Raw genomic sequence first — 57,671 nt, forward strand, 5'->3', positions numbered from 1 at the left:
GTGTCGCAATAGCGAAAGGCGCGTGGTATCGGATAACTGGGAAAGTGTCCGTATGCTCTTGAAAGATGACAACATGGGCTTTTCATTTCACATCACGACCATCTATGAGGGTACGGAAACGCACATTCATTATCAGAACCATTTGGAATCTGTATTTTGTATGAGTGGAGAAGGTGAGATCGAAGTAGTCGGCGGTGAAACGTACCCAATTAAACCGGGTACGCTATATATTCTAGACAAGCATGACGAGCACTATCTACGAGCTTATAAAAACAAAGAAATGACCATGGCTTGTGTGTTCAACCCGCCCATCACAGGCGCAGAAGTTCACGATGAAAACGGCGTTTATCCTCTCGTTGATTAACCCATTAAGGTTTTAAAGGGGCGAGGTTTCGCCTCTTTTTCTTATCCATTCTTTCAAATTACCAACCATTAAGGCCCATCATGACACTTACCGTAGAAAAGATCGGCGGTACATCGATGACAGCATTTGATGCTGTGCTCGACAATATTCTCCTTCGTCCACAAAATCCATATAACCGTATTTTTGTTGTCTCTGCTTATGGCGGAATGACCGATGCACTATTGGAATGCAAAAAGACCAGTAAACCGGGTGTCTACCAATTGATAGCCAAACGAGATGAAGCGTGGCAAGACGCGTTAGCGTATGTTGAAAGCCGTATGCTCCTGACCAACGAGCACATTTTTGCTGACCCGATGAATCGCATGAGAGCTGATAAGTTCATTAGGTCTCGCATTTCAGAAGCAAAAACTTGCGTGACTAACATCCTAGAAACTTGTCAGTACGGGCAGTTCTCTCTGCGTCATTACTTACCTCAAATCCGTGAGTTTCTCTCTTCAATTGGCGAAGCACACAGTGCCTACAATACGGCATTAAAGCTCAAGAACATGGGGATTAATTCGACTTTTGTTGATCTGTCCGGTTGGGATAATCAGCAACCTCTAAGCTTGGATGACACAATACATGAAGCCTTTGAAGGGATTGATGTTACCCAAGAACTTCCAATCGTGACAGGTTACGCGTACTGCAAAGAAGGGTTGATGCATACGTATGACCGTGGTTACAGCGAGATGACTTTCAGCCGAATTGCAGCAACAGTCAAAGCCGATTTAGCCATTATTCATAAGGAATACCATTTAAGTTCTGCCGATCCAAAAGTGGTCGGTGTCGACAGTGTCAATCCGATTGGATTTACGAATTATGATGTGGCTGATCAATTGGCAAACCTTGGTATGGAAGCTATTCACCCTAATGCCGCCGCAGGTCTTCGCGAAAGTGGTATTGAATTGCAGATCAAAAATACCTTTGAACCTGAGCACAAGGGCACTCTAATCTCTGCGGATTACCGTCCGGAAAGTGACCGCATTGAAATTATTGCGGGTAAGCAGAAAGTATTTGCGCTTCACCTGTTCGACCAAACCATGGTTGGAAAAGTGGATAATGTCAGTTACGAACTGATGGAAATCATTGCTGATGCCCGCGTCAATCTTATCGGTAAAGAGATGAATGCGAATTCAATAACGTATTACCTAGGTGGCAGTGTCGATAGCTTAAATAAAGTGCTCTATAAGGCGGAAAAACGCCATCCACGAGCTTCTATTACTGGTAAAATGGTTGCGCTGATTTCTGCGATTGGCTCTCAAATTGATACTAACAAAACACTGGCGAAAGGCGTGTTAGCCCTGATGAATCGAGGAGTCACACCGATAGCACTCCATTCATCAATGAGAAACGTGAATGTGCAGTTTGTCGTCAGTGATGATGAATACCAACAAGCGATTTGCGCATTACATGGCGAGTTTTTTGAACAAGACCGCGGAGCGAAAAAATCGGTGAATGTTGCTTAATCGACTTGCCTGATCATGTTGCAGTTTTAAATACGGGGAATCTCTATTTGAAACTGCTTAACTGAATACATACTTTAAACTTCGCATGATAGTAGAGAATACAAGTGTAAATAATGACTTTGAGCGTCGTTTATCAATCAGTTCTTCTATCACCACTGTGTCGTCTTTAGTTAACCTTGCTCGCCAAATTAAGCACCAAATGACCCTAACACGATAACACTGGTTGTTAATGGTCATTGGGGCATTTCTAAACGCAATAGCATAAAGCCGTTTTGAATAGAGGATCTCTTCGCCAATTCGCAAGGTAAATCTTGTCGACAGGCGGTGATATTCGGCAGTGACGAGTATGCCATCGACATAATGTGATTGTGTTTGAACAGTTTTGAATCCCATCTTGCTCTATCCTTAGACCTCGAACTTAATCCAACGAATCAACATATTATTGGAAGTTCGTACAAAAAGATTCAATTATATTGAATTTCTTAATAAAAGTAGGGTGAGCGCATTCGATGAGGTATGCAACGGTTAGGAGTGGCAGTATGAAGGTCAAGCTGAAAAAGCCTTATGTTTGCTAGATGAGACGGTTTGTTAAGTTTGATTTTTTAATAAAAAGAATGCCTAAAGGTTATTAAATAAGAACAAGCTCTATTTTTAATCACTCAAAACTTTTAATTTGATAAATGTAATTTGTCAAATTAAAAACTTTTATTTTCTATCTGTAGGTGTATTGATGATATAGAATGCGCGCCCCTTTTTACTGTTTTAAAACAGTGAGCTTTTTAAGATTTTATGAAATTAACTATGAGTTTAAATAATAAGTCAGTTTGTGCGCTAATGTTAATGGCTTTGGCGGGTTGTGGTACTGAGTCAAAGAATAACGAAGTTGAGGCTGAACATAGAACGATAAATGGTCTAGCTTCTAATGGGGGGGCGATAAAAGGGCATGTGACCTTTAGTGGTTCTCCAAAAGCTCTATTTGAGCATGATGTTATCAATGTTGTTAAAGATGGCATATTTTCGATACAGAATGCCGATGAGATTGAGTATCCAGTGTTGCTTAAGATAGCAGGCTTTCATGGTATCGAGTCTAATGTCGAATACTCCTTATTGCTTGATAACAATGACTCACGAGTGAACCTATCTGCTTTAACAAGACTCATTGTAAGTAAAGTTACGGGTGTGGATGCCGATTTGGCATTTGATAACTTCGATACGTATAAAAACCTGTTTACGAAAGACGCAATAGAAAATGCACAAAGCGAGTTGGTTAAAGTTATTGAGCCGTTATTGATTGCTGCAGGAGTGGAAGTTAATGTGAACTTCTTGTCGGAACAGTATAAGGCAGACTTTACCAATTTAGACAGTGTGCTTTCTACACTAGATGTAGAATACAAAACTGATAGGGCGGTAATAACTTATATACCTAATAAGAACTATTCTGTTGAACTCTCTTATAAAGAATCTTGGTCTAATTATTCACTAATTCCTTCCGGTAGTGATATTGAACAGTTAAGTCGCGATTTGAAAGTCATTCATAGAGCTAGTGAAATATTAGAAGAAATGATTCTGTTGAGAGAGGATAAGGTTGCTTTTGAATCTCTTCTTTCTCCTAATGCCCATTGGTTCGGGAGCAATTATCAGTCATTACACGAGCGTTACTTCGATATTTTACCAGCAGAGAATAATCCAAACCTACAGCGTTACCGTGACCTAATTATCCTTGAAAGTCGACCTGAAACACAGCAATACCTGCTTGGCTATACTACTGCGTTTGAAGCAAGCACTGCATCTAGCATTTCTAGAGATCAAGCATGGTTTGAGTTTGTCGATGGTGAGTTGAAATTCCTAGGTGATGACAAGCCATTTCCGACTTCTTTCTATGCGCTATACAAGCTCAATGCAGCGCCAAGCGAATACAACTGGTATCCGCAAGACGAGTTTAGATGGGTTTTCGAAGCAACGGGTTTCCTTTCATCAAGCGATTGTACAATCAGTCTAGACAGAGGTCATTGGCAATGGGGTTCTGAAGAATTTATTGACAGTCTACCTTCATTAAATGAGGTATTTCCAGGGCTACAATATGTCACGGTTACCTCTCCGACGAATGCGGAGATTAAATTAGACAAAATATATCGTGAGCCTTCAGATAACACTTGTCACTTAGTTGATAGCCATAACAGAGTTAGTGGTCTTTTAGACGGATACCCAATTGAGTTAGGGAAGGATGATATTGCTCTGAATAAAGCGTACACCGTGACTTACGTATATTCTGATCATCAATTATCTAAAACCATTTATTTAACTCAACCGCCAGAGGGCAAAGAAGCTATGGGACCGTATCTAGCTAAGCTAGTCGATGTTAATGGCTCTAAGGCGTCGTTTTTATATGATTGGCAACGTGATGACAAATTTGTGGTTGAAGGTGATCTGTATGTATTTTTCCCCAACCATGTTGGCGTTGGTACGAGAATGAATATCGAGACCGGTAAGACAGAAGTTACTTCTTCGCCAAGTGATGATGTGGTTCGAATTTTTCACACTGCATTTGATCCATATGGACGAGTCATCAATAACTATTTAGTTTCTAGTGATAGCGTCACCCCTTTGAACTAAATTGATGAATAACAAACCGAGCAGTAGCTCGGTTTGTGTATTTAGAATGTCTATCTTTAGATATTCGGGCGAGCAGTCTCGTTAGTTGAAGGAGGTAGGTGAGGAAGAGTCACCTCTGGTTGATCACCGGTTAACGAACGTAAGAACTCAGTGATTTTAACCGATTCCTCTTTCGTCAGCTTCTGACCAAGCTGAAGGTCAGCCATCATTGCTACTGCTTCTTCTAGATCCCAAACAGAGCCGTCGTGGAAGTACGGGTAGGTGAGTTCGATGTTACGCAGTGTCGGTACTTTAAACACAAACTTATCGAAATCATTCCCCGTGATCGCTTTGCGCCCTATGTCTGGGTTGTCTGTTGCAAATGGCTTCACTAAGCCCATTTTTTGGTACATTTGCCCGCCAGCCAATGGACCACTATGACACGCTGTACAACCTTTTGCCTTGAATAAGTTATAACCCTCGACTTGCGCTGTTGTTAGTGCATTGTCGTCGCCTTTCAACCAAAGATCGAACGGCGCATTTGGTGTACGTAACGTTTGCTCAAACGTCGCAATCGCATCGGTTACATTATCGATGGTGATTGTCTCACTGCCGTAAGCTTCTTTAAACCACTCACGATATTGAGGAATCGATTTTAGCGTATCGATAGCCAATTGGTGAGTGAATGCCATTTCGAGTGGGTTCTCAATTGGACCTGCTGCTTGTTCCTGCAAATCTTTGGCGCGTCCGTTCCAAAACTGAACGAAGTTTAAGTCTGAGTTAAACACCGTTGGTGAGTTGATAGGACCAATCGCCCATTTATGACCAATGGAACTTGGTAGGTTATCGACGCCACCTTTTGCGATGTTATGGCAAGAGTTACAAGAAATGGTGTTGGAGGCGGATAATCGAGGTTCAAACCACAACGTTTTACCCAGTTCTACCTTTTTCGCATCAAGACCAGCAACCGGTTCAATCACCTTAATGGGTTCTGCGGATTGGCGCTCAGCATAAGCACCGAAAGATAGGACTGACAAGACGCTCACTGCTATAAGAGTTTTCATAATAACTTCCTTTTTAAGTGATTTTTTCACTCTCACTAGGGCGGCGCACTTCTTATTGGTACGCTCTGGAAGTCACGGTATAGCAATCGTTTTTTTCTATAAAATGCAAAAAATCGATGGTTTTTATGGTAAAAAACGATGTTAAAAGCGAACAAAGTTTGCACGATTTGATTTTGCTTGCTTTTAGCGGTGGTGGTTACTTTTTATTTACAAATATGTAAAGAATATAAACGAATGGTTCGTTGATTTAGGTCAATTATGCAATTAAGTGAGAACCATAGGAGGGAGTCCCTAGCAAAGTCCACGATTGAAGGTTTTATCTCGCTAGCTTAGGTTGGATAGAGGATATTTAACAACTAACAACTCCGATGTTTAGAGTTATTCCATTTTAGGGATTCTGCTCTAAATCTAGATGGGCTTTTACATTTCAATTTCAATAAAGCTTGGTCATTGATCATGTTTTTGAGTATGCGAATTATTATCAATTATGCATGTTATTGCTTATTATCTAATTTGATGGTGTAACGTCACTGCAGCACCTATTGAGCGTACTACGCTGATTTTCTGTCTTTTCGTGTTGACAGTTTGGTACTAGGTAAAAATCAACAAGACTATGATTTCAAGGAACATTCTATGTTAAAGAAACTACTAAGTTGTTGTATCACCTCGGCACTCTGTTTCCATTCTTCTCTCGCTTTTTCGCAATCGACAGAACTCCCAAATGATGCGGATTTAGCGCAGACACCTGCGTCACTGATGCTTGCGCCTGAAGACGTCGCCATCGCTGATCGTTATATCGTTGTATTTCATCAACCTCAAATGATGATGAATAATTCACTTGAATTACAGCAGTTCACACAACAATCTGTGGACCGAATGTCTGGTTTGTACTCAATACAAGTGGAATCAGTATTCGACAATTCGATCAGCGGTTTCGTTGCCACGTTAGCTCCTGAACAGTTAAAAGCGTTACGTGCTGATCCACGTGTTAAATACATCGAGCAAGACAGAATTCTTACACTAGACCCAATAGTCTCGGCAGAAGTAAACCAAAGTAATGCAATTTGGGGGCTAGACCGAATTGATCAACGTAGCCTGCCTCTCAATAACAATTACAGCGCCAACTTTGATGGAACGGGCGTAACGGCTTACGTTATCGATACGGGTGTGAACAACTCGCACGTTGAATTTGCCGGACGCTCCATTTCGGGATATGACTTTGTTGACAATGATGCGGATGCCAGTGACTGTAATGGACACGGCACACACGTAGCGGGCACGATCGGCGGATCTTTGTATGGCGTGGCAAAGAACGTGAGCATTGTTGGTGTCAGAGTGCTTAGCTGTTCTGGCTCAGGTTCAACGTCCGGCGTTATTGCGGGTGTTGATTGGGTAGCTGCCAATGCTTCTGGTCCTTCGGTTGCCAACATGAGTTTAGGTGGTGGGCAATCTGTTGCTCTTGATAGCGCAGTGCAAAGCGCAGTTCAGTCCGGCGTTAGCTTTATGCTTGCAGCTGGTAACTCCAATGCTGATGCCTGTAACTACTCACCTGCGCGTGTTTCTTCTGGTGTTACTGTCGGCTCGACGACGAGCTCTGACGCACGTTCTAGTTTTTCAAACTGGGGTAGCTGTGTCGATGTTTTTGCTCCAGGATCACAAATCAAGTCTGCTTGGTATGATGGCGGTTATAAGACGATAAGTGGCACTTCAATGGCAACCCCACATGTTGCTGGTGTTGCTGCGCTTTATCTCCAAGAATACAGTGCACTTTCACCAAGCCAAGTGGAAGCGCTGATCGTTGAGCGCGCAACCAGTGGCAAAGTCACGGACACAAGAGGCAGTGTGAATAAATTGCTTTACAGTTTAACGGATGCTGATTGTGGTCAAGATTGTGGTGGTCCTGATCCAACGCCAGATCCAGAAGGTAAATTGATCTCAGGTGTGCCAGTGAGTGGCTTAAGCGGTTCAACAGGGCAGGTAGCTTATTACTACGTAGATGTAGAAGCAGGGCAACGTCTAACGGTACAAATGTATGGCGGCAGCGGTGATGCAGATTTGTATCTACGCTTTGGCTCTAAGCCAACGCTTAATGCTTGGGATTGTCGACCTTTCAGATACGGCAACAGTGAGACATGTACAGTTAATGCCACTCAAAGCGGACGTTACCACGTAATGATTCAAGGCTATTCAAACTACAACGGTGTAAGCATCCAAGCGAGTTACTAGTCACTGTTACGCATAGTAGAAAGTATCGATGGCAGTAAAATACAAAGCCCACTTGTCGGTGGGCTTTGCTTTATGGCGCTGTTTTGATGACTCGTGATTGACGTTATTCAAACGCATCGCTCTTTTGTTTTAAGAACTCGATCAGTGTGCGTACTCTTAGCGGCATTAGCGCTTTCTCTTGGTACACTGCATAAATCGGTATTTCTAAATCGTGCACATCAGGTAGGATACGTACGAGATCTCCTCGCGCTAACTCTTCCTTCATCATAAAGCTCGGCATGATGGCAAAACCAAGATGATTCAGAACGAACGCTTTGACTGTCGCAGCGGTTCTCACTTGTACCTTTGGGCTGTGAATCAAACGTGTCACCTGACCTTTGTTATTGGTCATCGTAAGCTGCTTATCACCGTGAACGATATGGTGGCTAATCCAATCCAGTGTTAAGAGATCTTCAGGTGTGGATACCGCCTTAACTTTGCTTAGATAGGTTGGGGTAGCGCAAAGCATATCTCGGAAATAACCAAGCTTGATTGCATATAAGCTCGAATCTTCAAGGGCGGAAGAGGCACGCAGTGCAATATCACAACGAGATTCAATCAGGTTGCTGTAACTGTCACTCTCAATAATATCGAGTTTGATTTCCGGGTAGAGGTGCATGAACTCACTCAGTATATCCACCATCGCTGAGCTAGGTGTGGATATCCGAATCGTACCGCTTGGAATCTGGTTAGCATCTTGCGTTTCTGCATTCGCTTCAGATGCAATATCGCCAATCAGTTTGCATTTCTCATAGTAACGCAACCCTGCGTCGGTCAATGAAAGAGAGCGAGTAGTGCGATGCAGTAAACGTGTATTTAGCGCTTGCTCAAGTTTAGAGACGATCTGCGATACACGCGCTTTACCGATATCAAGCTCATCCGCTGCTTGAGTAAAGGATTGTTTCTCTGCCACTTTAGCAAAGACCATCATGTCATCGAGTGAAATCATATAGCTTATTGTCCGGAAGTTCTTATTATTCACTATTGTTTAGTAATAATTAACAATTAGTTTAATCAAAGGGTAATTATCTATCAATCATCAAACGATATAGTGTCTCCATCGACAGCGGGGAGCCACAGCAGCTTGGTCATCTCCGCGTTATTAAAAAGAAATTATTTAAGAATTGAATGGAGAAACCGTCATGTCAGATCGCAAAATTCTAGTAACAGGTGCATCAGGTAAACTAGGTTCACAAGTAGTAAAAGCACTGCTTGAAGAGCTAAATGTTCAACCAAGCCAATTGATTGTAACTACTCGCCATCCAGACAAACTGCAAGCGTTAGCAAGCCAAGGTGTGGATGTTCGCGAAGCAGACTTTTCTAGCCCAGAGTCACTAGAGAAAGCATTTCTCGGCGCAGACAGCATGCTGCTTATTAGCATCGACGCTTCTGGTCCTCGTACTCAAGCACACTTGAATGCTGTAGCGGCAGCGGAAAAAGTAGGGGTGAGCCATATCGCTTATACGTCGATGCCTTCTGCAGAGAGTTCGCCAGTGATGTTTGCTCATGAGCATGAAGCTACTGAAAATGCGATTAAACAAAGTCGCATCCCTCATGCCACCATCATGCGCAACAATTGGTATTTTGAAAACTTGGCAGAGTACTTCGCAAGCATTCTACAATCGGGTCATTGGTTGACGTCGGCAGCAGAAGGTCGCTCGGCTCAGTTATCACGTAAAGATTTGGCTTTTGCAGCGGCATCTGCATTAGTAAAACCAGCGCAAGGTAAAGTTATACTTCCAATGAACGGTGCACAATCTATGACACATGCGGAAATGGCGAAGGTGATAGATAAAGTGTTGGGTACATCGACCACCATGGTGAACTTGTCTGATGAGGATTACCAAGCACAGTTAGAGTCGTTTGAATTGCCTGCACCAATCGTAGAGTTATGTGTAACAATGGACAAACACAACCGTGGAAACTATTCAGACGGCACAAGTGAGGCATTTGAAAAGCTGACTGGTAAGCAGCCACAAAGCTTTGAAGCCTGGTTAGAAGCAAACAAAGCCGAGCTACAAAAACTAGCGAATGCTTAAGATGATTTGAAACTAAAAAGGGACTCATTTGAGTCCCTTTTTAAATGTCGTTGACGAGACCTTAACTATAAATTATTTATTGGTTTTAACGTATTAATAGCGAACAGGTCGAAGAGAAAATAAATGAATTTTCCCCTTCATAATGAGCTTTTGTTTAGTAATAATACCTTATTGAACGGTTACTTCATCACCACTCTTTATTCTAAGTGTCAAATTTATCATATTGTAACAAATTCTTACATTTGGTAATTAGGGCAAACTTAATGCGATATCAATCTCCTCCAAGTGACCACACCGAACAAGCACAACAATCCGTCCAAGAGCGCGCTGAACAACAACGTATAGCTCGCAGGGAAGAACTAAAAGTTACGCAAGCAGACAATAAACGCTGGGCTGCTAACCGAGAGAGAGTCCTTGCTGAGCGCAACAACGAAAACACCGACGTCGCACTAACGCCATTAAAAGAAAAAAAGAAAAAGAGTGGTCTCAGTTCATTGTTGTGTGCAAAACCGAGTTTTTCCAAACCACCGACCAAGACAGTTGCTTATTGCTGGGTCAATACAAAAGCAGAAAGTGGCGAAGACAATGTTATTCCAAGTGTTGAAAAAGAACATGGTCTGCTGAATGTAATTAGTAATGCTAAAGTCACTCCAAAGGTGAAACACGTTATTTATGTCGATAGACGTACGAAAGGTCGAACCTGTTACGACTCACGTGTAGAGCTTCCTGAGAATGTTAAATTCGTTTCAGTTGATGAATTACTGACGAAGAAAAACATGGCAACACCTGCCATTGCGAAGAAGATGACAGAGCTGTATGAGGCAAGCATCAACTACGGTAGTCCTGCCTTTGCAAAGAACATGGTCTCCTTACTCGCTCTAAATGCCGGAGATTACTTCTTCGATATCGGTGTCAGCATAAAGCCAGACGGCAATTTAGCTAAGCACCTTAATGGCGAGAGCAAATTTTCTGGCGGTGCAGTAGGTAACGGAAGCTATCTGATGGGTGGACACGACAAAGAAGCGATCGAAATGGTTGTCGAGTTCCTCTATGGATTGTACACCTGTGAAAGAGCGCCAACTGTGCATCCTAAAAAAGCAGTGGAGATCTTAGACAATCTCGATAAATCACTAACGCCAAATGAGGTGATAAGCAAGGTTGTAGATAATGCGAAATTAGACGAGCAAATCACGCCGGCTGAATTCGTTACTTATTCTCGTAAGATGGAGAAGGAATTTGCTGAACGTGGCGTTAAGACAACGATGTGTGAATATGCCCGCCACACTGACGCCGTTTTTGGTAACACCATTACAATACTGACAAATAGCGTGAAAAAGAAATTTGCGGATGGAACAGATTTCGTTAATACCCATAAGATGAGCCATATTCATAAAACAAAAGTGGAAGCGCACCACGTCCCAGTTTTGTAGAGCGCGCAGAAGAGTATTGAGCTCATCCAGTTACTCGGTACGGCGCCAAAATCAAAAACGCCCACACTTGTTCAGCAGTGTGGGCGTTTTATCTTTTTTGATTCACCAGCCAGTATTACTTAACCGTTAGTACTCAGATTGAGTGCTCCAACACTGGTAACAATGATATGAATGTTATCGCTGCTAGGCTGATATTGAACATACGCTGCTTTAATGTGGTATTGAGATAAACACGGATTTTTTGACCAACCCAGACCCAAGTCATATTGGCAAGCAGTCCGAATGTCGTAAACACGAAAGTAATCAATGCGACAGATAACCAATAGCTGGAGGGGAGGCTATAACTTGTGACCAAAGCAAGTGATGCCATCCAAGCCTTCATATTACCTAGTTGAAACAACGTAGCCTGAGTTACGTTGATTGGTTTGCTTTTGGTGGCTTTACCCGCGAAAGAGTTGGTACACAACAGCTTTATTATCAACCAGAACATGTAAGCCAGACCGATGTATTTTATGGCGAGATACCAACTTGGATGAGTCTGGAGAGCAACGCCAGCACCACACGCGCAAAGCAGAATTAACCCGATAACACCAATACGGATACCAATTAGGTGTCGCCATGATTTCCGGACACCAAATTGTGCCCCTGAGTTGGCGAGCAATAAGTTATTTGGACCGGGCGTGATGGCGGTAACAAACGCAAATAAACTCATCGCTGGCATTAGGTCCCATAATGTTGTCATTTCCTTTCCTCTCAAATAAGTGCAGCTGAGCCAAGAGTAAAGGGGCAAAGTGAGAGAGACCTACAGTTAATGCGTCATGGTGACAATTCTTTGATTTCATTTTCGTCAGGCCTTATTTATCCTGAATACAAGAATTAATTGTACCCCTTCGGAGAGAGACAATGTTAGTCCCTGATATATCGGGTCGTTCCGGACCTAAGTTTATGGCACTGGCTGATGCGATTGCTGAGGTGATAGAGAGTGGTGAACTCGAACCAGATACGAAATTACCCCCTCAGCGTATTTTGTCTTATCGCTTGGGTGTGACGGTTGGAACGGTGACAAGGGCGTATCAGGAGCTTGAGCGGAGGGGCTTAACAGAGCCAAAAGTAGGAAGTGGTACTTATGTTCGGAACAGAGAAACTGAACTGAACCATTTTTATCATCCGGTATTGGAAGAACAAGGCGTTGATTTGGCCCGCTGCCGACCTTTGTTATTATCGCAGCCGAAATTTCTGGCGAATGCGTTGAAAGAGTTATCTCACGAGGAGATCGCGCAGGCAGCCGTGCTGGATTACTACTCCGCTGATGGCATTCAGGGTCATAACGAGACTCTTCGACAATGGCTGATGAGCAAATTTAATATCGATATTGATGCACGGCGTCTAGTGTGGACTCATGGAGGGCAACACGGGATCTCGCTGATTATTCAAGCATTAAGCCGTCCAAAAGATACTATTCTTGCCGAAGGGCTGTGTTATCCAGAGTTCATCTATGCATGTCAGCAATCCGAACGAAAGCTAGTGCCAGTAAAAGTCGATGAACATGGATTAGATCCAGAAGATCTGGCATTGCACTGTAAGAGGCATCGCCCAAAACTGCTTTATCTCACGCCGGGAATACAAAACCCGACCGGAGCTCAATTAACAGATAGCCGAAGACTAAAAATTATAGAAATATGCCGTCGTTACAATGTGTTGATTATTGAGGACGACGTTCTCTACTGCCCGCCATCCCATCGAAAGAGTCCTTTAGTCGCTATTGCTCCGGATATTACCTTATACGTGGGCAGTTTTTCTAAGTACTTCGCTGGTGGATTGCGACTGGGCTTTATCATTCTTCCATTGTCTTTCAAAGAGTTACTGCAACGAGCGCTACGAGCCAGCTGTATGTATGTTAGCCCTTTGATAATCGATCTGGTTTGTCGTTGGTTAACCAGCGGAGCGATGCAGGCGGTGGACGAAGAGATCGCGATGGAACTCAGTGCGCGTCATCGGATCTGGAAGGCTGTATTTCCCGAAATCCAGATTGGCGTCCCTGGCTACAATGTATGGTTACCTTTACCTGAGCCATTAACAGGGTATCACTTTAACCAATCGTTGTTGAAACATGGGGTCAGAGTGAGAGAAGCAGAAATGTTTGCCGTGGGTCGGTATGAAGTGCCAGCAGCGGTGAGGATATCACTTGCAGGTCCACTAAGCCGCCCACAATTGCAGTCCGCTTTAGAGACCGTCAGAGAGCAAATCGCACGGCTCACTTAAACGCTCTAGAGGTAATATTTAATCTTGCATTTTTGAACGGATACAAATCAAACCTGTCTATTTTTGAGGCTTATTGTGTTTCGTAGAATAGCGCCATCAACTTGCTAACACATAATGAAGGTTTGCTATGAGCACATCACAATTAGTTCTTGAATTATCTCTTATCGGCGCGATGCTACTCGTTACGAGTGTTTTTTTGGTTCGTAATTATGACAAAGCCGACAGCGCAGGAACAAAAGTTCAAAAGATCCTAACTGGTCTTCTCGGTGCCTTTATGGTGATGGCGGGAACCGTAAAATTCTTTGACCCGTTTGCGACTATGTTCGCAAAACAGATTGCGTTAAGTGAACTGCCTTTTCCTACTTTGTCTCGATGGATGGGTCAATTAGGTGAGATTTTTGCAGGTTTACTGCTACTTGTGGTGATGATTGGCAATAAGGTACTCGCAGCACCAATTAAAGATAAAGCCATGCAGTTATCAGCGCTGTTAACTACCGCAATTATGATTGTCGCGGTGTATGTTCACCTATTGCCAAATGTGCCAGCCGAAGTGCTACCACTTCAGTCTAAGCCACCTGTAATGACGCTGATTATTCTTGGGTTAGCTTGGTTAAATGCATTCCTATATTTTCGTAAAAAGTAATCGTAAAAGTTACAAAATCAACGCCAGATTAGTTCGTCTAGTCTGGCGCATTTCATTTATAAATAGGTATTTCATATATACAACAACTACTAATTTCGCTCTGAGTGAATCGAAGCCAGAAATTCTGCCGATTGCCCAAACCTTTCAAAAATCATGTCTCTAAAGGCAACCACTCTGGTCGCTATCAGCTTTCTGTCTGCCCACACCAAGAATGCTTTACCCGTTGGGAATTCTAGTTCTGGCAATACTTCTACTAACTCTTTTCTTTCTGCATGCTTTTCAAAGGCGGCTCTTGGCATCATGCAGATCCCAGCTCCTGCTATTGTCGCATCAATATTTAACCGCAGACTGCTGATTGAGTAACGAGGCTGATAAGGAATACGGATCGCTTTGCCATCTTCTTTTAGCTCCCAATACGGCAAGTTATTACCTGAGAGTAGCTGATGGTTAATCAACTCTTCTGCTCGTTCTGGCTGACCATGTTTTGCGATATAACTGGGTGATGCTGCGAGCATTAATGGTGATTCAAATAACCGACGCTGTATTAAATGACTGGCATGAGGTGGGGTCGTTACAATCGCAAGGTCAATCTGCTCATCAAAGAAACGCTCAGTGCCTGCACTAAATTGAATGGTTACGGATACCTCTGAGTGAAGCTGCATAAACTCAATCGCCATCTTTTGCAGGAAATTATCAGCAAATGGCTCAGGGCAAGAGACTCGGATTTCACCCGTCAATACTGGCTGGCTATTCGAAAGCTGCGTCCATTCATCATTTAACTGCATAAATAGGGCAGCGAAGCGTTGGTAGTATTCGTCGCCTGCCGTCGTGAGTTGGAACTGTTTTGCATTACGGTGTACCAGTTTTTCACCCAGTTTATCTTCGAGGCTTGCCACCGCCCTTGACAGCGTTGGGGCTGAAACGTGTGTTTTAAGGCTCGCCGCAGCAAAGCCGCCACACTCGACAGATTGGCAAAACAGATAGAGGTTGGAGATGTCTTTTGCTTTCATAATTGAACGCTCTTGGGAATGACACTTTGAGTTAATCATTCAAATATGAAAGATTCAAGTTCAATGTTGTCTATTTTTGATTGCGATGGTCGGGGCTAATATAGCCCCATCAATTAGCCAATCGAAGTAAGGTACAAGAGAGTCAAATATGAAAAAGTTTCCGCGCAAGTTCCAGTACCCATTAATGGTTTCTATGGTTCTACCAACTATGCTTCTTAGCATGCCAGCTATCATGGTTGCTAAGACGTTACCTACAAACGGTATGTTCTTCGATGCATGGTTAAACGCAGTTTCACAAATGGTGCCATCTGCACTGTTAGTTTTAGCCCTTGTAGCGCCAGCGGTTCGTTTGTTTGTAACCAAAGTCCTGCTAGAGCCAGAAGTAAAATAAGTCAGTAAAGTTAATAAGTTAGAGAATGGGAAAGAGAAAATGAACGAATTTAAACTACACACTGTTGAGTCTGCACCAGAAAAAAGCAAAGCAATCCTTGAAGGTGCACAAAAGCAAATGGGTATGATTCCTGGTCTTTACGCGGTAATGGCTGAGTCTCCTCAAATCCTAACGGCGTACACGCAACTGCATCAGCAATTCACTAATACATCATTCGACGCTGAAGAGCTAACAGTGGTATGGCAAACCATCAACGTTGAGCACGAATGTCACTACTGTGTTCCTGCACATACCGGGATCGCGCACTCAATGAAAGTAGACCCAGCACTGACTGAAGCATTGCGTAATTATGAAGCAATGCCAACTGAAAAGCTTCAAGCACTAAAAGACTTTACTCTTGCTGTCGTTCGTGAGCGTGGCAATGTATCAGAAACAGAACTAGCAGCGTTTTTTGCAGCAGGTTACGGTCAGCAACAGGTTCTGGAAGTGATCCTTGGTCTATCGCAAAAAGTGATTAGTAACTACGTAAACCATGTTGCTCACACCCCAGTAGATAAAGTATTTGAAAAGTTTGCTTGGTCTAAAGAGTAGTCCAATGAGCTAGATGCCATAGAGCGAACGACTAAGTTCGCTCTTTTTTTCATGTTGTTTGTCGTAAATATTGGCATATGTTTATACAGATTTCTTCTGAGTCAACAGACCTTGGCGTATCCCATAATAACGATAATAGCCGATAAGATTGCTGCTAATAAACAACAGCTCCATTAGTACAGCGGTAGGAGAGCCTGCAAGGTAATTGTGTATTAGCCAGAGCAAAGTTCCGACAATCATTAATTGCCGCAAACGTTGATCACTTTTACAAAATGCAGCTGTGGTCTGAAATAGCGTTCCGCCAAAACTAAGCAAATTGATTAAGTCAACAAAGGTCATCACAGTGATCATTAACGCAGAGGTTAAATACAGAAACATCCACCTTTTCGATGTAGTAAAGATACTAGTGAAATAGCGGATACTAGCGAGTAACATTAAGCTTGCGGCGGTCCATTGCTCTAGTAGAACAAAGTGGGTGCTAATCAAGATGCCAGATGCACATAAGCAACAGACAATTTTTTGCCTTTTTTTAAATTGAAATGATATCAGATCGAATACGATGGCGATTGCTATCAATATTTGGGACCAAAGAAATGCCGACATGCTTCCCTCCTACAAAATTTAGAATAAATATGGAGGTGGGATTATGCGTATGTATCCTAAGGTAGGAATTAACTTTAGTTAATTCCTACTTTTTATATTTAGCTTTTAATTCTGGCTTTCAATCTCGATAGGCTGACAGGGCTAATACCGATATAGCTGGCTATCTGAATGTTATTAAGTTTGGCTAACCAATGTGGCCAATACTGCAGCAAGTGCCGATACCTTTGCTCGGGTGTGTGGAGTAATAGAAGGGCTTCTTTCTGCTCCTTGAATATTAATTGTTGCTGTAACAGTGTGACTTTGGCTTGTGAGAACGAAGGCAATGTCAGTAAATTCAGAGGGACCCTTATTACTTCTGCTGCTGTAATAGCTTCAATTTGATATTGGGCAGGCATTCCCTGCAACCAACTTGAATAGAGGAAGCATAGCTCATCTTGAAAATAAAACTCTTTGCATCGTTCAAGACCGTTCTCACCGTAATGACAAGCTCTAAGTATTCCGGACAGGATAAAATAGCCATAGTCCTGCTGAGATCCCTGTGCGAGCAAAATATCTGATGGGTTTAGTGAGAGCAATTTAAACTGAGTTGACAAGGGTTTAACCGTTTGAGGTGGAACACCCATATCAGAGAAATGGTCAATCACCTTAGTGAATTTACCCAGCATAAAAACAGGTTCCATATTTGCTTTATTTCACCAAGACTAACACATTTAATCACTCGAAATATCCAAGATACTATTGATTATCGGTGTTCTGCTGTTTTCACTTTCATCATGAGGGCATGAGTAGCGGATAAGTATTGTTTTGCATAGCTCGTTAACTGTAACCATGAAAACAATCCAGCGAGTACATTCGCTATTGTTGCCGCAATGACGATAGTAAAAATGTCACCCTGTAACGAACCAATAGCAATCGCTGGGATGTACAGCACCAGCAATCTAACAAAGCAAACGAAAAGGGCGGTTTTGGGTTTACCCAATGCGTTGAAGATTGAAGTGACAACCATACATAAGCCTAAAGGACCGTAGCTAAACGGAATCACCCAAAGGGCTAGCTTCAACCAATCTTGCATTGTGTTGTCCGCCGATAGTAGAGGAACAATGATTGGTAAACTTACCACTAACAAAGTCGCGATGACCAAGTGGAACAAGATCACAAAGCGAGAAGCTGATTGAACAAGCGCTTGGATTGAATCGAAACGTTCGGCACCGAGCTGACGGCCAATCATTGGTGGTAACGACATGGTGAGCGCCAATGTGAAGATTAGCAAGAAGCTCTCGACTCGGTTGAGCAAACTCCAAAACGCAATTTCATTGGCACCAAGATGAGCGATGAACATCACGGTCACGAACGCGCTGACTGACGGTAAGATTTGGTTCATCATGGTTGGAATCGTGGTTTTGATCAGTAGATTGAAATCCTCTTTGCTGGCTAAAGCACAAGAGAAAGGAGCGAACCAGTGGCGACCTTTGGCTCTTTGCATCATGTAAGCCGCGCTGATGGCAAAACCAAGCATAGATGCTAGTGCTGCACCTGCGATCCCCATGTTAAGAACGAACATAAAGATTGGATCAAGTACGAGGTTGATAAGGCTTGCGATGACAAAAACGGAGCCAGTGACTTTAGTGTCACCATTCGCACGATAAACACAGGTCATCAAATACAGCACAGCACTCGATAGTGCGCTCAACAACCACAAGCCCCAGAACTGACCAAATAACACTTCGAGTTGCTGATACTGGGTGCCGCCGTCTTCCACAGAGATAAATGCGGAAAACACACTTTGTTCCATCAACCACAATGTAACTCCAATAAGTGCGATAAAAGCGCTGCCAACAAGCAATGCAAGTGAAGCCGTATTGGTAGCTCGTCGTGTGTCATTTGCACCAAAAGCATGAGAAATGATCGATGTTGCCGCGACACCGATGCCGACTTGAATGCCGATAAATGCAGCTTGGAAAGGCATGGTAATACCTTGCACCGTAAGCTCGTTTACACCAAGCTTGCCGATAAACACTGCATCAATAAGTTGTACTGACATGATCGCAAAGAGACCGACCGTTAAAGGCAGTGTTTTTTCGAGAACGGATTTTAAAGTCGAGGAAATCGCTAGCATCACAAGGCTCATGATTGGAAAGTTTGGGAACAATGCCAGTATAGACTTGTGATTGTTAATGATAAGAGGGGTAATCCCTAAATCAGTTTTTAGATTTGGTTAATAATGAAGTCGCTGCGTGTTCCACAGTGCGGCTGAATAGTAATTGCAAACTTAAATGCATATCGGTTTTTCGTTTTCTATGAAATAGAACTGCCATTGCTACGGTCTGTCTTAATCAACGTATTACCAGTTCGCTATTTACTAAAGTATGAACACATTCGGGGAAGATTATGTGGATTAAGAAGAATCATCGCTGGGCTTTATCTGAAAACGAAGCGACGCCAGAGTCCGTCTATAAAGAGCGTCGTGAAATATTGAAAAAGTTAGGCATTGCGGTTGTCGGTATGCCACTCGCTGCGAATGCACAAGCTGGTATTTTGGACATCTTCTCGTCAAAGGAAAAGCCAGTCTCAGATAATCGAATTGATCTTAGTGTGACTAAGCCACAGCAGTATCAAGCGGATCTTTCTCTTACTCCTGAGAGCAAGGTTTTGAAATACAATAACTTCTATGAGTTTGGTACCGATAAATCTGACCCAGCGAAAAACTCTTCTGAATTTGTGTCTGACCCATGGACGGTTGAGATCGACGGCTTGGTGAATAACCCGATTAAGCTCGACTACGATGACATCTTTAACAAGTTCACACTAGAAGAGCGAATCTATCGCTTACGTTGTGTCGAAGCATGGTCAATGAACATTCCGTGGATTGGTTTTCCTCTAGCAGACATCATCAAAATGGCGGATCCAAAAAGTAGTGCGAAATACGTTGCTTTTGAAACCCTCTACGACCCGAAACAGTTCCCAGCTCAAGGCTCGTTTAGCAGTATTGAATATCCTTACGTCGAAGGGCTTCGTCTTGATGAAGCAATGAACCCGCTCGCACTGATTTCTGTCGGTTTATACGGTAAGACGCTTGCACCACAAAACGGTGCGCCACTTCGCTTAGTTGTACCGTGGAAGTATGGTTTCAAAAGCATTAAGTCTATTGTTCGAATTCGTTTAACTGACCGAGAGCCGCCAACAACGTGGAATCGTTTAGCACCAAATGAATACGGTTTTTACGCTAATGTGAACCCAAATGTTGACCACCCACGTTGGAGCCAAGCAAGCGAGCGTTTCATCGGTGAGGGCAGTGTACTCAGCACTCGCAGACAGCCAACATTGATGTTCAACGGTTACGAGGAAGAGGTGGCGCATCTCTATAAGAATATGGACCTGAGGAAGTTCTATTGAGAAAGCTGACGCCAAAACACATCATTGCGCTTAAGGTCCTTATCCATCTTGTCTCTTTAGGCTTTTTAGGTCTGCTGGTTATTGCGATTAATACCGACAACTTAGGTGGCGACCCTGTTCAAGGCATTATCCATTACACGGGTATTAGCGCGCTGAATACGCTGTTTATTACCTTGTTAGTTTCTCCACTTGCGCGTTGGACCAAGCAGGGTTTGTTAGTTCGAGTTAGGAGACTACTTGGGTTATACAGCTTTTTCTGGGCAGTGCTTCATTTGGTTGCGTTTGCTGTGCTCGATTTAGGGTTGGATTGGAGTTTACTTGCCTCTGAAATCGTCAAACGCCCTTATTTGACCGTTGGTGCAGCAGTGTGGGTAATCTTGTTACTTCTGGCGGTGACTTCGACTCAATCTATACAACGCAAGATGGGTCCTAAATGGCAAAAGCTGCATAACTGGGTTTACTTAGCTGCGGTATTTGCGCCGATTCATTTCTATTGGTCGGTGAAGTCAGAGGTAGCAGAGCCGACGATCTATATTTTAATCGCTATTGGTTTGCTTTTTGCTCGATGGAAGACATTAAAACAGCGAGTGTTTCGAAAACTATTATCCAGTTGATGCGCTGTTAGACTAATTGCGACACATGAATCGATAAATTAAAAGGGGCTACATGAGCCCCTTTCTTCATTGGATAAAAAGCCGCTAACCCAAGCTTTCTGTTGCTGTTGGCTCACCAGGCTTCCACACCTTTCGTTCGCTTTTACCAAAGACCTTGAGCTAGGTTTATCAGATCCCATCACAACGCTCATACTGTTAGCCCGAACCCTACGACTAATGTCTAACCATCTGAGACTATTTGTACTTTTTCGTTTGGTATAAGGTACTAGCAACTTAATTTAAAGGGTTCATAAACGTCAGTTATCGAGTTCTTGTCGCAGAGAATATAGAGACAACGACTTGCTTAATCTTCGTTTATTGAGCAAACAACGTTGGTTGGAAAAACACACCTTAGAGTGTGAACGAAAGGAATCACAATGAGCAGCACTTTAGAGTCCGTACATATTCGAACAGATAAGCCTAAAGCCAGTGAGGATGAACTCACTTATGAACAACAACATAAACCTAGCTCGGAGTTTGAGTCCCGAGAACAATATTTAGAGCACGAGTTGCAAATCATGGCGCCTAAACGTTGGCGTCCCAATTTGCCGTTTAAAGATTATCGATTCGAGGTAGAAGATACCATTCCAGCGATGGCCGCGACCATTGGTAAAGTTGTTATGGTGGGAGCCATTGCCGCAACCTTTGCCGGAGCGCTAGGGTTGAATGAAGGCTTTATTTTAGAAAATGTACGTTATGAACTACTCATCGCCTCTGTTTTCATTATTCTTTTCTCAGGCTTTCTGTTGCCGACCGCAAACCTCGCGGGTACACACGGCCCGCTCATCCCATTGATTCCTATCGTCGTTGCAGCAGGCGGGCACCCAATGGCCTTTGGTCTGCTGATTGGCGCTTTTGGCATACTGTTAGCCATCAGTAAAGGTGGCAGCATGTTAGCAAATCTCACCAGTAAAGGCGTGTGTGGTGGTTTATTGCTCTACCTTGGCTTTGTTGGAACCGTCTCTCAAGTCAAAAAGCTGTTCGCGTGGGCAGAGGGAATAGGGATGAGCCACATTGCTTTTGTTGTGATCTTTTGCACCATTATTTTATATGCATTACTGGAACACTTTCGTAAGCGTTGGCTAGCGGTTCCTCTTAGTTGCTTGCTAGGCGGTACTTTAGCTTTTGCTATGGGCGCTCCGTTTTCTTTTCAAACCGAGCCCGGCTTACCCAATATGAACCCTATGTATTGGTGGGGGGAAGATACGGGTTGGATGCTAGGTTTACCTACGATTGAGCATTTCATGGTGGTATTGCCTTTTGCTATTTTAGCCGTAGCCATGTGGTCGCCTGATTTTTTAGGGCATCAAGTGTTTCAAAAAATCAGCTATCCAAAACGTACAGAAAAAGTACATATGAACATCGACGATACCATGACCACCGCTTCCATTCGTCAGACGTTCGGTTCTCTGCTCGGTGGTACTAACTTTACGTCTTCTTGGGGAACTTACATCGTTCCGGCGGCGATCGCTAAACGTCCAATTCCAGCTGGCGCTTTGCTGACGGCGCTGTTTTGTATCATCGCCGCGGTTTGGGGCTACCCAATGGACTTAGCGATCTGGCAACCTGTACTTTGTGTTGCGCTCATTGTTGGAGTATTTGTTCCTTTGCTAGAAGCAGGAATGGAAATGACGCGTGAAGGGAAAACCACTCAATCGGCGGCGATTGTTGTATTTTCTTCAGCGCTCGTTAACCCTGCATTTGGCTGGTCTCTCACCATGTTGCTAGATAATTTAGGCTTAGTCGGCTGTAAAGAACGCAGTGGGGAACTCAGTAAAATGAGCCGTTGGGTGTTGCCTGGCATTATGTTTATTGTACTAACAAGCGTAATGGCATTGGTGGGCTTACTTCCGGGGATTCCAGCAATTATCCCAAGCTTTCGTTAGATAGGCTCATTGTACGATTTATGGTTTGAAGAACCTTTTTCTAACCTGATAGAAACGGTTTAGTTCTGTGGAGCTAAACCGTTTTTTGTCCCATTTCGAGTTAGAACAGAAGTGATGAGATAACACTGGATTCATCCTCTAACATAGGCGGCCGTATGTTCTTGTGCCAATCTCGTATGGTCGCTCATATCAAATCAACTGATGCTTGCTTTTTGCTACTTCCCGAATTTGCTCAACTAATGTTCGAACTTCACCATGCTCACTTTTATCTGCTGCACACATCAACCTCAACTCGCAACGTAATGTTGGTGAAACACGTAGCCGAGAGACCTGTTTCTTCCAATTATCAGGAAAAGCTAAACCAGGGATGAGTGATGTACCGTATCCAGAGGCTACGATAGAAAACAGTGCCGCGGTGTCTGAAACTGTCGTTTTTATGTTCAACGTGTGTTGATGCCTATCAAATAATTCCTGTATAAATATTTCACACCCAGAGGATGACACAATAATCGGTTTATCATTCAAGCTCACTAAGTCGACAATCGATGTCTTCGGTTGACCATAGGGAGTAATAAAATAAAACTCATCCTCAAAGAGTAACTCACTGCAAGTCGGATCCATGTTATATGCGATTCCAATATCTGCAATTCCTGCTTTTACCCACTGTTCTACTTCTTGGTCTGTGCCAGTAAATAAGTTGATCTCTAGATTTGGGTGCGTTCTACGGACATTCACCAAGATCTCAGAAAGGATGACTCTAGACACGCAGTTGATTGCTGCAACATTCACTGTGCCGGAAATAGATGAGCCGGCTAGTTTCAATATATCGTTGATGGCGCTCAGTGCGATGGTTGCTGATTCACTTGCAGCTAACCCAGCGGCAGTGAGAGTAACACCTCTTGATCCTCGTACCGCTATGGGCGTCTCGATAACCGTTTCAATAGCTTTGACCGCATGGCTAACGGCAGCTTGCGTTACATGAAGATGTTCTGCTGTTCGACTAATGCTGCCAGTCTCTCGAAGTGAGTCTAATGCCTTCAACATCATTACACTGATATTAGCGTTTTTTATATCGGTATTAAATTATGTCAATTTACTAATATCAACATGGTAATTAGTCTATCTCCAAATTGAAAGCACAAACTCAAGTTCCAAACTAAAAGAACTTGTTGAGTAAGCACAACGTGCAAACAACGATAGTGTTGTTTATCGGAGGATATAAATGTCGAAAACAATCTTAATTACAGGTTCAAACGGCAGAATTGGCTCTGCATTGGTAAAGTATATCGACGACTTTTTACCTGATCACAAATTGATCCTCGCAGATCTGAGTGTCGATGATGAGCGAGGAATAAAGTTAGATATTAGTGATTTAGCTGCTGTTAGTTCAGTGTTTCAAGAGAATAATATCGATGTTGTGGTTCATTTGGCGGGGCTCGCTTCTCCTGATACGCCATTCAAGCACTTACTACCTGCCAATATCGTTGGCGCTTACAACATCTTTCAAAGTGCGTATGAAAGTGGAGTTGATCGCGTGGTGTATGCGAGTAGCGCGCAAACAATCGAAGGTTATCCGCTTGATATTCAAGTAAAAGAGAATATGCCGATACGTCCTAAGAATCTATACGGTGTCAGCAAAGTCTTTGGCGAAGCACTTGGTGCATACTATGCGTATCAAAAAAATATTGAGGTAGTCGCTGTCCGAATTGGTGCTTTTGAGTATCAGCAGGAGTGGAGACAAATGAGTTCACGAGATTTGAGTGCATGGAGTGAACCGCAAGATCTCTGCTCATTGCTAATAAATAGCATTGAGTCTGAATTAAAGGGTGAACCTTTCGTCATCGCTCATGGAATCTCTAATAATCGCTTTAAGAGGCTGGACATTACTGAAACTAAAAAGTCTCTTGGTTATGACCCGAAAGCAGATGCTTTTGACGCTTGGAATATGAGCTTTGCTGTCGAGAGTGAGCTAGCGCTTGTACAGAGAAAAAACCAGCAAAGGAGTCGCTGTTTTGGGATAACTTGAATACATATTCAAGAATAAAAACGTAATAACTTCACGTCTTCGTAGCGAACTTATATAGCACTAACGAGCGTAATGGCGTTGGTTGGCTTATTACCAAGGATACCAGCGATTATCTCAAGTTTTCGTTAGGTGGACTCATCGTACGATTTATCGTTTGAAGACCCTTTTTCAAACCTGATAGAAACGGTTTAGTTCTGTTGATCTAAACTGTTTTTGAGTAGGGCAAGAGTTACGGACTAATTTTTTGGTTTAGCTTTTCTAAATGTATAAGGCGTGTGCAATACATACCTTTCATTATCTGATGCATAACTATTTTTGATAGAGAGGCTTCTTGGTATATTTATTATGCATAACCTCTTTCTTCTAAATTTCATTTTGTGAGATTCTTTCTCAAAACTCTATAACCAACCTTAAATGTATGCTTTGCATCATCTTTTTCCGATTTTCAGTAAGGTATAGTTATTTGATAAGCATGTAATTTAATATGGATAACCTTGTGTACATCGAAAAACTAACTATCAAGAACTTTAAGAAAATCGAATCAGGTGAATACGAGTTTAATGAAAAAGTGAATATACTCGTCGGAGACAACGATTCAGGTAAAACTACAATTTTGGAAGCTTTAGAGCTGGTTTCAAGCTCTAACTACAGAGGTAAGTCTATAAGTTCCTCGCTATCTCCACAGTTATTCAATAATAAGGCGGTGCGCACGTACCTTGATGGCGATCTATCCAAAGGCACATTGCCTGAAATTCTTATCGAAGCATACTTATCTGACTGCCCGGAATACAGGGGTAAGAACAATTCACAAAATAAAGAGAATGAAGGAATATTTATCAAAATCTGCTTCGATGAAGATTTAACCAGTACGTATGAAGAGTTTTGCAAAAACGCTAAAGTTGATAGCATCCCAACAGAGTTCTACAAAGTCGAGTGGTTTAGTTTTGCCTGGGAGCCAATTAAGTTTCTGAGCAGAAAAGTAAAGGGCCTATTTATTGACCCCACTAGACTTCATCCCACTTATGGTAAGACTCAATATTTATCCAACATCATTAACTCGTCCCTAACCAAAGAGCAGCAAGCTTTACTCCACCTAAACTATCGTCAATTGAAAAACTCCTTTGAAGAGCAGCAGCAAATTCAAGAGCTCAACAATGACCTTGACTCTGAGAATCAGGTCACAGAGCAAAACCTCTCGATCATAGCTGACACTAACTCGGGAACTGTCGAAGCTGGGCTCCAACTAGCGGTAGACGAAATATCGTTTAACCATATAGGTAAAGGGGAGCAAAATAAAATACAGGTTAAGCTAGCTCTCTTAAACAAAGGTGGTAATGTCAACTTTGTTACTGTAGAGGAACCGGAGAATCACCTCTCTCATACAAATCTAAGCAGGTTGGTAAAGTTCATTTCAGACAATACCAATAACCAAATATTTATTACTACCCACAGTTCTTATGTTCTTAACAAGCTTAGCCTTAACCATTTATGTTTAATTTCTGATGACTATCTTAGGCTAAAAGAAATTGATTCTGGTACAGCCAAAACCCTTCAAAGATTACCGGGGTATGACACATTGAGAATTGTTCTCTCTAAAAAAGTCATTCTAGTAGAAGGACCTTCTGATGAATTGATTCTGAAGAAGAAATACTTACAAGATAACAAAAGGTTACCCGAAGAAGATGGCGTTGATATCATCGTTGTGAGAGGTATAGGTTTCAAGCACTACCTTCAAATAGCCAAACTTATCGGAACCAAGGTAAACGTGGTAAAAGATAATGATGGTTCATACCAAACCAACATTATTGATTATGCAAATAACTTCAAGTTTAAGAATATTAAGTTCTTCTCTGAGCCAAACGACGAACTAAAATCACTAGAGCCTTCATTGATAGCTGCTAATGGAAAAAATGAAAAAACTCTAGATGAATTCGCAGAAATAGCCTTATCAAAAATGGCCTACAACGAATATAAAGAGATTAAAAGTTTGGACGGGAAGATTAAATACTTCAAGGCTGTCTACGTAGGTGAAAAAGGAGACAAGAACTATGGTTCTAAAAAAGTAGATTCTGCTGTGCGTATATTCGATAGCACAAAAGTCATTCAGTATCCAAACTATCTGTTGGAGGCATTGAAGTTTGACTAAGAAACTCTTTATTGCTTGCGCTGGGGCAGGCAAGACAACTCGAATAGTCAAGGAATCAATAGAACTGACTGATGAAGGCAAGAAGGTTTTGGTTATTACTTACACCCGTAGTAACCAAAATGAGCTTTACAGGAAATTTGATGAGCTTGGCGGGCAGCGAAGGGAATTGTTCATAGTCAAGGGCTGGTATTCCTTCATATTAGAAGATGTAGTAAGGCCATATCAGAGGTGCATTTTCACCACTCGTATTGATGGCATCAACCTCAATAGCAGTAACCCCCACAAGAGAGGGAGAATGAATATTCCGGGCAGGAAAGAAAAGTTAGGAGCGAAATACAATGAAAAGCATTTTCTGACTAGCCAAAATCGTGCCCATACAGAGTTTCTCTCAAAGCTAGGATGCAGGATTGTAAAAGAAGACAACATTGCTATTTCTGAGCGAATCAGTTCGATATATAGCCGTGTTTATCTCGATGAAACTCAAGACTTTGCTGGCTGGGATTTTGACTTAATCAAGCTAATTGCAAAATCTAAAGAGCTTGAGATTCATGCTTTCGGGGACTTTAGACAAACTATATATCACACTACCTCAAAGCCCAAAGTGCCATCTGATAGCCAACAAAAACTTGAGGCTTACAGGAAAATGGGGTTTGTTTTTAGCGCCCTCAACGAGTGTTGGCGCTCAATACAGCCAATATGTGAATTTGCAGATACAGTTCATAAGGGAGAGGGGTATTCCAAAACAGAATCTAAAGTAGATTACCCTGGTATAGATATACATACAGGTATACATTTCGTTTCCCCAAAAGATGTCTCAAAGTATGTTAAACAACATGCTCCCCTAATACTTAGGCATTCTGCTAACTCAGGTAAAGAGCTAGATATATATGAAAACTTGATGACCTTTGGTGATTCCAAAGGGCAAACTGTTGACCATGTTCTAATTCATCCGACAGACCGCTTTATAAAGTTTTTGAAAGGGCAAGATGGTGCTTTTGCTGATAAGCAAACTAGTCAAAATAAACTGTATGTCGCTATTACTAGAGCCCGATACAGCGTCGCTTTCATAGTCAGCGACAAGCATTTTGACGAAATTCTCTGGCAAGCAGCTAACTAAGATATTTATTTACACTAGATAAGCTGTAGTTAATTAGAGGTTCCTATAACTCATATCTGTCCACAAACGAGCCAGAAACTGTTCAGCTCAACTCAGTTACTAAAATATCCGAACAAACAAAAAGGGGCTACATGAGCCCCTTTCTTAATTGGATAAACAGCCGTTAACCTAAGCTTTCTGTTACTACTGGTTTGGTATTGCGTTTGGCAATCCAGTAAGCAACGCCGCCCCAAAGAACTGTAAGCACCCAAAGAGCAGTCCAGTGTTTAGCGACTTGTTGCCACGTTGCGCCCATTTGGTTGAGTGCTAAAAAGCCTTTGATTGCCCACGTGCTCGGGCTCAAATCAGCAAACCAAAGCAGCGGGGCAGGAATCGACTCAACCGGCCAAATAAAGCCTGCTAAGAAGATTAATGGCATTGAGCTAACCAGTACGACTAATGTCACCAGCTCGCGTCTTGGTAGCAAGTATCCGAGCCACAAACCTAAACCACAACAACCAAGTAAGAATGGCAATAACAAGGTGAGTAGCTCACCTGCGTTGGCAACGTGGTTGACGTTCAAGCGTTCAAAACTGAAGCCAAAATAGTAGGCGCTGAGCAAGTAGTAGATAGCAACGAAGACCAAGGTTCTGGCCAGCAACAGAGCGCCTGTTGGCACTTGTGACCAATACCCACGACCATGGCGTTGAGTACCGGTTTGCAACCCGACTGCCATGATCAATGTTTGTTGAAGGATCAATACAAACACCGCTGGCACCACGTATTCGATGTAGCCCATGGTTGGGTTGAAGGTTGGTTTCATGTTGAGTTTGATTGCAGAGTAGTCATGGCTCGCCATGCTCAGTGGTACACCATCGATTACCATCTTGCTTACTTTAACTTGAGCGCCAAGCGTACCACCAGCTTGTGCTAAACCTTCGACGACGGTACCGTACACCAAGAAGTAAGAAGCGTCGGCGGCATAAGCCAGAGTAGGGCTGCTGCCAAGCATCAAGTCTTTGTAGAAGTGTTCTGGAATCACCAAGAAGCCAGTTATCTCTCGGTTTAAGAATGCTTGTTTCGCATCGGCAATAGTATGTAAACGCGTCACTACCTTAACCTGAGGCGTCGCATCGACCATGCGTTCTAAGGTTAAACTGGTTTGGCTTCCATCGAGATTCACAATCGCTATTGGCTGTTCCCTCGGTGTTTGTTGTGCGTATGGAAGCGGGTATAAGAAGGAGTAAAATACCACACCACCAAAGACCGTCAGTACCACGACAGGGTTGGTCATCACTGAGCGAAGTTCTGTTTTAATCAGTTGCCACAGTGTCATACAACCTCCTGTTTGCTATCTGTTGAAGATGCGCTGTTTAGCAAAGCTGTGTTGCGATGTTTTGCTAATAAAGCTGCCGTCATCAGTAGCGGGATAATGTACCCAACCATCGGCCAGAGTGAGCCGATAGATTGTGCCGCACTTGCGCCGTAGCTTGCTTGGTCCACTTGAACTTCGATGTAATGCGTAATTGGCAGCAATCCTCTCCATGCATGGGCAAGAGCATTCATGTCTGAAACGGGGAAAGTAATACCCATAAACGCGAAGCTAGGCGCGGTAAATGCGCCAGCAAAGCTCATCGCGCGTGCAGGATCCATCGATAGGAAGAAGAACAAGGCCCCCATGATGATGCATGCGATGGTCGTTACGAACTGCGCTAACAGCATCACCAGATAACTACCTTCCATCGGCCAATCCAGCACTATATAGAACCAGACTAAGAACAGCGCGCCTTGTGCCATAAAGACAGGAATGTACTGGCTTAGAATTTTGCTTAGTCGAGTGAAAGGGCGCTCGCCTAAGAAAGCAAAACTATTGTTGCCGTTACCATAAAGGCGAAAATGCGCTGCGAGGATCAAAATGGTGCTGACCACGACACAGATCTGCCAGATCGCCGGAACAATCGCTGTTACCAAAAACTGAGCGTAGTTGGTGTTGCGGTTAAACAAGGCTGTAATCTGGGTGGAAATCGGCACGGCTTGACCAATAGCTGCAAGTGTTGTGGTGTTGCCTTTTGCTAGGTTACCCATGGTTTCTAACTGCGCATCAAAATACCCTTGAGACTGCGCGACCGCTGAGTTAATCAACTTGGCAACCAAAATGTATTGGCTGTTAAAGAAGACCGATAGTTGAGGTTGTCGATGCAAAAGAATGTCTTGGTCGAATTGAGGGGGAATCACAGCATAAGCGTAGATATCACCCTCGATCATCGCGTTCTTCGCTTCTGTTGAACTAGTGTAGTGATAATCAACAGAAAGAGTGGAAGAGACATCAAGAGATTGAATCATCTTGCGTGACAACTGCGAGTGCTGCAAATCAACCACACCAATCGGGAGATCTCTTGCAATACCTGCAGAGAAAACACCCCAAATAGTGACTGCTAATAAGATCGGCACCCATGTCAGGCAAGATAATAACCACTTATCGCGCCGCAGGATTTGTCGTTGTGAGATTTGAATCGTCATAGTCTTAAGCCAACGCGATTACAGCTCAACCACAACACTCATGCCCATACGTAGCTCAGGCTCTGGTTGGGTAGGGCGAGCTTCCACTTCGAATGTGCGAAGATCAAAACCTTTCGATGCGTCTGTCGCGCGCCATGTAGCGAAATCGCCCATTACGGCAACATGGGTGACTTTAAACTCAACGTCTTTATCCAATGCTGGTAGGTAAGCTTTAAAGGTCGTGCCTTTGGTGAAGTGTTTGAGCAAATCTTCGCGCACGTTCAGTGTTGCCCAAGAATCTTGGGTATCAATAACCGTCACAACCGGGAAGCCTTGAGGTGCAAGTTCGCCGCTTTGCAGTAAAACTTGAGAGACTTCACCATCAAACCAGCTGTAGATTTGCGTGTCTTTGGCATACGCTTCTACTTCCGCTACTGCGCCAGCCGCCATGCGTGCTTTTTCTGCTGCTGCGACTTTGGTTTCGCTACGCGCGCCTTCTTTCGCCATGTTGTACATTTGGAACGCTGCGCTTTCGGTGTATTTAGATGCTTGCCATTGCGTCATGGCTTCGTCGCGTTTTTGCTCCGCAACTACGCCATCTTTATAAAGGTTGTTTACACGTTGGTAGGTCTTTTCCATCAAATCTGCAGCCGCTTTCGCTTTTAACCATTGGTCTTTTGCGGCTTGAATTTGTTGCTCACGTGCCCCTTTTTCTGCTTCTAGTGCCAATGCGCCAGCGGCTTTTTCACCTGCCTTGGCTTGCTCCAATTTTGCTTCGATTTCTGGGCTGTGAAGGGTAAAGATCAACTGACCCTTTTCGACATCATCGCCTTTGCGCACCATGACTTCATCAATACGACCAGGAACTTTAGAAGAGATGCTGTATTGCTGCGCTTCAATCAACCCCTGTAAACGTGCCGGTTCTGGTTGATACGCTTGGTAGAACTGGTAGCCAACCCAAGAAGCGACACCCAAAGCACAAAGTGATAGTAGAGCGGGTTTTAGAGATTTTGCTGCCATGACTTATTTTGCCTCTTTGGATGCTGATGCTGGAACGTAAGCAGTATGTTGGTATTGAGCGAAGCTGTTCATTTCGCTGCTCAGTGCTAATAGTTTGGTTAAAGAAATCAGATAACGGAAACGTGCCGCTGATTGCTGTGTTTCTACGCTGGCGACATACAGTTGCGCGTCAACGACATCCAAAGAGGACGATAAGCCCTGAGTGAATGCTTTTTCGCGCAAGCGTAGGTTCTCGTCCGCAAGGGCGATACTAGATTCTAGACCTTGCACTTCATCAATGGCTTGTTGTGCTTCTAGGTAGGTCTTTTGTACCAGAAGCGACAAGTCTTGTTTCGCTTGTGATTTCAGCGCATCCACTTGGGTGACCATGCTTTGTGCTGCTTTTACTTTCTCGCTACGACCAGTGGACTCAATTAGAGGGATGTTAACGCCAACACCCACTAGCCAATCCGGTTTCATTTGGCTGGCAAGGGAATCGTCTTCATATAGGCTGTAATCACCGTATAGGTAAACTTCCGGATAGTATTTGCCTTTCTCGGCTTTGATTAAGCTCGACGCTTGTTTGTGCTTGGCATCCAACAAATCTAAGCCGGGGTAGGTCAGTAGTGTTTGATCAACAAACGCACTTAACGGTGGAAGGTTGTTGTTGATAAACAGCGTTTCTGAAGGTTCTACTGAATCGTTCTGCGCTAAGATCTTGCCCAAAGCCGCTTGGGCAATACTCAGGTCACTGGCGGCTTTGCGTGTCTCGACCTTAGCCTTGTCTAATGACGCTTCCGCTTGAAGGCGCTCAACACGGGCGATTTGACCTTGCTCTTCCATTTTAATCGCAAAATCACGGTGCTTGGTTAAGCCTTTTTCTACGGCTTGACGTGTTGCTAATACTTCTTTGGCGAGCACGACCGAGAAGTAGTATTTGGAGAGATCTTCAAAGCGAGCTTGCTGCTCCATTGCGAGTTGGCTTCTTGCCTCGTCCGTTTTACCTTCTGCGGCGGTTTGAGCTGCATTGATGCGACCGCCAGTAAATATCGGCCAGATAGCACGAATCGAAGAAGAGAAGATGTCGCGTTCGGTGATCGTCGATGTGGTATTCGCAAGAGCGCTAAAAATAGGTTGGAAAACAGGTGGCACGCTAATGTGTTGCCCAGTGCTGTCGAGAATTTGCTGACCAGACAGTGTTACGTCGGTATCCAAGCGTGTGTAGTTCGCACCAATACTGACTTGCGGCAAATTGAGGTTATCAGTTGCGCTTTGTTGGTATTCGTAGCTTTCAACATTGGCACGTTGTGCTTTAAGGGAATAGTTGTTTTCTAACAACAAATTCCATGCATCATCGAATGTGATGGGAGCCGAGTGACAGGCAAGAGAAATTGAGCTGCTGAGAAGACCCAAAATCCAGAACTTTCCGGTTTGTTTCATAGTGGCTACTTTGCTTTAGAGTATAAGCTCTAATATAAAGTATTCACTACAAAGTGTTAAGTGATTGGGCAAAAGAAATGTTGGTTAAATGTTGCGCCCAGTTAAGTGGGGCTTAGCTGGACGCACCGTTGTTGTGTGACTTGTACTGATTCACTTCATCGAAGGGCAGTGAAATTCTGCTCTCCACTCAAGCTGACGAGAGCCTCGCATAGTATTCAGTAAGTCTTTACCACTCATCTGTGGGAATGAAAGCAGCACCTTGAGATCAGAAGAACTGGTGTCACTCTTTTCATAAGCCCTGACGTGCGTAAACGTTGAATACATATTCTCTGACAGCATAGCCTTATTCAGGCAAATTCCAAATGTATCGCGTTCCATGTTTTGGTGTTCCTTCTAACTATAAAAGCACCTCTGTTTATAGTTATTGCAATTGCAGATGGTGTCTAAGTGGTTGTCCTACGGTCAGTATTTGTATTTTTATCAATGTATCTTCAATTTACTGACGCAAGTGTTGAGCGTTAAATAGACTTCCAGTTGGCTGCTTTCTTTATTCGAAGCTCTGCTAGGCTTCTTGACTAAAAATTATACGATCGAAAGTCTAAAAACGCCTCAAAAACCGCTAAATTTGGTGTGATCATGTTCAAGATTTAGATGGCAATTTATGTATGATGTTGAATAAATTACAACATTATTTCGTTAGCATTATGATTGAATTTTGATATTTCACGGCGGCTATAAATGCGCTAAATGAGCCATGAGTGACAAAGCTAAGTGTTGGAACGGGTTTGTTCGAACTGAAGAAAGCACGGCACGCCTATAAATTAACCGTAAACCGTTCAGAACGTTTCGTCTGTTCACAGATTTGTCATTTGATTAGAGCGAGCATGTTAACTCAGTGTTAACTTAGGAAAGTGTGCCACAGTGACGTGGAAAACTGGCGAAGATAAAGGAAATATCAATGAGTTGGAGTCGGATCAGCTTTCGTAAGCGCATGCTTATTATTATGACGCTGTCGGGTTTGATCGAACTTCTTATTCTGGTGGCTGCGGGCTTTACCTACCTAAAATTCGACCAAGAACAAGAGATGGGGGAGAAAGCGCTTGGCGTTGCTCGTTTCTTGTCTACTTCTCATATTGTTCGCGAAATGATTGAGTCTCAGAATACCGACCCTTATCAACAGCGGTTTCGTGAAATGACTGAGGCACTTGGTGCTGCGTTCATTGTGATTGGGGATAAAAATGGTGTGCGTTTGATTCACCCTATCGACGAGCGCATCGGTAAGCCAATGAAAGGCGGCGACAACCAACGAGCGCTGGTGGAAGGTAAATCATACATCTCGACGGCTCAAGGATCATTGGGTTATTCCGTCCGTGGTAAAGCGGCAATTTTCGATCAACAAGGCAACATCATTGGTGTGGTTTCGGTCGGTTATTTGCTGGAACGCTTACAAGACCGCATCGAGCCTTTCTTTGCATTCCTTATCTTAATGGCATTGATCGTTGTTGCTGCCAACGCGATTGTTTCCAACTATGCATCCCGAAAATTTCAGCGTGCCATTTTGGGTTTTGAACCAGAGGAAATTGGGCGTTTGTACGGTGAACTCGACGTCACCATGAGCACTATTAAAGAAGGGGTATTAAGTATTGATGCCCAAGGTGTATTGCGTTCCATCAACCGAAGTGCGTGTCAGATTTTAGGTATTGAAAGGGAATCGGCTCTGAATAGACCGCTGACAGATACCCTGAGAGACAGCGATTTGTATACCGTGCTGGAAACAGGACAAGAAGATCACGATATCGAGATCTTCCTTAATCACAAGCGTTTAATTGCCAACCGTTCGCCAATCTACGTCGAAGGAAAAATCGTCGGTGCGGTTTCCAGTTTCCGTCTGCGTGATGAAATAAACGAACTTACTGAACAGCTTTCGCAAACTAAAGAATACGCCGATTTGCTTCGCTCTCAGACTCACGAGCACAGAAATAAGCTTAATACGATCAGCGGATTGGTTCAGATGGGGGAACTCGAAGCGGTTCAACAATTGATTGGGCAAGAGACAGCACACTATCAAGCGATGATAGAGTTTTTACGCGATACCATCAAAGACCCGCTTATTGCCGGCATGTTACTGGGTAAAACCGAGCGTGCACGTGAACTGGGATTACAGTTAGTGGTAGAAGAAGGCAGTCGATTGGAGCCATTACCTGAGTGGTTAAATGCAGAAGATCTGGTCACGGTACTTGGCAACCTAATCGACAACGCTTTCGATGCGACGCTGTCTGCTATTCGTGTTGAATCTGCGTTTGCATTAGAGCGCCGCAGCATTGATGTGTCGATCAGTGATTATGGCAACGAAGTGATTTTAGAGGTTGTCGACCAAGGGTGTGGACTGCCGGAAAACATTGAGCCACAAGAGCTCTTGAAGAAGGGCATTTCAACCAAGTCGCGTCAGAATCGAGGTGTGGGATTGCATCTAGTTAATCAACTGGCGACGCGTTATCACGGTTATGTTGAGATGCTACCAAATACAGAACATGGAACGAGAATTACCGTGTATTTGCCTAAGGAAGAACAAGTATGAATACGGCAACGCGAGTCATGATCATCGAGGATGATATTGCCATTGCAGAGCTACATCATAAATATCTGAGCCAACTCTCTGGTTTGGAAGTGGTGGGCATTGCAACGACACGGATGGAAGCAGAATTACAGCTTGAGGTGCTCAAGCCTGATTTGCTGCTCATGGATGTGTATTTACCCGATGGAACAGGATTAGAGATCCTCAATACGCTTCGTGCGAACAATCAAACTTGTGATGTGATTTTAATTACCGCGGCAAGAGACGTAGATACACTGCAACAAGCGATGCGAGGCGGGGTAGTTGATTATCTGCTTAAGCCAGTGATGTTTCCAAGGTTGGAGGCTGCATTGCAAAAGTACATTTCGCAACGCCAACAACTCCATGTCGCAGAAAGCTTGGACCAGAATTTAGTTGATAAGATGCTGCAATCAAATGTGGTACCAGACACGTCGTCGCACAGATTGCCCAAAGGGATTGATGGGGTAACTTTGGATAAAATTCGAGGATTGTTCGTCGGTGAAGAGATGTATACGGCGGATGACGCTGGAGAGCAAATTGGTGCCAGCCGAACAACGGCCAGACGTTATTTGGAATACTTGATCAGTTCTGGTGAATTAGAGGCAGACTTAAATTATGGCACGGTAGGGCGACCTGAGCGTTGCTACAGAAAAGTGACAAGGTAACTCAACTCGAACTTTAAATACTGTTCAGAAGCGCTCTGTAGTAAAAGCTAAGAGAAATGAAAAGCGGTGGCTTATTGGTAGCCACCGCTTTTGATTTGTGAAATATACAGTTTGTTTTTATGTTCTCGAAAAAGAACTTGTTTGAGCGGCTTGTTAGGCGTTAGAACTTGTACTCAAGCTTCGCTTCGATAGATCGTTCAGCACCAAACCAACAGTTGTTCTTGTCGTAACAGCTGTAGTATTCCTCATCAAAGATATTGCTCGCAGACAGCGTGACGCTTGCGCCGTCGAGTGATTGTGAAGCCGCCGATAAGTCATAGCTCGCCGCTAGGTCAACCAAGGTGTAATCTGGCACTTGGTCACTATTTTGTGCATCCATTTCTGTTTTACCTACGTAACGAACGCCAGCACTAGTGCGAAGCCCTGTTAAAGTACCTTCATAGTAGTAATTTGCCCATAAAGAAGCGGTTTGTTCTGGTACCCACACTGGCGTTTTGCCTTCTTGGTGGTAATAGCTGTCTTCTTTAATTTCCATATTGATATAGGTGTAGTTTAGCGTTAGGTCAGCTTGCGGCGTTGCTTGCCATTTCGCTTCTAGCTCTGCACCTTGAGAAACCACTTCACCAGCTTGGTATTGCGGTGCGTATGGGTTGTTAGGATCGGTCAAGATCGCGTTTTTCTTGGTGATATGGAACAGCGCTAGGTTGCCTGATACGTCACCACCCAGAGGGGCGTATTTGAAGCCCAGCTCCCATTGATGACCAGTAGAAGGGTCGAACGCTTTACCTGATGCATCAGCCCCCGCGATTGGTTCAAAACTCTCTGAGTAAGTCAGGTAAGGAGACAGACCAAAATCAAGCTCGTATAACGCACCAACTCGGAAAGATACGTTGTTTTCATCAAGCTTTTCCTTGCTCGGTGTGACTGTGCCTAGGTAATCACTCACAGTGTTGGTGTCGGATTCGTATTTATCCCAGCGAAGTCCGGCAATCATCACAAGGTTGTTGTAGCGAAGTTGGTCTTGGAAGTAAACGCCAAGCTGTTTCGTCTTGATATCCAGTGCCTGCTGGTAAGCGAACTTTAGAGCGTCGCGGTCAATCTGATTGTGATTAGGATTAAAGATGTCTTGCGTAAGTGAGTAACCTAAGGTGTCTTTGTATTTCACATCAGAATCTAGGTATTGGTAATCTAACCCAAGTAGTAAGTTATGCTCGAAATTGCCATGGGCAACGTAACCTGATAATTGGTTATCAATCACAAATGAAGTTGAGTCTTCATCCGTGAGGTAAGCATTACGACCAATCGTGCGATTATCAGCGGCTAATGGGCTGTTGTACGTGTTTTCTTGGTACGAGTCAGCTGTCATGTAGCGTGCATTTTGCAAGAACTGCCAGTTGTTGTTGAAGTCGTGCAGAATTTTGTAGCCAATCATCAACACTTCACGTTCATAGGTGTTCCAGTTTTTGTCGCCCAAGTAAGTATCAGGAGACAACGAACCGAGTGGGTTATCGAGAACGGAGCCCGCTGCTGGAACTGTGGTGTAAATACCTGCCGAAGGATCGTTTTGGTAGTACACGTTGACATTAACAAGCGTGTTGTCTGTCGCTTGCCAGTCGAATGACGGCGCAATCAGATAACGTTCGTCTTCCGATGTTTCTGCTTGACCATCTCGCTGTTTCGCCATCCCTACGATGCGGTAGTTCACGTTTGAATCACCAATTTGCCCCGTGGTGTCGAAGTTCACTTCTTTCAGGCTGTTGGTGCCAGTACTGACTGATACCGTGTTAGCTGGCTCAGATTGCGGAGTCTTTGCGATGATGTTGACCATGCCGCCTGGTGGAATGTTTCCATATAAAACAGACGTAGGTCCTTTGAACACTTCAACTTGCTCAACCGCAGCTGCATCAATTTGTGGCTGTAAGTTCCAACCGTTGAATAGGAGAGGGAGACCATCGTAGAAGTTGGTGTAGTTAATGAAACCACGGATATTGAATAGGTCTAGACGCGTAACGGCACCACCGCGCAGTTCGGTATTTACACCAGATGAGTAACGAAGTGCTTCGCTGACCGTGCTCACTCCGCGTAAATCCATTTCATCCTTCGTGATGATGGTGATTGCCTGTGGGGTTTCTTCTGGTTCTAATGACGTTTTTGTTGCCGTATTTCGGTAAGTCTCACCTAATACGGTCATTGTTTCGAGTTGAGTTACGTCTTCGTCAGCAACAGCGTGTCCTGCGATCAGCGCAGAAACAACAACTGCAAGTGTTGAGCGATGAAATTTAATCGGGGTTTCCATTTTTCCTGATTCCACTACTTTTTCTAGTTATTGATAATGATTGTTATTTGTATTTTATAGATAGGAAAAATAGAAAAGTTAACAATTTGGTGCAACTCGCTCTAAAGGATAGGACTTTTCTCTTACTTCGAGTATCGGCTGTAACAACGCTCTACGGGTAACCAGTATTGCATTTGGGCGTTATCACTGTCGGGTTGGTAGTCTGCCGGATAGTTTTCAAGCTCATACCCATCGACGCCGCGATAATTTGAAGCAGGTAACCAACACATGATGAACCACTCAAGGGTTTGTGCAAGTTTCGCTGCCTTACCGATGTGAGTGATTACGGCATAAGTTTGCTGTGGTACGAATAAGGTCTCTAGCTGGTCAGACACTGCATTTGGAATGCTTGGTAAATGGACATTGTCGTCGAGTTCATAACCTGCCCAATATTGAAGATTCGAACCATCAAAGTGAGGGTGGGTGACATCAATAACACCGAGATGGCGAACTGGTGACTCTTCGACTTGATCGGCAATGAGAGAAAGCTGAAGCCATAACTGCGGCACTTTGTAATGGAAGTTTGGAGAAGGGGAGAACAAACCGCAGATTGGTTGAGAAAGCCCCTGCAGATAAAAGCTTGGTTTCGTTTCAATCTTTACTTCGATAAAGTGCCCGTCATTGTGCGACGCTTCTGGAAGGTGGCGTAACGTAAATGGTTTACGTAACCCTGATAACTGTTGGTTCTTTCTATATTCGCGAGGGCTGACAGAAAACATCTGCTTGAATGCGCGGCTGAATGCGTGCTCGGAGGCAAACCCCATTTCCAGCGCAATATCCAAAGAGCGCTCACTTCCGCCGACTAATCGCTCTGCTGCGTAGCTTAACTTAAGCTCTCTAACGTAGTTTGCAACCGAAAGTCCTGTTTGCTGCTGAAACACGCGCTGCAACTGCCAGCGAGACCAGCAACTTTGTTGCGAGATGTCATCAACGCTCAAAGGGGAATCAAGATTACTATGAATGTAATCCAATACGCCTTGAATACGATGCGTCGATTGCTGTTTTGCTGAGCCCTGATTCATAGCAGTCCTAACGTGTGTTGATAGAATACTCCATTATCTTTAATTAAGTATCATTATCAACAACTATGAAGTAGAGTTGTAAATTCTGCATAGTGCACAGAGCTTATGTAATGGATTGCAAAGTTGAACAATAAATAATCTTTTTAGAGTTTTTGCTTAAATTTTATCACTAGACCGGGCAGGGTATTTATTTCTTTTAATTCAATTGATTATGATGATTTGTGTAAATTATTTAAACGTTTGCACCGCCAAGTGTTGATGTAAATCAAATAGTCGTAGACAATACGCCCCCGTGTCGGAAATCTCCTCCGAAGAGTGCAAGGTTGTACTCGAGAGACATAAGCGTCTTATATGACCTCCAAATGTTGAGAACCTGACTGTGTTTAAGGGGCTCAGTAGTTGTAGTGATTTGAGACTATAGGCTTTACCTATCAACGTAATAGGTAAGACCAATTTTCTATTTTTGAGTGCCATTGATAGGGTTGGCTCAATCCTTTAGCCGTATCCGGGCACACAATAAGTACCTCGTTTTTAAGGGAAAGATGATGGTAATACCAGAAAACAGCAGCATCGTTATTTTTGGTGCTTCAGGTGACCTTACGTACCGTAAGTTAATTCCTGCTCTCTACCACCTCTATGCGAACAAACAGCTTCCAGAGAATTTTGCCATTCTTGGTGTAAGTCGTACTGAGTACAGCGACGATTCTTACCGCGAAAAGCTGAAAAAATCGCTTCAGGAAATGGAGAAAACTGAGCCAGAAACGCTTAATGCATTTATCAATCACCTGCATTACCAAGCAATCAATACTTCTGACACACAAGATTACAGCAAGTTGGCGACACGCTTAGACCAACTGGCAAACGAATACCAATTCGAACAACGCAATACGCTTTTCTATCTTGCAACGCCACCAAGTCTATACAGCGTGATTCCTGCAAGCCTTGCAGCTCACGGTCTGAACAATGAGGAAGATGGTTGGAAGCGTCTGATCATTGAGAAACCATTCGGTTACGACCTTGAATCAGCGCGTTCACTGGATAAAGAGATCCACGAACACTTCCAAGAGCATCAGATCTACCGCATCGACCACTACCTAGGTAAAGAAACGGTTCAAAACCTGCTTGTACTTCGTTTCTCTAACGCGATGTTTGAGCCGTTGTGGAACCGTAACTTCATTGATTACGTGGAAATCACAGGCGCAGAATTCTTAGGCGTAGAAGAGCGTGGCGGTTACTACGATGGCTCAGGTGCGGTTCGCGACATGTTCCAAAACCACTTGCTACAAGTACTGGCAATGGTTGGTATGGAGCCACCTGCACAAATCAATGCTGACGCGATGCGTGATGAAGTCGTGAAAGTGCTTCAGTGTCTTAAACCACTGGATGAAGACGCACTTCGCAACGACCTTGTATTGGGTCAGTACACGGCGTCTGAAGTTCGTGGTCAACAACTCCCAGGTTACCGTGAAGAGAACGGCGTAGCAGACGATTCTCGTACTGAGACTTACATCGGTCTGAAAGCTTACATCAACAACTGGCGTTGGAATGGCGTGCCTTTCTACGTACGTACAGGTAAGCGTCTACCGACTCGCGTGACAGAAGTGGTTATCCACTTTAAACAAACACCACACCCAGTGTTTGGACAAAACGCACCAGAGAACAAGCTGATTATTCGTATTCAGCCAGACGAAGGCATCCAAATGAGCTTTGGTCTGAAAGAGCCGGGCGCAGGCTTTAAAGCGAAGGAAGTGAAAATGAACTTCCACTACGCTGACCTGCAAGAAACCCAAATGCTAACTGCTTATGAGCGTCTACTTCTTGATGCCCTAAACGGTGATGCGACGCTATTTGCTCGTAGCGATGCGGTTGAAGCGTGTTGGAAATACGTGCAACCAATTCTAGATTTCAAGCAAGACCCACAAGCGCTATTCGGATACGCATGTGGTACATGGGGACCAAAAGAAGCGGACGACTTGCTACAGCGAGCTAACCGCGCATGGCGTTTCCCTTGTAAAAACCTAACAGATACGGACTACTGCGAACTATGATCAACCACAAGATCTACCAAACAGCAGAGCAGGTAGTAGAAAGCCTTGCTAACGATATGAAAGCGTTTAGCGAAATGGGCCGACCTGTTCACATCTCTCTTTCTGGCGGCAGCACACCTAAAATGCTGTTTAAGCTTTTGGCAACAGAGGCTTACGCGACGTCAATTCAGTGGCAAAACCTCCACTTCTGGTGGGGTGATGAGCGCTGCGTTGCGCCTGATGATGCAGAAAGCAACTATGGCGAAGCAAATGCTCTACTCTTTACGCAGGTCAATATTTCTGCTGAGAACATTCACCGTATCCGTGGTGAAGAAGAGCCAAAAGTAGAAGCAGAACGTTTTGCAAAAGAGATGGCAGAAGTGATTCCAACTGAAAATGGCACTCCTGTGTTTGATTGGATCTTGCTTGGTGTTGGCGCAGATGGTCATACTGCATCACTGTTCCCAGGTCAGACAAACTACGATGATGAGAACCTATCAGTGTTGGCGTCTCATCCTGAGTCTGGTCAGATTCGCGTATCAAAGACGGCACGCGTATTAGAAGCAGCGAAGCGCATCAGTTACTTAGTACTTGGTGCTGGTAAAGCAGATATCATTGAAGAGATTAACAGCTCACCAGCACGCGTACTTCCATATCCGGCGGCGAAGATCCAAGCGACATCGGGTCTGACGGAATGGTATTTAGATTTAGACGCAGCGGCGAAAATCGTTTAAGACGGTCGCTGGTCGAATAAAAGACAATTGGAGAGAAACAATGAAAGGTGATATCGGTGTAATCGGCCTTGCTGTAATGGGTCAAAACCTTATCCTAAACATGAACGACCACGGCTTCAAAGTTGTGGCTCACAACCGTACTGCTGCTAAAGTAGACGAGTTCCTGGAAGGTCCGGCGAAAGGCACAAACATCATCGGTGCATACTCTCTAGAAGAACTAGTAGAGAAGCTAGAAGCGCCACGTAAAGTGATGTTGATGGTTCGCGCAGGTGAAGTTGTAGACAAGTTCATCGAAGCTCTAGTACCTCTACTAGACAAAGGCGACATCATTATTGACGGTGGTAACACTAATTACCCAGATACAAACCGTCGCGTTGCTGCACTACGTGAAAAAGGCATCCACTTCATCGGCACTGGTGTATCTGGTGGTGAAGAAGGTGCTCGTTTTGGTCCATCTATTATGCCTGGTGGTTCTGCTGAAGCATGGGAAGCTGTTAAGCCTATCTTCCAAGGTATTGCAGCGAAAACTGACGCTGGTGAGCCTTGTTGTGACTGGGTTGGTAACGATGGTGCAGGTCACTTCGTTAAGATGGTACACAACGGTATCGAATACGGCGACATGCAGCTTATCACTGAAGCTTACCAGTTCATGAAAGACGGTCTTGGTATGTCTGCAGATGAGATGCAAGCTGTATTCGCAGATTGGAACAAGACCGAGCTAGATAGCTACCTTGTTGAAATCACTGCTGACATCCTTGGCTACAAAGATGAAGACGGTGAACCACTAGTAGAGAAGATCCTAGATACAGCGGGCCAAAAAGGTACTGGTAAATGGACTGGTATCAACGCACTAGACTTAGGTATTCCACTGACTCTTATCTCTGAATCTGTATTCTCTCGTTGCCTATCTGCATTGAAAGACCAACGTGTTGAAGCTGAGTCTCTATTCGGTAAGACAATCACACCAGTTGAAGGCGACAAGCAAGAGTGGGTTGATGCTCTACGTCAAGCACTACTAGCATCTAAAATCATCTCTTACGCTCAAGGCTTCATGCTAATGCGCGAAGCATCGAACGAAAATGGTTGGGACCTAAACTACGGTAACGTAGCACTAATGTGGCGTGGTGGTTGTATCATCCGTTCTGCGTTCCTAGGTAACATTCGTGATGCGTACGAAGCGAACCCAGATATCGCATTCCTAGGTTCTGATGAGTACTTCAAAAACATCCTACAAGGCAGCCTAGCGGCATGGCGTAAAGTAGCAGCGAAATCTCTAGAGTCTGGTATCCCAATGCCATGTACGATTTCTGCGCTATCTTTCCTAGATGGTTACACAACTGCTCGTCTACCAGCTAACCTGCTTCAAGCTCAACGTGACTACTTCGGTGCTCACACTTACGAGCGTACGGATCGTCCACGTGGTGAATTCTTCCACACAAACTGGACTGGTACAGGCGGTAACACAGCGTCGACAACTTACGACGTTTAATTGCGCTTTAGTGATTTAAAACAAAAGGATGCCAAGTGGCATCCTTTTTTAATGACTGTTGCAACCTGTGTTCCTTGGGTTCAAATCTAACGTAACGCTCAGAATCCATACCTTGAAGTCACTTGGGCATATAGGCATATTTCGTCCTTATATTCCCTCCAGGTGTTGGTGTTTTGACTCAAACCGAAAGGGGAGAAACGAAACTCTTTGGTTTTAACGCCACCAAAGAACAGTCGAGTGACTGTAAGACATTCTCTGCAGTATTACCAATGACCATACCTTGAATGCCCGTTCGAGCAATGGTGCCCATTACAAGCACATCTACATCCTCTTTATTGACCCAGTTTGGTATCTGCTCATCAGCAGAACCGTGCAAGTGATGGATAAAGAACTCACCATCAATTTCAGAAATTTGGATGATGGAATCCAATGCTTCACGGTGTGCGATTCGGTGAGCATCGATTTGTTGATCGAGCACTTCATCTTCAATCTGAATCCAAATATGATGCCTTAGATAGCTTTCCATCTGATACTCCCAACAAGACACGATGTGCAATTGTTGGTTGTAGGAGTCTGCGATGGAGTGGGCTAACTGGAGAAGATGAACTGTTAATTCTTGTTGCTCTTCACTGGAAATGATGGGATCGATAGCCACCGCCACTCGTTTCGATACCGTTACATGTTTTGCTGCTCGGTTTAGCCATACAGGGCAAGGGCACTTACGCAATAATTTCATATCGAGCGCTTTAAACCCTTTTGTTCCCTCGTCCAGTGGCTCAGCATCTTTGATTACCAGATCGTAGTGGTGTTTATTAACTTGTTGAATGATAGAGACAACAGGTTTGTCACCGCTCTCAACGCTGATTGGGAACGGCTCTACATCGTCAGAGAAAGGATCGTTCAACTGTGCGGTTTTAATGTCAGTAAATAGTGAGTCTATCAGAGAATTTTCGTAGGTCTGTTGGTATTCGCGCATATTGGATGGCATCTCAGGGCACACGATAAGCCCAGATAAGCGAGCGTCATGGATTGTGGCAAGTTTCATTGCTTGTTCCAGTGAGTCACTTTTGCCAGCCAATCCTTGGCTAACGAACAAGATGTTTTTGAATCTTTTCATACGCACCTCCTTTTTATTAAGTGTTGTATCAGAAAGGTAATATTTCCATGTTTATAGTGTGGTTACTTGACCTGAAACAACATAAATTGGATGTGCAAACTGAGATCAATACCTTAGCTAGATTACGGATGATTGAGTTTGAACGCGGCTTGAAAGTGAAAACGCCCAAAAAGGGAATCTTTGGGCGTTTCGTTATCTGGAGGAATGGCTAGGAAAAGAAAGTCGTTTGTTAAGAACACAACGAAACAGCTTGTTCAGACTGCAATGGGTAAGGGCGCGAATAGTGGTAGCCTTGGACCAAAGAGTGGCACTCTTTAAGCATCTGATGATGCTGAGCGTGTTCGACACCTTCAAAAATCAAACCACGAGAACAAAATGGTGCTAAGAAGTACTCTAACGCTTGTATAGACTCTAGATCCGCGTACTTGAGGAAGCTTTTGTCGATTTTAATACGGTCCCAAAAGATGGTGTCGAGCGACATATTGGCGAGTTTGTTGTTGCTATGATAATCATCCAACCAAATTTCGATGTTGTTTGCCTGTAACTGCGACAAGTTATGGTGTATTTCTTTCGATTCGGTATAGCAATCAAGCTCACTGATTTCTAATGCGAACTTGGCTCCGTTGAAGCTTAAGAGCTTTTGTACAAAGTGCTCGTCAGCCAAACATGAAAGCTTAATATTAAATGAGTGTCGCTGGTGTGGGTATTGGGCGAGAGAAAATTGAATTTGCTGTAAAGCGAGCGTTTGAATAAACGAATTATCTACAATTGAAAAGAAGACGTCGTTATTAATGTTATTTTTGTCAAAAGTACAAATCTTCGATAACGTTTCGTAATATTGAATTTCTTGACTTTTAGGGCAAATGATAGGTTGTACTAATGTTTCTATATCAAAGTCAGTCAATTTGAAGTTAGGCAGGTAAGGCTTATTCCTTTGCATATTATTCACTTTTTCAATTTAATATTACGACGTTACACTTAAGCATTGTTTTGCATTTTATATCCAAAGTAATTACTTCAGGAAATTAAGAATTATAATAGCGCTATAAATTATATTTAATGTTCATTAAGCACCGTGAGGAAAGCAGGTGCTTAATGAAGGTTGAGAGTGGCTTATTTCGCGACCACTGATAGTTCGACGTCGAACTCGTCACGACCACTGATGCTGAAATAGTATTGACCCGTTTTTATGGTGCCGTCTTCATTCTTTGGAATCGAAATGGATTCGTTACTGCCATGAGTAAAGTTGGTCCACTCGTACTCAAAGTAGTGACAGACTTTGTCATAACAAGCATATAAATCGGCGTCACCGCTACCGGTAATCGATACTTCCAATTGATTGAAGTTCTGCGTCACGTCGACAAAGAAAAGTTTCTCTGCGAACTTTTCACCACTAACTTGAACGCTGGTATTGAGCTCAATTTTCTTCGGTTTTTCTTTTGGCTTCGGCTTAGAAATGTCCGTGTCATCAATGTCTTTGGTTACTTCATCTAGCCATGAGTGAAACTCTGTATTGTAGGTAGGACCGAGTCGTTCAAGGAGTTTAACCCACTCTTTGTATTGTCCGGTGCGTGAATATCCCAAAAGCTCGGTTACGTCTTCAGGATGCTTTTCTAACATAAAGCGCACGGCTAGGTAGCCCCAACGGTAAACACGATTCAAACCGTCGCTGTAGTTGGTACGGAACACTTCATCTAAAGTATGAGTTTTGTCTTTACCAAGTACTAATGCCGCGGTATAGCCGTCTTTGTAGTGCATGTATTCAGCGAAGCCTTCTAACCACCAAACGATGCTACCTTCGCGCATTGTCTCGTGGAAGTCACCGTATTGGTTAAATCGTCCGTCCAAATAGTGAATGTATTCATGCTCTAAGTTTAGAATCGAAAAGTCGTCATCCCATCCGTTTTGATAAGCGACGAATCGAGGTACATTTCCTTGCTTGGAAGGGTCTCGTTCGAGGAATTGTCCGCCGTTGTTGGTCGTGTTACCGAATAGGAAGCTAGAGTAGGTTGAATAGTCGTTTTTGGTTTTAAAAACAATAACGTCAACACTGTCGCTATGATCATCAGCGACAGGCTGATATCCCGTGTTAACAATTTGGTGGAAGTCATCTTCTTTCAGGTTCAATGTTTCGCAGCTTGTCACTGCTTGAGCTTCAGTCATTTCCTGAGCGAGTATTTGCGCAGGTCCACGACAGTCGTAACTGAATGTCATGATTTTCTGTTTTAGATCTTGCTTCGCATTACCAAGCCCGAGTTGTTCTAGGTAATCCGACGCATAAGCATTGACCATTTCAGCAATACCAACCCATATTCGGTCCGATTTACCACCGAGTGGGTAACGTGCCAACAAGCTACGTAAAGTATCGATGACGACTTGTTTTGTGCTCGCATCTTGGGTTTTGACAAGTCTAGCGAGCTCACGGGCGGCGTTGCCGAGTAATTGTTCAGAATCCGTTCCGATCGCCCATTCGTTGTTGGTTATAAAAGCACTCAAACGATGAATATAACGTGGGTCAGACTCGATAAGATCGTAAAATGCTTTGGTTTGGGAATGCCCTGCCATAGCGATAAAAACATTGTTGATCGCTTTGCGGTAGTAATAGCTTTCGCTTTTATCTTGAGAAAAGCTATCGAGAACGTTGAAGACGTCAGGAGCGGCAATGGCGAGCTGTCGAATGCTATCGACGACAATCAACATTGATGCAAGAGCTTCTTGTTGCTCGCGTCCATCTGTTAATGCGTGTGGTGAGCGTAAAAACTCTTGGATCGTAGCGGCGATCTCTGCGCCCAATTCCGAAGGGAAAGGCTGTAAGTTTCGTGCAAACGTGTCGTGTCGGTTCTTATACGCAGCTTTGATAAACTCGCCCAAGTAATAAATCTGCTGAGCTTGTTCCTTTTTCCCTTTATAAGCTTCAATTGCTTTTTTTAAGCCAGCGTTAATTCGTGTGACACTCAATGTGCTAAAAACGGTATCTGCTTGTTCAGCAGAAGGGGAGAACCAAGTTCTCATACACTCGTAGTCGCTGTTGGCGACACGTGATTCGATATTAACTCGGTCAAGGTTAAGTTCCGTAACAGTACATTTTCCTTTGTGTGGGAAAAGCTCGGTATCGTCATCTACGTCAGTATCGTCGTCAGTGGTTCCGTCGTCTTTGGTAGAGTCATCATCACCCGTAGTGTCATCATCTGAGTCTTTATCATCGTCTGATGTTGTATCATCATCGGTAACGGTGTCGTCATCGTTGACAGTATCCGTATCGTCGTCATCTGCTGTAGAATCTGAATCTGAATCTGAATCTGAATCTGAATCTGCGTCAGTGGTGTCATCATTTTTATCGCCGGAATCCACATCAGCGATAGGAACTGTCGTGACACCACCGGAAGAATCATCGCCACCACATCCAGTTAAAACACCAAGCATGGATAAAAGAAGACATGCGGTTGTAATATTTTTCATAGAATTAGTATTGTAATTAAAATGGGATTTAAATATATATTTTTACTAATCCATAGTTAAATAATAGGATTTAATAAGAAAATAAATATGTCTTATGATCCTTGAGGATATTTAAATGTGATATTAATCAGATAACCATTTTTTATAACGTTAGTAGAATTGTTAATTGGGAAGAAAAATTTGATTTTGATATACATAACGTCACTTTTTAACCTTAGTCGACGAGTATATGAAAAAAATATATTTTCCGATCATCAGTACACTGATGGCTTCTTTTGCCCATGCTAATACGTTACCTGCACCTACTTGGCATGAATTCCAATTAAATGACGGCTCTAGGAAAGAGCTAAAACTTTATGGCGACCAAGAATCTTTTTGGTATCAAGACCGGGAAGGCATTATCTACGTCTATGACGAAGATACAGGATGGTTTTATGGTCAACACGAAGTGGTTGATGGTCGCTTTGTTGCGACTTCAATTGGTGTGGAAGCCAAATTAGAAACACCACAATCAGTGAAAGCACTGTTAAAAGAAAAAGTCAGTCCGACGTCCTCTTTAGTACCTTCTAGTCGTATTGATCCGCTAAGTGATGCCTATTTTGAGCAAACGCCACTTCGAGCGGTTAACGCGACAGATGACCCAAAGCATCAGCCTTTGTTGGTTGTCCAAGTAAGCTTCAATGATGAAGCGTTTGTGAACGACTTTACCGATGTGATTTTTGGTGACAACCAACAAAGCGTCAAAGACTACTTCCACAAGAACAGTTACGGACGTTATATCGTTGAACCGGCGAGAGAAACACAAGGCACAGCGAATGATGGTGTTATCGATATTACGCTGGACATTGCGCATCCGAATTGCCATTCAAAAAATGATTCGACGTGTGATGGTAAGCTAAAAGCGGCGTTCAAGGCGGCTTACGATAAGTTAGATCGTTACGTAGATTTGTCGACTTACGACGATAACAACGATGACAAAATTAGCCCTGATGAGCTGTCGGTGATGTTTGTATTTGCAGGATACGATAAATCTGCGGGCTCAATTAACACACCATATATCTGGCCTCACCGCTTCAGTCACAATACAGTTGAGATCGATGGTAAGACGATCCGTGATTACTGTTTGTTTGCGGACTTCCAAGGCAATCATCAGTCTACGATGGGGGTCATTGCCCATGAGCTTGGACACTTGATGCTTGGACTACCGGATTTATACTCCTACAAGCATTCTGGTTCTGTGGGCCAATGGGGTCTTATGGGCGGAGGAAGCTGGGCAAGCAAACAAGGCGATAGCTACGCAGGGGAAACTCCGGTCAATATGCTGGCGTGGAGTAAGGAAGCTGCTGGTTTCATTAAACCTAAGGTCATTGATACTTCTGGTTCCGCGACCATCGAAACCGCACAAGGCGAGGGAGTGATGTATCTCGACCCTTACTTGAAGCAACAAGGACCTAGAGCGTACTTCGAAAACCGCCGCAAAAACCAATATGACCGTGCGTTATCTGGTGAAGGGCTACTAATCACAGCAGTGAGCGTGGACAATCGCTTTAACGACAATGGTCCAATGCAAGTACAGGTTTTCCAAGCGGATGGGCTTGATGAATTACAAACGCGTGGTTGGTCTGATCAGGGGGACGTGTTCCCTGGTTCAAGCAATGTAGTGACAGTTACGGACGATACATCGCCTTCGCTAAAAACAATCACTGGCGGGCGCGAAACCAATATCTCAATTAATGATATTGCGAGCACAGCGCAAAATGGATCGCTACGAGCGTCAATTCCTTCTTCAAACAATAAATCGGCGTGGATCACCTCACTGTCAAGAACTTACGTTTATGAAGACTCACGCAATAACACAATAGGGTTTGGGTTAGATAACAACGAAGGTTACAAGACATTGGTAGGTTTCTACTTGTATGCGAAACCAATTCAGCCAAATGCCGATATGCGCTACCGCATGTTTAAGTATGACTTAACGACTAACCGCTGGGGGAATGCATCTATCAACGTTGATACACAAGTTGAAGTGTCATCGGGTGCGATTCCTGATTCGGGCGGTCGAGTGATGTTTGCTGCACCATTTGAGATTGATGACGGCGAACAGCTGTTGGTGATTGAGTTAGAAAACGCGAAGCCAGAGTACAGCTACTCATTCTTGGATGCTTACTTGTCTAACGGACAGAAAAAGAAACAGTTTTTCGGTACTACAAATACGTACAAGACGAATGGTTTAAGCGAAGGTCGTGGTCGTAACTATCCGTTTGCTGCTTTGTTAGAAAAACCTCAAGCAAAACCGAGCATTACTGCCCAGAGAGACTCTGTGACGTTGATGAGTGGTGAAAGCGTTACGATTGATGTACTAGCGAACGATCGTTCTTCTGATGCAAATAACACCATTAAGTTGGACAAAATTACGACAAAGCCAGCGATTGGCAGTGCAGAAATTGCTGGGCAGAAAATTCGTTACTCAGTACCTGTTTCAGATATTCCTGAGCAGAGAACAGTGATGAAGTATCAAGTGTCTGACGATTTTGGTACGACGGCTGAAGGTGAAGTTGTTATCACCGTCAATTCTCCAGTTGTCACAGCGAGCAACCTTCAATACAAAATCCAAGAAGACAAGCCTTTAGCACTTGAATTGCGTCAGCAGCAAGGATTGGAGAAGGGTGACACCATCGTGATTAAAACCGCGCCTAAGCATGGTAAGTTAGATGGCGATACCTACCAAAGTGATGAAAACTATTTTGGTAACGACCAGTTTGAATTTGCAATTGTGAAAGAAAACGGGCGTGAATCTAACACTGCAACGGCTGTAATAACGATTGAAGCGGTCAATGATGAACCAACGTTTGCGGTAAAAGCAAGCCGTAAAGAGGGCCTAGAAAACGACAAAGTTACATTATCAGCCCTTGATCTAAAAGATGTTGACTCAGCTGATCACTCGTTCAAATGGCGCCAAGTTTCAGGAACCACCGCTAAGTTTACCACCACAGAGACACCAAATGTGGAAGTGACTTTACCGAAAGTCAGCAAGAAAAGTGAAAAGCTGACGTTTGAAGTGGCGGTAAACGACAAAGATGGCGCGATCATTACCAAAACCGTTGAAGTGGTCGTTAAGCAAGCTGTTGTGTCGGAAACCGATCCTGGTAAAAGTGAAGAAGGTGGCTCAATGGGCTTGTGGATTACTTTGTGTATGATGCTAATTAGCCTAAGAACAAAGAGTAATAATTTGTACAGATTCATAATAAGGAATGATATTCCGTAGAAAAGCATTATAATTCATTGCCTTATATGCACAGGATGAATGCAGATTGAAGGAAAACAATAAGAAAAGCCTCCGTGTCGTAGCATTAGCTCCGACAGGGAGGTATTTTGCGTCAATAATAAGCTCATTAGAGATCCTAGAAACAGCGGCTGAGTTTGCTGAGTTCCCGGGTTTCATGACACATATCGTAACGCCAAACAACCGGCCATTGAGCGGTCGAGGAGGGATAAGCGTTCAACCAACTTCTCAATGGCAATCTTTTGATTTTACTAACATACTAATTATTGGCTCCATAGGAGACCCCTTAGAATCGCTTGATAAGATTGATCCTGCACTGGTTGATTGGATCAAAAAATTACATAAAAAAGGCAGCAAAATAGTTGCCATTGATACCGGTATTTTTGTCGTTGCGAAGGCGGGGCTTTTGCAGCAGAACAAAGCGGTAATGCACTCATACTTCGCCCACCTTTTTAGAGAGCTTTTCCCAGAGATCATGTTAGTGACTGAGCAGAAAGCGCTCATCGATGGGAATCTCTACTTATCTTCAGGACCGTACTCTCACTCAAACGTCATGTTGGAGATTGTCGAAGAGTACTTCGGAAAACAGACTAGAAACCTAGGTAACCAATTCTTAAGCACAATAGAAGGGAGTGGAAACTCGCATTCATATTGTGATGTCTTTCGCTACATGCAACACAAGGATGAGCTAATTCTTAAAATCCAAAAATGGATTCTTACTATGGACTTGGACATCGTTACCATCAGCGACCTAGCGAATGAAGCTTGTTTGTCAGAGAGGCAATTAAAGCGCCGTTTTAAAGATGCGACCTCTATTAGTCCACTTAAGTTTATTCAACTAGGTCGTTTGTCTTTCGCTAAAGAGTTGTTGAGATCAACAAAACTGTCCATTGATGAGGTCGCTAGTCGTTCTGGTTATGTGGATACACAATTTTTCAGGCAGATATTCAAGAGAGAAAATGATTGCTCACCACTTGAATATCGCAAGAAAAAGCAAGCAAAAGTCTAATTATAAATTTATCTTATGACCTATAGCCACTCTATATGTAATGTTATTAATAAGATTATCATTTCTTTAGTCGTTTAATGCTTGCTCGGTCATTCGAACGAAAATGGCAAACGTTTGCTATTTTCGTTCGAATATAAATGAGTTGGTTTTAGATTGATTTTTAATAACGTTAGCTTATACTCACATACATGGATACTTATAATGACTTAATTTCCATTAATAATATTGTCGTTCTTATAATGTATATCGTTTGTTATAAATTAAAACTGTATGCATATTATTAAGTAGTCACTCGAAATATAAAGGGGGGGTTTAGGCCTCATAAAGGGGGTGATTAAGACACAATATTATAAAATTATCTTTTTTTAACTAATTATTTCGCAACGCGAAATAATAAATAAAACAGTAATTTACACCAAAATAAATCTCCTCTGATCAGTTGCAAATTTGAGAAATAAGCAACGTGTTTCTTATACAACTGTTGAATAGTTAGACGTAGAATAAGACGCTGAGTTATAGCGGGAAGCCAATTATTAACTGGCTCAATGTGTAGCTTTATGGATGTATAACAATTATAACTATCGGATAATTATTGGGTCTTGGTGTTAATTAAATGAAAGCTAATAAACGAACCATTGATGTAAAGTACTTACGCACTTTTTCACATGTTGCAAGACATAGAAGTTTTACTGCAGCTGCAGAAAGTCTATATTTAACCCAACCAGCCGTTTCACAACATATTAAAAAACTTGAATGTACTATAGGCGCAGAAGTCTTTGACCGAAAGGATGGTTTTAACTTGACTAAACATGGTCAAATATTACTAGATTATACGGATCAGACGATGTCGTTATATGATCAATTATTTGATGAGTTGGCTCAAGTTGATATGTTTGATCGGTATTCTATTGCGATTTCTGATTCATTCGCCCCTGAGTTAGTCGCAAAAGTAATCAGTTCTTTCAGAGTATATAACGACGTCGAGTTGGCTGTGACAAGTTATAGCGACCTTAATTGTGTCGATAAAGAAAACCACGATTTGGTGTTTGCCATCGGTGATACCACATCTGTGGAAGGGCGTGTATTTCCCCTAAACAGAGAACAATACATTTTAGCTTGTGACTGCGCGGTTGATCCTGAAGAGTGCTATCCCGAGCGAATCGTCTTTTGCAACTCTCTTTCTAGGCGAGATGCCGAGGTGCTTCTTGATTCTTTTGGTGTAGATATTTCTAAGGTAAAACATTGGCTTACGACCTCATCATCACGACTGATGATTAACGAACTACAAGCAGCAAACACGTTTGTCGTTTGTCCAAGTTGGACCTTAGGTGATCACAAATGTAGCCAATATTTATTACCAAAATACATTGAGATGTATGTTTGGTGCAACGATTCGGCAGCCAAGAAAATTGATCAAGAACGTTTAAGAAGTTTGATTACCGAAACTTTCCGACTCACATCTAAAGGAGTGGTAAGTAGAAAACCTCCCACTTCCTTACTGACCAGTTGTGAAGTAATGTAGTAAAACGCCATGCCTATTATAAATAGGCATGGCGTTTGTATTTATAGTCAAGAAAAAAGGGATAGATAAAAGAAAAAAAGCCCACTAATACCGATCGGTATTGTGTAAGGAATGCCATTTTTAAAAGGAGGAGTTTGACGAAAAATGGCCGTCATCCACATCAAAAGAATTTGAATTCCGCCCAATAATCCAATAGCAATCATTGCTAATAACATATATTCACTATGTACACCTAAAAATAGTGCACCGATTAATTTTACATCCCCACCTCCAACTACGTTCATCATCCAAAGCAAAAAGAATGCAATAAAAATACATGTACTCACCAGAACTTGATTAAAAGGAGCTGGAGAATAATACAAGCTAGCTAGTGAGGTAACACTGATAAGAAAAATGAATCGATGCTTCACAATCCTATAGCGAATATCACCATAAAAAATACACATCACGCTGGTAAGGCAGGTTAGCCAAAAGATAAATTTTATATAATTCATTTTACTATTTTAATGGAGGGAGATTGGAATTCAATTGCTTCCTAATAATAAATTATTATGTAACGGATTACATGTGTTTATAACAACTATTTATAAATGAATAAAAAAGCTTAATTGGTGTGATTGTTTCTATTGAGGTAGATTTTCTACGTTCACGAAATGAGTGATTAATTCAAGGAAATAGAGGTAAACATGCTTTTAAACATCAATTCTAAACTTCGTAATATCCGTAACAAATTTAAGTCAGATAAACGTGGTGTAACTGCAGTGGAATACGCAATCATCGCTGTAGCAATGTCTTCAATTATTCTGTTTGTATTTAAAGATGGCACTTTGAAAACAACGCTAAATGACGCGATGGGCAAAATTTCTACTTCAATGGAAAGTGCTAACTCTGCTGGAGGTTCTGGCAATTCTGGCAATAAAGCTGACGGTAAACAAGGATAAGTTAACCAGTTATAAATTTAGAGAGGGGAAACCCTCTCTTTTAAGGTTTTTATTCTATGAGTAGAGCATTAGTTTTTGTATTTGTTGCCATCACTATGTTTTTGGCTTTTTTCTACGTCAGCGATTTTTTTGATCAGCCTGAGCCAGTGGCAGTGGTCGAAAATGAAGTGTTTGTAGAGGTCGCATTCGTTAATCGAGCTGTAAACAAAGCTGAGCCAGTTAACGCCAATGCAATAGATATTCGTGAGTTTCCCGAGTCGGAAGCAAAACAGCATTCATACGTTCCTTACGCGAGCATCAAGATTGATTCAGGTGCGCTATGGGCGAAAGACGTCAAAGAAGGTATGCAATTAACACCAGACTTGGTTTCTAATCCTGGTGAAAAAGATTACATGTATCTTTCACTTAAAAAAGACCAAGTGCCTTATTACTACTTGTCGCAAGGCAGTAGCATTGTAGAAGCGCTACCAATTCAACCTGGCGATCGCGTCAGTTTTGTTGCCACAACCTCATCTCAATCCAATTTATTAGAAAGTGGCTATTCCGATATCGATAGCTTAACGAGCAACGTCATCATTGACGGGGCTTTGGTTTTGCAATCGATGAACGTTTCTGAAGATGATGATTCGTCAAATGAAGAATATGGCTTGATTATCGCGTTGACCGTTAAACAGGTACTTAAGCTAGAAATGGCACAGAAAATTGGAGCCATAACTCTGGTTCCAGCAAAGATGGTTCATAAATACTTATCTGTAAAAAGTAGCGATTTGATTGAGCATCGATTTGGCGTTCGACAGCTGAGAGGGAATTAAGGGTGTTCAATAAAAATATATTATCAGTCACGCTGGGATTGGTTTTGCTTCTCCCAGCTTCCGCGTCAGCTGGGGATCTATTAAGCCTTGATAAAGGTGCAGCGAAGACGATTAATGTAAAACGCAACATTGATACCGTGTTTGTCGCGGATACTCAAATTGCGGATTACAAGGTCATCGCAAACGGGAAATTAGTGATTTACGGCATTGGTCGTGGTGCCACTTCCATTATCGCTTACGACCGAGCAGGAAACGAAATTTACAACGCAGAAGTGGTCGTAAATAAAAGCTTAAGGCTTTTAAAACAAACGCTTATTGCAAGATATCCCGATGAAGACATTAAGCTGACCAATATTGGTGAGCAGGTTGTTATTGATGGTGTCGTGAGCAGCGAAGAAATCAAAAACAAGGTGTATCGCCACGTAGGTGAAATGCTGAAAAAGAGCAAACAAAGGAATACTTTTGAGCTCACTAATGCAAACGGAGAATCTGGCGATGCTCTCGACTATACAGCGACTTATGTGTTTGAAGACATCATCAACAATCTGAAAGTTCTCACCACAGATCAAATCAACGTAAAGCTGACGGTTGCAGAAGTTTCAAGTTCATTCTTGACCGAGCTAGGGGTTTCATACGCTGAAACAAACGGTAAGTCCATTGGTGGTGCTGGCCAGTTCGTCAATAAGATTTTGGACTTTACTGCTGAGGATATCGTTGCGGTGATTTCAGCGAGTGGTAATGACAGCATTGGACAAGTGCTTGCCGAACCAAATCTATCTGTGATTTCCGGTGAGTCTGCAAGCTTTCTAGTTGGTGGTGAAATCCCTATTACAGTTCGCGATAACGATGGTATCTCTGTTACTTATAAAGAGTATGGGGTAAAGCTGTCTATGGTGGCTAAGGTAACGGATTCTGAAAACATTCGTTTGTCACTGCTACCGGAAGTGAGCTCTATTGATAAGACCAATGGTGTGAATTCTGGACTCATCAGTGTGCCTTCTTTGAGGACTCGCAAAGCCCAAACGACCGTACAATTGAAAGATGGTCAAAGCTTTGTTCTAGCAGGTCTGTTGACATCAGAAGAGCAAGAATCACTAGCAAAAATCCCTTACCTGGGTGATATCCCGATTTTGGGTGCGCTGTTTAGTAAAACCAATACTGAAAGAAGAAAGACTGAGCTGATCATCGTAGCGACAGTTAACCTCGTCGATCCTGTTAAAGAAACCGATATTAAACTGCCGAAGTTTAAACGAACAAGTGATCTTGAGCGTTTGTTGAAACTTGATCTTTCAAATGTTGATGACGAAGAGCTGGAAAATACGATAAAGGCGGGAGGCTTTAACTAATGAAGGCAAACCTATTGTTGGTGGTTTCTGTATTACTCTCGGGTTGCTCGGTATCGGTAACACCAAACAAAACAACCGTAGACACAATTGTAGAAACCTTTGAGTTTCGAGTCACAAACAAAGAAGTGGCGATGGATAAATCGGTTAGCTTCGTCAATCAAATCAATCTTCAGTATCCGAAGTCGACATTTGCAATCAATTACGACGCCAAAGAAAGTCAGTTTGTTGATGGCTTTGTGAAAGAAATCAAAGCCAAAGGCGTAAACAAGTTGCGTTATACCCTAAACGCAAACAGCGAAAGCAAAGGCGTAAAAATCGTTGCGAAATACCACAAGATGCAAGAGCAAACTTGTGATGCTGTTTCATTCAACACCCTTAAACATCATCCATTTGGGTGCAGCTTGGAATACAACAGAC

Annotated in this window: 47 protein-coding genes (2 of these 47 running past the window's edge); 28 read left to right on the top strand and 19 right to left on the bottom strand. The window is 43.1% G+C overall.

Going from position 1 to position 57,671, the window contains the following annotated elements; all coding sequences use genetic code 11:
- The 3 genes from MHO32_RS06025 to MHO32_RS06035 form a co-directional block, all read left to right on the top strand.
- Positions 1–364, top strand: partial view of an ectoine synthase gene (locus MHO32_RS06025; protein WP_005446054.1) — the 3' portion only. Its footprint begins 23 nt before the window's first position; the window shows 364 of its 387 coding nt (coding positions 24–387); the start codon falls outside the window, past its left edge; its stop codon occupies positions 362–364.
- 80 nt (positions 365–444) lie between these two features.
- The gene (locus tag MHO32_RS06030) at positions 445–1,869 is read left to right on the top strand and encodes an aspartate kinase (RefSeq protein WP_009697467.1); all 1,425 of its coding nucleotides are present in this window, start codon (positions 445–447) and stop codon (positions 1,867–1,869) included.
- A gap of 801 nt (positions 1,870–2,670) precedes the next feature.
- Positions 2,671–4,482: a hypothetical protein gene (locus MHO32_RS06035; protein ID WP_110415962.1), complete on the top strand. Its 1,812-nt coding sequence runs from the start codon at positions 2,671–2,673 to the stop codon at positions 4,480–4,482.
- A gap of 56 nt (positions 4,483–4,538) precedes the next feature.
- Here the strand turns inward: MHO32_RS06035 and MHO32_RS06040 are convergent, their stop codons facing one another.
- Positions 4,539–5,525 carry a cytochrome-c peroxidase gene (locus MHO32_RS06040; protein ID WP_017818076.1) on the bottom strand — a complete coding sequence of 329 codons (987 nt, stop codon included), beginning with the start codon at positions 5,523–5,525 and terminating at the stop codon, positions 4,539–4,541.
- A 633-nt stretch (positions 5,526–6,158) separates the two neighbouring features.
- On the opposite strand from MHO32_RS06040, the gene MHO32_RS06045 reads away from it, so the two are divergent.
- Positions 6,159–7,751, top strand: coding sequence for a S8 family peptidase (locus MHO32_RS06045; RefSeq protein WP_239210909.1), 1,593 nt, complete (start codon positions 6,159–6,161; stop codon positions 7,749–7,751).
- 103 nt (positions 7,752–7,854) lie between these two features.
- Here MHO32_RS06045 and MHO32_RS06050 read toward each other — a convergent pair whose 3' ends face one another.
- Complete coding sequence (locus MHO32_RS06050) at positions 7,855–8,739, bottom strand: LysR family transcriptional regulator (RefSeq protein WP_005446045.1); 885 nt, start codon at positions 8,737–8,739, stop codon at positions 7,855–7,857.
- Between the two features lie 193 nt (positions 8,740–8,932).
- Between MHO32_RS06050 and MHO32_RS06055 the strand changes: the two genes are divergently transcribed.
- Positions 8,933–9,829: an SDR family oxidoreductase gene (locus tag MHO32_RS06055; protein WP_050908892.1), complete on the top strand. Its 897-nt coding sequence runs from the start codon at positions 8,933–8,935 to the stop codon at positions 9,827–9,829.
- 263 nt (positions 9,830–10,092) lie between these two features.
- On the top strand, positions 10,093–11,259 hold the full coding sequence (locus MHO32_RS06060) for a hypothetical protein (RefSeq protein ID WP_050939715.1): 1,167 nt from the start codon (positions 10,093–10,095) through the stop codon (positions 11,257–11,259).
- A 133-nt stretch (positions 11,260–11,392) separates the two neighbouring features.
- Here MHO32_RS06060 and MHO32_RS06065 read toward each other — a convergent pair whose 3' ends face one another.
- Positions 11,393–12,001: a LysE family translocator gene (locus MHO32_RS06065; protein ID WP_005446042.1), complete on the bottom strand. Its 609-nt coding sequence runs from the start codon at positions 11,999–12,001 to the stop codon at positions 11,393–11,395.
- Positions 12,002–12,162: 161 nt separating this feature from the next.
- Between MHO32_RS06065 and MHO32_RS06070 the strand changes: the two genes are divergently transcribed.
- Both MHO32_RS06070 and MHO32_RS06075 read left to right on the top strand, forming a co-directional pair.
- On the top strand, positions 12,163–13,521 hold the full coding sequence (locus tag MHO32_RS06070) for an aminotransferase-like domain-containing protein (RefSeq protein WP_239210911.1): 1,359 nt from the start codon (positions 12,163–12,165) through the stop codon (positions 13,519–13,521).
- Positions 13,522–13,648: 127 nt separating this feature from the next.
- Positions 13,649–14,164, top strand: a complete 516-nt coding sequence (locus MHO32_RS06075) for a membrane protein (RefSeq protein WP_047516805.1) — start codon at positions 13,649–13,651, stop codon at positions 14,162–14,164.
- 89 nt (positions 14,165–14,253) lie between these two features.
- On the opposite strand, the gene MHO32_RS06080 is transcribed toward MHO32_RS06075, so the two are convergent.
- Positions 14,254–15,174: a LysR family transcriptional regulator gene (locus MHO32_RS06080; RefSeq protein WP_239210913.1), complete on the bottom strand. Its 921-nt coding sequence runs from the start codon at positions 15,172–15,174 to the stop codon at positions 14,254–14,256.
- Between the two features lie 148 nt (positions 15,175–15,322).
- On the opposite strand from MHO32_RS06080, the gene MHO32_RS06085 reads away from it, so the two are divergent.
- Entirely contained in the window at positions 15,323–15,565 is a 243-nt protein-coding gene (locus MHO32_RS06085; RefSeq protein WP_005446034.1) for a hypothetical protein, read from the top strand.
- 39 nt (positions 15,566–15,604) lie between these two features.
- Positions 15,605–16,156, top strand: a complete 552-nt coding sequence (locus MHO32_RS06090) for a carboxymuconolactone decarboxylase family protein (RefSeq protein WP_239210914.1) — start codon at positions 15,605–15,607, stop codon at positions 16,154–16,156.
- 81 nt (positions 16,157–16,237) lie between these two features.
- On the opposite strand, the gene MHO32_RS06095 is transcribed toward MHO32_RS06090, so the two are convergent.
- The 3 genes from MHO32_RS06095 to MHO32_RS06105 all read right to left on the bottom strand — a co-directional run bounded on the left by MHO32_RS06095 (position 16,238) and on the right by MHO32_RS06105 (position 18,875).
- Positions 16,238–16,759, bottom strand: a complete 522-nt coding sequence (locus MHO32_RS06095; RefSeq protein ID WP_050925867.1) for a YgjV family protein — start codon at positions 16,757–16,759, stop codon at positions 16,238–16,240.
- A 98-nt stretch (positions 16,760–16,857) separates the two neighbouring features.
- Positions 16,858–17,424: a Crp/Fnr family transcriptional regulator gene (locus tag MHO32_RS06100; RefSeq protein ID WP_059678554.1), complete on the bottom strand. Its 567-nt coding sequence runs from the start codon at positions 17,422–17,424 to the stop codon at positions 16,858–16,860.
- Between the two features lie 77 nt (positions 17,425–17,501).
- Positions 17,502–18,875, bottom strand: a complete 1,374-nt coding sequence (locus tag MHO32_RS06105; RefSeq protein WP_239210915.1) for an MATE family efflux transporter — start codon at positions 18,873–18,875, stop codon at positions 17,502–17,504.
- A gap of 272 nt (positions 18,876–19,147) precedes the next feature.
- Between MHO32_RS06105 and msrP the strand changes: the two genes are divergently transcribed.
- The 3 genes from msrP to MHO32_RS06120 all read left to right on the top strand — a co-directional run bounded on the left by msrP (position 19,148) and on the right by MHO32_RS06120 (position 22,691).
- Positions 19,148–20,152, top strand: coding sequence for a protein-methionine-sulfoxide reductase catalytic subunit MsrP (msrP, locus tag MHO32_RS06110; protein WP_005446028.1), 1,005 nt, complete (start codon positions 19,148–19,150; stop codon positions 20,150–20,152).
- Positions 20,149–20,766 carry a protein-methionine-sulfoxide reductase heme-binding subunit MsrQ gene (msrQ, locus tag MHO32_RS06115; protein WP_239210916.1) on the top strand — a complete coding sequence of 206 codons (618 nt, stop codon included), beginning with the start codon at positions 20,149–20,151 and terminating at the stop codon, positions 20,764–20,766. The genes msrP and msrQ overlap by 4 nt, the downstream gene beginning before the upstream one ends.
- Positions 20,767–21,182: 416 nt before the next feature.
- Positions 21,183–22,691, top strand: coding sequence for a DUF3360 domain-containing protein (locus tag MHO32_RS06120; RefSeq protein ID WP_239210917.1), 1,509 nt, complete (start codon positions 21,183–21,185; stop codon positions 22,689–22,691).
- 189 nt (positions 22,692–22,880) lie between these two features.
- Here the strand turns inward: MHO32_RS06120 and MHO32_RS06125 are convergent, their stop codons facing one another.
- Entirely contained in the window at positions 22,881–23,738 is an 858-nt protein-coding gene (locus tag MHO32_RS06125; protein ID WP_239210919.1) for a LysR family transcriptional regulator, read from the bottom strand.
- A gap of 175 nt (positions 23,739–23,913) precedes the next feature.
- On the opposite strand from MHO32_RS06125, the gene MHO32_RS06130 reads away from it, so the two are divergent.
- The 3 genes from MHO32_RS06130 (at position 23,914) to MHO32_RS06140 (ending at position 27,980) form a co-directional block, all read left to right on the top strand.
- Positions 23,914–24,717: an NAD-dependent epimerase/dehydratase family protein gene (locus MHO32_RS06130; protein WP_239210920.1), complete on the top strand. Its 804-nt coding sequence runs from the start codon at positions 23,914–23,916 to the stop codon at positions 24,715–24,717.
- Between the two features lie 496 nt (positions 24,718–25,213).
- Positions 25,214–26,863, top strand: coding sequence for an ATP-dependent nuclease (locus tag MHO32_RS06135; RefSeq protein WP_239210922.1), 1,650 nt, complete (start codon positions 25,214–25,216; stop codon positions 26,861–26,863).
- Complete coding sequence (locus tag MHO32_RS06140; RefSeq protein ID WP_239210924.1) at positions 26,856–27,980, top strand: AAA family ATPase; 1,125 nt, start codon at positions 26,856–26,858, stop codon at positions 27,978–27,980. The genes MHO32_RS06135 and MHO32_RS06140 overlap by 8 nt, the downstream gene beginning before the upstream one ends.
- Before the next feature lie 163 nt (positions 27,981–28,143).
- On the opposite strand, the gene MHO32_RS06145 is transcribed toward MHO32_RS06140, so the two are convergent.
- The 5 genes from MHO32_RS06145 to MHO32_RS06165 all read right to left on the bottom strand — a co-directional run bounded on the left by MHO32_RS06145 (position 28,144) and on the right by MHO32_RS06165 (position 33,275).
- Complete coding sequence (locus MHO32_RS06145; RefSeq protein WP_009703302.1) at positions 28,144–29,295, bottom strand: ABC transporter permease; 1,152 nt, start codon at positions 29,293–29,295, stop codon at positions 28,144–28,146.
- Positions 29,292–30,479: an ABC transporter permease gene (locus MHO32_RS06150; protein WP_239210925.1), complete on the bottom strand. Its 1,188-nt coding sequence runs from the start codon at positions 30,477–30,479 to the stop codon at positions 29,292–29,294. The genes MHO32_RS06145 and MHO32_RS06150 overlap by 4 nt, the downstream gene beginning before the upstream one ends.
- Positions 30,480–30,497: 18 nt before the next feature.
- Complete coding sequence (locus MHO32_RS06155) at positions 30,498–31,478, bottom strand: HlyD family secretion protein (RefSeq protein WP_005446013.1); 981 nt, start codon at positions 31,476–31,478, stop codon at positions 30,498–30,500.
- A 3-nt stretch (positions 31,479–31,481) separates the two neighbouring features.
- Positions 31,482–32,897, bottom strand: a complete 1,416-nt coding sequence (locus MHO32_RS06160; RefSeq protein WP_239210926.1) for a TolC family protein — start codon at positions 32,895–32,897, stop codon at positions 31,482–31,484.
- A 150-nt stretch (positions 32,898–33,047) separates the two neighbouring features.
- Positions 33,048–33,275 (bottom strand): hypothetical protein, encoded by a 228-nt coding sequence (locus MHO32_RS06165; RefSeq protein ID WP_005446009.1) that lies wholly within the window; start codon positions 33,273–33,275, stop codon positions 33,048–33,050.
- 580 nt (positions 33,276–33,855) lie between these two features.
- Between MHO32_RS06165 and MHO32_RS06170 the strand changes: the two genes are divergently transcribed.
- On the top strand, positions 33,856–35,475 hold the full coding sequence (locus MHO32_RS06170; RefSeq protein WP_239210928.1) for an ATP-binding protein: 1,620 nt from the start codon (positions 33,856–33,858) through the stop codon (positions 35,473–35,475).
- The gene (locus MHO32_RS06175; RefSeq protein WP_029788136.1) at positions 35,472–36,158 is read left to right on the top strand and encodes a response regulator; all 687 of its coding nucleotides are present in this window, start codon (positions 35,472–35,474) and stop codon (positions 36,156–36,158) included. The genes MHO32_RS06170 and MHO32_RS06175 overlap by 4 nt, the downstream gene beginning before the upstream one ends.
- Positions 36,159–36,318: 160 nt before the next feature.
- On the opposite strand, the gene MHO32_RS06180 is transcribed toward MHO32_RS06175, so the two are convergent.
- Entirely contained in the window at positions 36,319–38,454 is a 2,136-nt protein-coding gene (locus MHO32_RS06180; RefSeq protein WP_017190221.1) for a TonB-dependent siderophore receptor, read from the bottom strand.
- A 122-nt stretch (positions 38,455–38,576) separates the two neighbouring features.
- Positions 38,577–39,515, bottom strand: a complete 939-nt coding sequence (locus MHO32_RS06185; RefSeq protein ID WP_239210930.1) for an AraC family transcriptional regulator — start codon at positions 39,513–39,515, stop codon at positions 38,577–38,579.
- Positions 39,516–40,060: 545 nt separating this feature from the next.
- On the opposite strand from MHO32_RS06185, the gene zwf reads away from it, so the two are divergent.
- The 3 genes from zwf to gnd are packed head-to-tail and all read left to right on the top strand — an operon-like array spanning position 40,061 to position 43,765.
- On the top strand, positions 40,061–41,563 hold the full coding sequence (gene zwf / locus MHO32_RS06190; RefSeq protein WP_005445999.1) for a glucose-6-phosphate dehydrogenase: 1,503 nt from the start codon (positions 40,061–40,063) through the stop codon (positions 41,561–41,563).
- Entirely contained in the window at positions 41,560–42,276 is a 717-nt protein-coding gene (gene pgl / locus MHO32_RS06195; protein WP_239210934.1) for a 6-phosphogluconolactonase, read from the top strand. Before zwf ends, pgl begins: the two co-directional genes overlap by 4 nt.
- A 40-nt stretch (positions 42,277–42,316) precedes the next feature.
- Positions 42,317–43,765, top strand: a complete 1,449-nt coding sequence (gene gnd, locus MHO32_RS06200; RefSeq protein ID WP_005445995.1) for a decarboxylating NADP(+)-dependent phosphogluconate dehydrogenase — start codon at positions 42,317–42,319, stop codon at positions 43,763–43,765.
- A gap of 178 nt (positions 43,766–43,943) precedes the next feature.
- On the opposite strand, the gene MHO32_RS06205 is transcribed toward gnd, so the two are convergent.
- The 3 genes from MHO32_RS06205 to MHO32_RS06215 form a co-directional block, all read right to left on the bottom strand.
- Positions 43,944–44,882 carry a universal stress protein gene (locus MHO32_RS06205; RefSeq protein WP_009697497.1) on the bottom strand — a complete coding sequence of 313 codons (939 nt, stop codon included), beginning with the start codon at positions 44,880–44,882 and terminating at the stop codon, positions 43,944–43,946.
- A gap of 229 nt (positions 44,883–45,111) precedes the next feature.
- A complete protein-coding gene (locus MHO32_RS06210; RefSeq protein ID WP_239210936.1) occupies positions 45,112–45,822 on the bottom strand; it encodes an EAL domain-containing protein in 711 nt (236 codons plus the stop codon).
- A 173-nt stretch (positions 45,823–45,995) separates the two neighbouring features.
- Positions 45,996–48,305, bottom strand: a complete 2,310-nt coding sequence (locus MHO32_RS06215; protein ID WP_239210966.1) for a M9 family metallopeptidase — start codon at positions 48,303–48,305, stop codon at positions 45,996–45,998.
- Positions 48,306–48,570: 265 nt separating this feature from the next.
- Here MHO32_RS06215 and MHO32_RS06220 point away from each other — a divergent pair, with 265 nt between their 5' ends.
- From MHO32_RS06220 to MHO32_RS06230, 3 genes are all read left to right on the top strand, one after another.
- Entirely contained in the window at positions 48,571–51,606 is a 3,036-nt protein-coding gene (locus MHO32_RS06220; RefSeq protein WP_239210938.1) for a M6 family metalloprotease domain-containing protein, read from the top strand.
- A gap of 46 nt (positions 51,607–51,652) precedes the next feature.
- Positions 51,653–52,633, top strand: a complete 981-nt coding sequence (locus MHO32_RS06225) for a GlxA family transcriptional regulator (RefSeq protein ID WP_239210940.1) — start codon at positions 51,653–51,655, stop codon at positions 52,631–52,633.
- A 613-nt stretch (positions 52,634–53,246) separates the two neighbouring features.
- Positions 53,247–54,155: a LysR family transcriptional regulator gene (locus tag MHO32_RS06230; protein WP_009697503.1), complete on the top strand. Its 909-nt coding sequence runs from the start codon at positions 53,247–53,249 to the stop codon at positions 54,153–54,155.
- Positions 54,156–54,202: 47 nt separating this feature from the next.
- On the opposite strand, the gene MHO32_RS06235 is transcribed toward MHO32_RS06230, so the two are convergent.
- Entirely contained in the window at positions 54,203–54,649 is a 447-nt protein-coding gene (locus MHO32_RS06235) for an A24 family peptidase (protein ID WP_017818101.1), read from the bottom strand.
- A 192-nt stretch (positions 54,650–54,841) separates the two neighbouring features.
- Between MHO32_RS06235 and MHO32_RS06240 the strand changes: the two genes are divergently transcribed.
- The 4 genes in view from MHO32_RS06240 to MHO32_RS06255 are tightly spaced (at most 56 nt apart) and all read left to right on the top strand, a layout consistent with a single transcriptional unit that may run on beyond the window.
- Positions 54,842–55,096 (top strand): Flp family type IVb pilin, encoded by a 255-nt coding sequence (locus tag MHO32_RS06240; RefSeq protein ID WP_152163347.1) that lies wholly within the window; start codon positions 54,842–54,844, stop codon positions 55,094–55,096.
- A 56-nt stretch (positions 55,097–55,152) separates the two neighbouring features.
- On the top strand, positions 55,153–55,908 hold the full coding sequence (locus MHO32_RS06245; protein ID WP_009697505.1) for a pilus assembly protein CpaB: 756 nt from the start codon (positions 55,153–55,155) through the stop codon (positions 55,906–55,908).
- 2 nt (positions 55,909–55,910) lie between these two features.
- Positions 55,911–57,254: a type II and III secretion system protein family protein gene (locus MHO32_RS06250; protein WP_009697506.1), complete on the top strand. Its 1,344-nt coding sequence runs from the start codon at positions 55,911–55,913 to the stop codon at positions 57,252–57,254.
- A protein-coding gene (locus tag MHO32_RS06255; protein ID WP_239210942.1) for a hypothetical protein crosses the window boundary here: on the top strand, positions 57,254–57,671 show its 5' portion. Its footprint extends 32 nt past the window's final position; only the first 418 of its 450 coding nucleotides appear in the window; its start codon is at positions 57,254–57,256; the stop codon falls past the right edge of the window. The genes MHO32_RS06250 and MHO32_RS06255 overlap by 1 nt, the downstream gene beginning before the upstream one ends.

Origin of the sequence: Vibrio sp. MMH1-50, from assembly GCF_022347645.1 — a bacterium.
GTDB lineage: Bacteria > Pseudomonadota > Gammaproteobacteria > Enterobacterales > Vibrionaceae > Vibrio > Vibrio harveyi.

Bases quoted from the DNA above. Each gene is read 5' to 3' on its own strand.
- MHO32_RS06030 (WP_009697467.1), top strand. From the start codon at position 445: ATGACACTTACCGTAGAAAAGATCGGCGGTACATCGATGACAGCATTT.
- MHO32_RS06035 (WP_110415962.1), top strand. From the start codon at position 2,671: ATGAGTTTAAATAATAAGTCAGTTTGTGCGCTAATGTTAATGGCTTTG.
- MHO32_RS06040 (WP_017818076.1), bottom strand. From the start codon at position 5,525: ATGAAAACTCTTATAGCAGTGAGCGTCTTGTCAGTCCTATCTTTCGGT.
- MHO32_RS06045 (WP_239210909.1), top strand. From the start codon at position 6,159: ATGTTAAAGAAACTACTAAGTTGTTGTATCACCTCGGCACTCTGTTTC.
- MHO32_RS06050 (WP_005446045.1), bottom strand. From the start codon at position 8,739: ATGATTTCACTCGATGACATGATGGTCTTTGCTAAAGTGGCAGAGAAA.
- MHO32_RS06055 (WP_050908892.1), top strand. From the start codon at position 8,933: ATGTCAGATCGCAAAATTCTAGTAACAGGTGCATCAGGTAAACTAGGT.
- MHO32_RS06060 (WP_050939715.1), top strand. From the start codon at position 10,093: ATGCGATATCAATCTCCTCCAAGTGACCACACCGAACAAGCACAACAA.
- MHO32_RS06065 (WP_005446042.1), bottom strand. From the start codon at position 12,001: ATGACAACATTATGGGACCTAATGCCAGCGATGAGTTTATTTGCGTTT.
- MHO32_RS06070 (WP_239210911.1), top strand. From the start codon at position 12,163: ATGTTAGTCCCTGATATATCGGGTCGTTCCGGACCTAAGTTTATGGCA.
- MHO32_RS06075 (WP_047516805.1), top strand. From the start codon at position 13,649: ATGAGCACATCACAATTAGTTCTTGAATTATCTCTTATCGGCGCGATG.
- MHO32_RS06080 (WP_239210913.1), bottom strand. From the start codon at position 15,174: ATGAAAGCAAAAGACATCTCCAACCTCTATCTGTTTTGCCAATCTGTC.
- MHO32_RS06085 (WP_005446034.1), top strand. From the start codon at position 15,323: ATGAAAAAGTTTCCGCGCAAGTTCCAGTACCCATTAATGGTTTCTATG.
- MHO32_RS06090 (WP_239210914.1), top strand. From the start codon at position 15,605: ATGAACGAATTTAAACTACACACTGTTGAGTCTGCACCAGAAAAAAGC.
- MHO32_RS06095 (WP_050925867.1), bottom strand. From the start codon at position 16,759: ATGTCGGCATTTCTTTGGTCCCAAATATTGATAGCAATCGCCATCGTA.
- MHO32_RS06100 (WP_059678554.1), bottom strand. From the start codon at position 17,424: ATGCTGGGTAAATTCACTAAGGTGATTGACCATTTCTCTGATATGGGT.
- MHO32_RS06105 (WP_239210915.1), bottom strand. From the start codon at position 18,875: ATGCTAGCGATTTCCTCGACTTTAAAATCCGTTCTCGAAAAAACACTG.
- msrP (WP_005446028.1), top strand. From the start codon at position 19,148: ATGTGGATTAAGAAGAATCATCGCTGGGCTTTATCTGAAAACGAAGCG.
- MHO32_RS06120 (WP_239210917.1), top strand. From the start codon at position 21,183: ATGAGCAGCACTTTAGAGTCCGTACATATTCGAACAGATAAGCCTAAA.
- MHO32_RS06125 (WP_239210919.1), bottom strand. From the start codon at position 23,738: ATGATGTTGAAGGCATTAGACTCACTTCGAGAGACTGGCAGCATTAGT.
- MHO32_RS06130 (WP_239210920.1), top strand. From the start codon at position 23,914: ATGTCGAAAACAATCTTAATTACAGGTTCAAACGGCAGAATTGGCTCT.
- MHO32_RS06145 (WP_009703302.1), bottom strand. From the start codon at position 29,295: ATGACACTGTGGCAACTGATTAAAACAGAACTTCGCTCAGTGATGACC.
- MHO32_RS06150 (WP_239210925.1), bottom strand. From the start codon at position 30,479: ATGACGATTCAAATCTCACAACGACAAATCCTGCGGCGCGATAAGTGG.
- MHO32_RS06155 (WP_005446013.1), bottom strand. From the start codon at position 31,478: ATGGCAGCAAAATCTCTAAAACCCGCTCTACTATCACTTTGTGCTTTG.
- MHO32_RS06160 (WP_239210926.1), bottom strand. From the start codon at position 32,897: ATGAAACAAACCGGAAAGTTCTGGATTTTGGGTCTTCTCAGCAGCTCA.
- MHO32_RS06165 (WP_005446009.1), bottom strand. From the start codon at position 33,275: ATGGAACGCGATACATTTGGAATTTGCCTGAATAAGGCTATGCTGTCA.
- MHO32_RS06170 (WP_239210928.1), top strand. From the start codon at position 33,856: ATGAGTTGGAGTCGGATCAGCTTTCGTAAGCGCATGCTTATTATTATG.
- MHO32_RS06175 (WP_029788136.1), top strand. From the start codon at position 35,472: ATGAATACGGCAACGCGAGTCATGATCATCGAGGATGATATTGCCATT.
- MHO32_RS06180 (WP_017190221.1), bottom strand. From the start codon at position 38,454: ATGGAAACCCCGATTAAATTTCATCGCTCAACACTTGCAGTTGTTGTT.
- MHO32_RS06185 (WP_239210930.1), bottom strand. From the start codon at position 39,515: ATGAATCAGGGCTCAGCAAAACAGCAATCGACGCATCGTATTCAAGGC.
- zwf (WP_005445999.1), top strand. From the start codon at position 40,061: ATGGTAATACCAGAAAACAGCAGCATCGTTATTTTTGGTGCTTCAGGT.
- pgl (WP_239210934.1), top strand. From the start codon at position 41,560: ATGATCAACCACAAGATCTACCAAACAGCAGAGCAGGTAGTAGAAAGC.
- gnd (WP_005445995.1), top strand. From the start codon at position 42,317: ATGAAAGGTGATATCGGTGTAATCGGCCTTGCTGTAATGGGTCAAAAC.
- MHO32_RS06205 (WP_009697497.1), bottom strand. From the start codon at position 44,882: ATGAAAAGATTCAAAAACATCTTGTTCGTTAGCCAAGGATTGGCTGGC.
- MHO32_RS06210 (WP_239210936.1), bottom strand. From the start codon at position 45,822: ATGCAAAGGAATAAGCCTTACCTGCCTAACTTCAAATTGACTGACTTT.
- MHO32_RS06215 (WP_239210966.1), bottom strand. From the start codon at position 48,305: ATGCTTGGTGTTTTAACTGGATGTGGTGGCGATGATTCTTCCGGTGGT.
- MHO32_RS06220 (WP_239210938.1), top strand. From the start codon at position 48,571: ATGAAAAAAATATATTTTCCGATCATCAGTACACTGATGGCTTCTTTT.
- MHO32_RS06230 (WP_009697503.1), top strand. From the start codon at position 53,247: ATGAAAGCTAATAAACGAACCATTGATGTAAAGTACTTACGCACTTTT.
- MHO32_RS06235 (WP_017818101.1), bottom strand. From the start codon at position 54,649: ATGAATTATATAAAATTTATCTTTTGGCTAACCTGCCTTACCAGCGTG.
- MHO32_RS06240 (WP_152163347.1), top strand. From the start codon at position 54,842: ATGCTTTTAAACATCAATTCTAAACTTCGTAATATCCGTAACAAATTT.
- MHO32_RS06245 (WP_009697505.1), top strand. From the start codon at position 55,153: ATGAGTAGAGCATTAGTTTTTGTATTTGTTGCCATCACTATGTTTTTG.